Genomic DNA, 57230 nt, shown 5'->3' on the forward strand with positions numbered 1-57230 from the left:
GCCGGTCACCGTATCGACATTGGCGACGATGCTCTTGATCTTGTCCTTGTCGACGGCGTTGAGCAGCCCTTCGGCCGCCTTCAGCGTGCCGTCGAGCTTGCCCGAGACGCCCTTCAGCTCATCGGACAGCGCGCTGACCGCCGACAGGAACTTGTCGACGCCGTCGGAATTCCTGGCCAGCGCGTCGGAGAACGTCTGCACGTTCTGCACGGTCTGCGTCAGCGGCCCGCGCACATCCTTGGTGAACCCTTCCAGCTGCGTCAGCACCGTGTCGGCGCGCGTGAAGATGTTCTGCGCCGTCTGCAAAAGATTGGTCACCGCCGACGGGTTGGCCACGATCTCGGCGACCTTGCCTTCCTTTTCGGCCTGGTCGAGAAGTTTTACTTCCTTGGGGTCGGCGCCTTTGAGTTCGATATTGGCCTGTCCGGTCAGGCCCGCCAGGCCGATATCGGCCTGCGTCGATTTGGTGATCGGCGTCATGCGGTCGATCTCGGTGTCGGCGATGGCGACCGTCGGATTGTCGACATCGATATAGACGCGCCTGACGTCGCCGACCTTGACGCCGTTGAACAGCACGAAGCTGCCGCGGCCAAGTCCGGAAGCCGAGCCCGGGATGCGCACGCGCAACAATGTGGTCTCGCCCTTGTCGCCGATCGCCGCCGTCCAATAGACGAAGCCGAACGCCGCCAGGATCGCCACCAGCGTGAAGATGCCGACAATAACGTAGTTGGCTCTGGTTTCCATTGCTTCACTTATGGCTATGCGCGCGCGGCAAGATCAAGTTGTCGGGCTCGTTTTCCGCGGAAATACGACTTTACCCACGGTTCTTCACTTTTCAGCATGTCGTCGATGGTGCCTTCGACCAGCACCTTCTTCTTCCCGAGCACGGCGACGCGGTCGCAGGCGGTGAAAAGCGTGTCGAGATCGTGGGTCACCATGTAGACGGTCAGGTCCATCGTATCGCGCAGCTTGACCACCAGCTCGTCGAATTCCGCCGCGCTGATCGGATCGAGGCCCGACGTCGGCTCGTCGAGGAAGACGATGTCGGGATCGAGCGCCAGCGCACGAGCCAGTGCCGCGCGCTTGATCATGCCGCCCGACAGCTCGGACGGGAATTTCTGCGCCGCGTCCGGCGGCAGCCCGACCAGTTCGACCTTGAGCATCGCCAGTTCGTCCATCAGCTTGCGCGGCAGGTCGAGATATTCGCGCATCGGCACCTGGACGTTTTCCAGCACCGTCAGCGCCGAGAACAGCGCGCCGTGCTGGAACAGCACCCCAAGACGCATGTCGATGCGCAGCCGTTCCGCATCGTCGGCCTTTTCGATATCCACGCCGAACAGCTTGATCGTGCCGGACTGCTTGCGCGTCAAACCAAGGATGGTGCGTAGCAGAACTGATTTGCCGGCGCCCGAAGCGCCGACGAAACCGAGGATTTCGCCGCGCCAGATATCGAGCGACAGTTTGTCGAGGATCAGATTGTCGCCGAACGAAACGGTGATGTCACGCGCCGAAAGCACGATCTCGCTGTCATCGGCGCCCTCCTTGGCCCTGGTCTCGATGCCGTTTCCCACCGCCATTTCAGAACTCGATCGCTGCATAGAACATGGCGAAAAGCCCGTCGAGGATGATGACGACGAAGATCGATTTCACCACCGAGGCGGTCACGTGCTGGCCGAGCGATTCGGCGCTGCCGCCGACCTTCATGCCCTCGACCGAGGCGATGGTGCCGATGATCATGGCCATGAACGGAGCCTTGATCAGGCCGGCGAAAATGGTGCTGAGGTCGATAGCAACGCGCAGCCGGTCGATGAAGGCGGCGGGCGCGATGTCGGAATAGAGCCAAGCCGCCAGGATACCGCCGCCGAGTGCGGCAAAATTGGCGATGATGGTCAGGCAAGGCAGGGCGATCACCAGCGCCACCAGGCGCGGAAAGACCAGCACGCCGATGGGGTTGAGCCCGATGACCTTCAGCGCATCCACTTCCTCGCGCATCTTCATCGAGCCGATTTCGGCGGTGATGGCGCTGCCCGAGCGGCCGGCGATCATGATTGCCGTCATCAGCACGCCGAGTTCGCGCAGGATCAGCACGCCGACGAGGTCGACGACGAAGATGTCGGCGCCGAAATAGCTGAGCTGGTAGGCGCCCTGCTGGGCAACGATGGCGCCGACGATCGCCGACATCAGCACCACCACCGGAATGGCTCCGACGCCCATCCGGTCGATCTGGTTGAAGATCGCCGCCGGATTGACGGCATGGCCGCGGCCGAGCTTCATCTGCGCGCCACGGATCGTGGCGCCCAGTATGTTCATCGAGGCGAGAAAATCGTCGCGCATTTCGTAGACGCGGCGGCCGACCGCCTCCAGCGCGCGAATGACGATGTTCGGCGGCCCGACCGGCCCCGATTCGGGCTCGCGCCGCACCGCATCGCCGACCGCGCCGAGCAGGATCGAGGCGACGTCGCTCTGGCCCTGCAGCCTGACCTCGACACCTTTCTTCTCGAAAGCGCTGACCAGGCGGTCGATCAGCCACGCGCCGGCGGTGTCGATCTTCTCGATGTGCGAGAGATCGAGCGCCAAGGTCTTGAAACCGCTCCGTTTCTCGATTTTGCGCATCTCTGCGTCGATCACGGCCACGGTGCGCGTCGTCCAGATTCCCGAGAAGGCGCACCCGAGAACGCCTGCTTCCTCACCGACCGACACGCGCGGGTCGTGGTCAGCCTCCGAGGCGGTCTTGCCGCTTGCGTCGCGCTTGCCGATGGTCAACATGGCGTCCTGTTTAGCCTGACGGGTCCGGCCTTGTCGATTTGCCGACGACCCTTCTCGCACAGCCGGAGCAGAAAATTATGGCGCGTGTCATTTCGGTCGAGGCCGAGCGTTTTCCGATCGCCGGCACCTTCACCATTTCGCGTGGTTCGAAGACCGAAGCCGAAGTGATCACCTGCACGATCAGCGAAGGCGATTACACCGGCCGTGGCGAATGCGTGCCGTACAAACGCTATGGCGAGACCATGGATGGGGTTCGCGCCGCGATAGAGGCCATGCGCGGGCAAATCTCCGCTGGTATCGACCGGACCGCCCTGCTCGGCGCCATGCCGGCGGGCGCGGCGCGCAACGCCATCGACTGCGCCTTGTGGGACCTGGAAGCCAAGATCGGCGGCAAGGCGGTGGCGGACGCAGTCTGGCCGGCTCCTTTGCATCAGCTCGAGACGGCCTACACGCTGTCGCTGGGCGAACCCGAGGCGATGGCGGCCCAGGCCCGCGCCAATGCGGCGCGCCCCTTGCTCAAGGTGAAGATCGGGGGCGACAACGACATTGCGCGCATCCGCGCCGTCCGGCAGGCCGCGCCCGACAGCCGCATCATCCTCGACGCCAACGAAGGCTGGAACGACGACACCATCGCCGCGAACCTCGCCTTTGCCGCCGAGCAAGGCATCGCGCTTATCGAACAGCCGCTGCCGGCGGGCCATGACGGCATCCTGCGCCATATCGCCCATCCGGTGCCGATCTGCGCGGACGAGAGCGTGCATGAGGCCAAGGATCTGGCCGCTCTCGCCGGTCTCTACGATGCCGTCAACATCAAGCTCGACAAGTCGGGCGGGCTGACGGCGGCGCTCGTGCTGCGCGACCGCGCCCGTGAACTGGGTTTCGGTGTCATGGTCGGCTGCATGGTCGGCACGTCGCTGGCGATGGCGCCGGCGGTGCTGCTCGCCCAGGACGCCGATTTCGTCGACCTCGACGGACCGCTGCTGCTTGCGCGGGATCGTGTGCCCGGCCTCGCCTATGAGGGATCGCTGGTTTCACCGCCCGATCCGGCGCTTTGGGGCTGAGTGCGCCGCGAGCCCGATCAGCACGAGGCCGATGATCGCGATCGGGATCATGGCCAGGAAACCGTCGACCCCGAAACGATCGTAGAGCGGGCCGGAGGCGAGCGTCACGGCGGCCATGAAGAAGCCGTTGAAGAAATAGGCGATGCCTTGCGCGGCACCCGTGCGCTCTTCCGAGACCGTTTCGCCGATCATCTTCTGCAGGCCGATCAGCACCATGGCCACCGACACCGAATGCAGGGTCTGGACGCCGAAAAACCCGGCGACGCCAAGGCCAAGCGGCCAGATCATCGGAAAAGCGATCCAGCGTACGACCGCGCCGATGCCGGCAATCACCATCACCCTGACGACCGACACGGAGGCGAACATGCGGTTGAAAAACACGAACATGCAGACTTCGGCTACCACGCCCCAGGCCCACAGAAGCCCGACGACGGTGTCGCCTATGCCGATCGACTTCCAATAGATCGATACGAAGCCATAGAGGAAGGCGTGGCTGGCGGTGAGGATGCCGACACCGAGGGTGAAATAGACGAAATAGGCATTGAAGAGACTTGGTGCCGAGTGCTGGATCTCCGCGGCCGAAAGAGGTGAGGCAAGGCGGGGCCGGCCAAGGCGCGGCGCCAGCAGCGCGGCAACGAGCGCGGCACCCAGTGCCGCGAAAATGATTGCCGGGACGGCTTGCGCCCCTGCCGCGGTCAGGATGAAACCACCGGCCACGTTGGCGCAGAGATAGGAGATCGAACCCCACTTGCGCATGCTGGTGTAGTTGGAACCGAAGCGGCGCACGCCCGAAAGCGCGAGCGAATCGGCCATCGGCGAATGCGGCGTCCATACGATCGTCAACGCCAGCGATACCGCAAGCACGACGGCGTAGGAGGCCGGCAGAAAATAGCCGGCGGAAATGATCATCGATGCCGCGACGAGCGCGATATAAACATCGGCGCGGTCCCTCGCCCGGTCCGCGAGCGCGGTGAGCAGCGGCGTCGTCACGACGCGCAGGAACATCGGAGCCGCCAGGATGACGGCGATCTGCTCGGCGTGGAAACCTTTCGCCTGCAGCCACAGCGGGAAGTAGGGCAGATGCGTGCCCTGCGACACGAACAATGTCGCGAAGATCAGGCTCATGCGCAGTTCGAAATGGCGTGGCTTGACGAGCTGTTCGGGTGAAAGCGGCGGCAGCGGCATGAATCGATCCAATAACGCTGCCGTCCACGAACGGCGAGCAGTGTGGATTGACCCCTTAACATGAGGAAAAACCGAACGAAACCGATTGGCCTAATCGATTAACACCGGAATCCGTGCCTGGCAGCGGCAGTCAGGCGGCCTGCACCACCCGGTCCTCGATCAGCATCGGGATGAAGGGTTCGTCCGGCGCCTCGGGCAAGACATGCGCCCAGGTCAGGATTTCCATCCGGCCGTCGAAATGTTCGACCACCGCGGTGCAGCTTTCCACCCAGTCGCCGGTGTTGATGTACTGGACGTCGCCATAGCTCTCGATCGCGGCATGATGGATATGGCCGCAGATGACGCCGTCGACATGCGAGCGCCGCGCCTCTTCGCTGAGCACCGTCTGGAACGAGCCGATGAAGTTAACCGCCTTCTTGACCTTGACCTTTGCCCAGGACGAAAACGACCAGTAAGGCAGGCCGAGCAACTGGCGCAGGCGCGTGATCACCCGGTTGACCTGCATGGCGGCGTCGTACGCATGGTCGCCAAGATAGGCGAGCCAGCGCTGATTGTGCACGACCGTGTCGAACTGGTCGCCATGGATGACGAGCAGCCGCCTGCCGTCGGCGGTTTCGTGAATGGCGCGGTCGGCGACGACGATGCCGCCGAAATGCACGCCCTGGAACTGGCGCGCGAATTCGTCGTGGTTGCCGGCGATGTAGGTGATGGTGGCGCCCTTGCGCGCCTTGCGCAGCAATTTCTGCACGACGTCATTGTGGCTCTGCGGCCAGTGCCAGCTGCGCCTCAGACGCCACCCATCGACGATATCGCCGACGAGATAAATGATGTCGGCATCGTGATGTCTAAGGAAATCGATCAGGAAATCGGCCTTTGCCGCCTTCGACCCGAGATGGACGTCGGAGATGAACATGCTGCGGAACGTGCGGGGCTCTTGGCCGGACATCGCGAATTCACCGTTGCTTTCGCGAGCCTATGCTCCGATTCATGCAACAACCGTATGACGGTTGCGATTGGTCCAGCCCTAAAGCTAGCCTGCCGGGCGACTCACAGGAGAAATCATCATGGATCTCGGTATCCGCGGAAAGAAGGCCATCGTCTGCGCTTCGAGCAAGGGGCTCGGAAAAGGCTGCGCCATGGCGCTGGCCGAGGCTGGTTGCGACGTCGTCGTCAACGGACGCAACGCCGAACTGGTGGCCAAAACCGCTGCGGAGCTGCGTGAGCGTTATGGCGTCGTGGTCGAGGAAGTGGTCGGTGACGTATCGAAACCCGAGGTGCAGAAGGCGCTGCTCGCCGCTTGCCCCGCCCCCGACATCCTGGTCAACAACAATGGCGGCCCGCCATTCCGCGATTTCCGCGAGCTCGACCGCGGAAAAATGCTCGAAGGCGTCACCCAGAACATGGTCACGCCGATCGAACTGGTGCAGGCCGTGATCGACGGCATGGCCGCGCGCGGTTTCGGCCGCATCGTCAACATCACTTCGCTCTCGGTCTATGTTCCCATTCCCGGCCTTGACCTGTCGTCCGGCGCGCGCGCCGGCCTGACCTCCTTTCTTGCCGGCGTGGCGCGCACGGTGGTCGACCGCAACGTGACCATCAACAGCCTGCTGCCCGGCAAGCTGGATACCGACCGGCTGCGCGGTCCGCACGAGGCCGGCAGCGTTGAAGACCCGGCCGCGGCAGCCGCCCGCAAGGCGCGCATCAGTGCCGACGTGCCGGCCAAGCGGCTCGGCACGCCGGAAGAATTCGGCCAGATATGCGCCTTCCTGTGCTCGGTCCATGCCGGCTATCTGACCGGCCAGAACATACCGGTGGACGGCGGCCTCTATGTCAGCGCCTTCTGAGACCCGGTAGCGCCGGCGCCGAAGAAATTCCGCTCAAGCTGTTGAAATAGATTGCTTATCCCTGCTTCGTCGATGTGAATGGCGATTGCATCATTTGGCGTCGCGAAAAACCTTGGCCGCATGCTAAGAAGGCGGCACGCAGGATCGCAGGGAGGCCCGGAATGAACGGCGAGAGCAAGAAAACGGCACGTTCGGACCTCGACGAAGCCGCGCTCTACTTCCACAAGCACCCGACGCCGGGCAAGCTCGAAATCCAGGCCACCAAGCCGCTCGGCAACCAGCGCGACCTGGCGCTCGCCTATTCGCCCGGCGTGGCGGCCCCTTGCCTGGAAATCCGTGACGATCCGGCGACCGCGGCCGACTACACGGCGCGCGCCAATCTGGTCGGCGTCGTCTCCAACGGCTCGGCCGTGCTCGGCCTCGGCAATATCGGGCCGCTGGCCTCCAAGCCGGTCATGGAAGGCAAGGCCGTGCTGTTCAAGAAATTCGCCGGCATCGACGTCTTCGATATCGAGATCGACGCGCCTGAGATCGAGCGCATGGTTGAAACCGTCGCGGCGCTGGAGCCGACCTTCGGCGGCATCAACCTCGAGGACATCAAGGCGCCGGAATGCTTCGAGGTCGAGGAGAGGCTGAAGGCCCGCATGGGCATACCGGTTTTCCATGACGACCAGCATGGCACCGCCATCATCGTCGCCGCCGCCGTGCTCAACGGATTGGAATTCGCCGGCAAGACCATTGCGGACATAAAGATCGTCACTTCGGGCGCCGGCGCGGCGGCACTGGCCTGCCTCAACCTGCTGGTCTCGCTCGGCGCCAAGGTCGAGAACATCTGGGTCACCGACCGTTTTGGTGTCGCCTACAAGGGGCGCACCGACGAGATGGACCGCTGGAAAGACCCTTATGTGAAGGACACCAAGGCACGCACGCTGGCCGACGTCATCCCCGGCGCCGACGTGTTCCTCGGGCTCTCCGCCGCCGGCGTGCTGAAGCCGGAATTGCTCCAGCACATGGCGCCGAAGCCCTTGATCCTGGCACTGGCCAATCCCAATCCGGAAATCATGCCGGAAGTGGCGCGCGCGGCGCGCCCCGACGCGATGATCTGCACGGGCCGGTCCGATTTTCCCAATCAGGTCAACAATGTACTGTGTTTTCCTTACATCTTCCGCGGTGCGCTGGACTGTGGCGCCAGCGCCATCAATGAGGAGATGAAGATGGCCGCGGTGCGGGCCATCGCCGCCCTGGCCCGCGAAGAACCTTCCGATGTCGCCGCGCGCGCCTATTCCGGCGAGACGCCGGTGTTCGGACCCGAATTCCTGATCCCCTCGCCCTTCGATCCGCGCCTCATCCTGCGCATCGCCCCTGCCGTCGCCAGGGCGGCCTGCGATACGGGTGTCGCGACAAGGCCGATCAGCGACTTCACCGCCTATATCGACAAGCTCAACCGCTTCGTCTTCCGCTCCGGCCTGGTGATGAAGCCGGTGTTCTCCTCGGCCAAGGCGTCGAGCGCCAAGCGCGTCATCTACGCCGATGGCGAGGACGAGCGTGTGCTGCGCGCTGCGCAGGTGGTTCTCGAGGAGGGCATCGCCGAGCCGATCCTGATCGGCCGTCCGCACGTCATCGAGGTGCGCCTGAAGCGCTACGGACTGCGCATCAAGCCGGGCGTCGACTTCGGCCTGATCAACCCGGAGGACGATCCGCGCTACCGCCACTATGTCGACCTGCTGATCGAGCTCGCCGGCCGGCGCGGCGTGACGACGGAGGCGGCGCGCACCATGGTGCGCACCGACAACACGGTGATCGCGGCCCTCGCATTGAAGCGCGGCGACGCCGACGCCATGGTCTGCGGCCTCGAAGGGCGTTTCGAGCGGCACCTGCGCAACGTGACGCTGATCATCGGACCACGAGCCGGCATCAAGGACCGGGATCTGTCGACGCTGTCCATGCTGATCTCGCAGCGCGGCATCATCTTCCTCACCGACACGCACGTTTCCGTCGACCCGACGGCCGACGAGATCGCCGAAATGACGGTGCTGGCGGCCGAGGAGATCCAGCGCTTCGGCATCGAGCCCAAGGCGGCGCTGCTGTCGCATTCGGATTTCGGCTCGCGCGATTCGCCGAGCGCGCTCAAGATGCGGCAGGCGGCGGCGATCCTGGCGCGCATCGCGCCCGAGCTGCAATGCGACGGCGAGATGCATGCCGATTCCGCGCTGTCGGAACATCTGCGCCAGCGCGTTTATCCGCATTCGCGTCTGAAGGGCGAAGCCAATCTCCTGGTTTTCCCCAACCTCGATTCCGCCAACATCACGCTGACCGCGCTCAGGACCATGATGGATGCACTGCATGTCGGCCCGATCCTGCTTGGCACCGACAAGCCTGCGCATATCCTGACGCCCTCGGTGACCTCGCGCGGCGTCGTCAACATGACAGCGCTGGCGGTGGTCGAGGCCGCCCACAAGGCGCAGGCCGTCGTCGATCTGGGCTGAACGCCGATTCGGGGGTAAACTGCGGTTTAACCACGAGCACGTAGCGTGCGGCGGAACAACCAAGCAGGGTTTCGGGCGGATGATGGGCGAAGGGTGGAAGCAGGCGCATCTTGCCGTGCTGCTTGGCCTGCTGCTTTCGGGCGCCGCCGTCTCCGAGCCGCAGGCCGCCTCGCGCGTCTGCCGCCAACTCGAGGCCGATCTTGCCGCGACCTCGCGCGGCGGCGGTGGCCCGGCCTTGATCCGCAAATATGACGCCGCGATCGACCGGCAACGCGAGCAGATTTCAAAGGTCCGCGGCCAGTCCAGCGGCGCCGGCTGCGGCTTCTCGCTGTTCAGCCGCAATGTCAGCCAATGCGCCGGGTTCAACGCCACCATCGAGCGCATGAACGCCAATCTCGATAGCTTGCAGGCCAAACGCGCCCGCCTCGCCGGCGGCGGTTCGCGCCGCGATCGCGGACGAATCCTGGCCGCACTCGACGCCAATGGCTGCCGCGAGGACGCGGTGGCGCCGCGCCGCGAACCGCCGCGCGAAGCGGAACGGGAACAAGGCAACGGCAATCTGTTCGACCAGCTGTTCGGTGGCGACACACGCCGGCTCGACACGCTCGACCAGTCTGACGACCCCGGCGAGGAGCGCAATGTCCGCCGCGTGCCGGGCCGGTCCGGCATACCGGACTTTCCCGGCGTCGGCGGCGAGTTCCGTACCACCTGCGTGCGCACCTGCGACGGCTACTTCTTCCCGATGTCGAATGCCGCTTCGGTCGGCGATTTCGAGCGCGACCAGAAGAACTGCGAATCGAGCTGTCCCGGCACCGAAATCCAGGTCTTCTATTCGCGCGGCATGGGCGACGATTCAGCCGACATGACTTCGTCGGTCACCGGCCGACCTTACAGCGAACTGCCGACGGCCTATCTTTACAAGCAGCCCAACCTGTCGCGGCCGCCGGCCTGCGGCTGCAACGCCGCGCAGAACTTCCAGATCATCGGCGGCAATCCGCCAAGCCAGCAACAGTCGCAGCCGCAAACGGAGGGTGCCCCGTTCATTCCGGTGCCTGCCTCCAAACCCGATCCAGGTGCCGATCCCGAGACGCTGGCAAACGCCACTGGCGGGCTGGACCGCGACGCCATCAAGCGGCTCACGGTCAAACCGGTCACATCGCCGGTCCCGGTGCTGCCGCCGGAACAGCGGAAGGTCAGGGTCGTCGGGCCAACGTTCCTTCCCGACCCATCAGCGGCAATAGATCTGCAAGCTCCGGTCCCGAAGTCAGTCCGGTAAGGGCGAGCCTCAGCGGCATGAACAGCGCCTTGCCCTTGCGGCCGGTCTCTTCCCTGATCTTGGCCGTCCAGTCCTTCCAGACCGTCCCGCTCCAAGGCTCCTCGGGCAGGAGATCGATGGCCTGGTGAAGAAAATCTCGATCAGCGTCGGAAAATTCCGGCTTTTCCTGCGGTCCTTCGCGCAGGATGCGCCACCAGCCGACAGCATCGGCCAGCCGGTCGAGATTGCCGCGCACAGCCAGCCAGAACGGTTCCGCCTGCTCGCCCGATATGCCGAGCACCACCAGCCGATTCTGCGCTTCGGAGAAGGGCATTTGGTGCAGCAGCGTCCGGTTGAGCACGAAAAGCTCGTCCGGATCGAACTTTGCCGCCGACTTCGAGGTCGCAGTCGGGTCGAAACGGCTGGCGAGTTCGGCCAGGTCGTGCGCGGCGGCGACATTCTCCGACGTGCCGACCAGCACGGCCAGCGAAGCGACCGCCATCGGCTCGATGCCGTCCTCGCGCAGGCTTTCGATGGAGAGTGCCCCAGTGCGCTTCGACAGCCCCTCGCCCGAAACCGTGGTCAGCAGATTGTGGTGCCCGAATTCCGGCGGCTCGGCGCCCAGCGCCCGGAACAGCGCGATCTGCACGCCGGTGTTGGTGACATGGTCGTCGCCGCGGATGACATGGCTGACGCCCATCTCGATATCGTCGACGACGGATGGCAGCGTATAGAGATAGGTGCCGTCCTCGCGCACCAGCACCGGGTCCGACAGCGAGGCGAGATCGACGGTTTCCTGCCCGCGCACCAGGTCGTTCCAATGGATTTCGGTGCGCTCCGGCTGCTGCGGATCGCCGGTGAAATTGGGCAGTAGGAAGCGCCAGTGCGGCCGGCGGCCATCGGCCTGATATTCGGCGATCTGTTCCGACGTCAGCGTCAGCGCCTCGCGGCCATAGACTGGCGGCAGGCCGCGCGTGCGGCGCACCTTGCGCCTGAGGTCGAGCTCCTCCGGTGTTTCATAGCAGGCATAGAGAACGCCCGCCGCCTTCAGCCGCTCGACCGCCGCGTCATAGATCTCGAAGCGACGCGACTGGTATTCGGTGGTGTCGGGAAAGATGCCAAGCCAATGCAGGTCGTAAAGGATGGCGTCGGAAAATTCCTGCTTCGAGCGCGCGACATCGGTGTCGTCGAAGCGCTGGATGAAGCGCCCCTTATGGTTCATGGCGAACAGCCAGTTGAACAGGGCGGTGCGCGCATTGCCGATATGGATGCGGCCTGTCGGTGAAGGGGCGAAACGAACGGTAACTGTCATGAGCGGGGCGTACCGGATGCTTTTGTGATTGACAAGACGCGCCCCCGTGCCGTGCCGCAGACATAGAACATGGCGCAAGCAATGAAAAGACTTGGCAGACGCGGCTCCGCCAGCAATCCGATGTCCCGCACCGCCCGCCCGTCAGGCCGACAGCGCCTGATGGGATGGCCTCCGGGCCAGAGCCGGAGGCCATCCCCGATCAGGTGACAAGTCCCCTGGTCAATTCGAGCGCCTGGCGCTCGAACAGGCGGCGGTAGATGCCGCCCGGCAGCCGGATCAGCGCGTCATGCGAGCCTTCCTCGGCGATCTTGCCGCGATCGAAGACCAACAGCCTGTCGAGCGCCCGCACCGTCGAAAGCCGGTGCGCGATGACCAGCGTGGTGCGGCCGACCATCAGCCGCTCCATCGCCTGCTGGATCAGCACCTCCGATTCCGAATCGAGGCTCGACGTCGCCTCGTCCAGGATCAGGATGCGCGCATCGGCGAGGAACGCGCGTGCGATCGCCACGCGCTGGCGCTCGCCGCCCGACAGCTTCACGCCGCGCTCGCCGACGAGCGTGCCGTAGCCTTTCGGCAGGTTGGTGATGAAGTCGTGCGCGCTCGCCAGCTTCGCGGCGTGCTCGATCTCGGCCTGCGTGGCTCCGGGCCGGGCATAGGCGATGTTTTCGGCCAGCGAGCGGTGGAACAGGATCGGCTCCTGCTGCACGATGGCGATCTGCGCACGCAGCGACGCCTGCGCCACCTCCGAAATGTCCTGGCCGTCGATCAGGATCCGGCCGGCGTTCACGTCATAGAGCCTCTGGATCAGCTTGACGAAAGTCGTCTTGCCCGACCCGGAATGGCCGACCAGCCCGACCCGCTCGCCCGGCGCGATATCGACCGAGAAATCGCGATAGAGCGGCGAACGGTGACTGCCGTAATGGAAGGTAACGTCGTCAAAGGCGATGCCCCCTTGCGTGATACGGATCGGTCCGGCGCCGGGCCGGTCCTCGATGCCAAGCGGCTCGGACTGGAAGTCGACCAGTTCCTCCATGTCGTTGATCGAGCGCTGCAGGTTGCGGATATGCGTTCCGATATCCCTGAGATAGCCTTGCAGGACGAAGAAAGACGTCAGCACGAAGGCGACGTCGCCGGCGGTTGCCTGTCCCCACGACCACAGCATCAGCGCCAGCCCGATGACCGCCGCTCTCATCACCAGCAACAGCGCCCCTTGCGTGGTGCCGTTGATGGTTCCGCGCACCCAGGTCCGCCGCGTGCGGGCGCGCCATTTGGCGACGACCTTGGCAAGCCGGTTCTCCTCGCGCTCCTCGGCGCCAAACCCCTTGACCACGGCGTTGCAGCTCACCGCGTCTGCCAGCGAGCCGCCAAGGCGCGTGTCCCAGGTGTTGGCGAGCCTGGCCGCCGGCGCGACATAGCCAAGCGACAGCATCGCCGTGACGACGATGAACAGCACCGAGCCGGCGGCGACAACCGCTCCCATCAGCGGCCAGAACCAGCCCAGCAGCAGCGTCGAGCCGACCAGCATGACGACGGACGGCAGCAGCGCGATCAGGATCGTGTCGTTGAGCAGGTCCAACGCCCACATGCCGCGCGTCACCTTGCGCACGGTCGAACCGGCGAAGCTGTTGGCATGCCAGTCGGTGGAAAAGCGCTGGACACGATGGAAGGCGTCGGCGGCGATATCGGCCATCATCTTCAGCGTCAGTTCGACGATTCCCATGAAGGCCAGATTACGCAGGACGACACCCGCCAGCGCCAACGCCATCAGCATGGAAAACGCGGTCATCGCGGCATTCCAGGCAATCTCGTCGGCGCCGGCGCTGCTGGCGACGGCATCGACCAGCCGGCCGGAATAGAGCGGCGTCAGCACATCGGCCAGCGTCGACAGCAGGAAACCAACCATGATCAGCGAAAGCCGCCAGGGCTGGCGCCGCCAATGGGTGAAAGTGAAGCCAAGAACGCTGCGAAAGGCGCTCGCGCGCAAATCGATTCGAAAACGAGCCATGATGTCATTCGGGCGCAAAAAGCCCGATCCCGGTAAGGTCGAAAATGAAAAAACCGCGCAAGGGGCTCAATGCCCGGGAATGCGGAGGTTCGGTTATGAATGGCCGCTTGCCCGAAGGCGGCGACCGGCATCGGCAAAGGCCTGTTCTCGATCCGGCTTCGTTCCGAGGGTGAAAACCCTGCGGCGCGCCGGTCGGGACCTAGGCTTCGCGGCCTCGCATAACGATGTCAAATCCTGGCATTCGGTCCTCCCTAAAGGGAATCGCGGAGAGGCCCTTATAGAGATGCCTCATCGCATCGCCAAGGCTGGCCGTCACCAAAACGGCATCTGGCCCAGCCGATGAGGCGATTTTGCAACAGTCGCGGGTTGAGCCTACCGTCGCGCACGCCGCTCATCCGGCAGGGGTGCGCGGTCGAGGCGCATGTACCGCCCATCGGTCGACGGCTTGAAGCCCAATTTCTCATAAACCCCATGCGCGTCACTGGTCGACAGGCTCCAGTGCGAAACGGTGCCGAGTTCGGGATGATCGATGAGCGCCCGCACCAGTCGCAGGCCTATACCCTGGCCGCGATATTGCGGCCAGACGATGATATCGGCGAGATAGGCAAACACCGTGCGGTCGGTGATCGCCCGGCCGAAGCCGACCTGTTTGCCTTCGACGTAAGCGCCGACGCAGAGCGAATTGGCGAAGGCGCGGCGGTGGGTCTCGTCACTGCGTCCGCCGCCCCAATAGCTGGCCATCAACAGGTCCGAGGTCGCCCGGAAATCGATCCGCGACAGGTCGAAGCTGGTTTCACACTCAGGCATCGCTACCCTCGCCTGCGGCATGACGCGAATTTTCGGCCGGAACGGTGTCTAGCCGCGATCCCGGAACCGGTTGGTGATAGGATAGCGGCGGTCGCGGCCGAAATTCTTCCTGGTGATCTTCACGCCGGGCGCCGCCTGCCGGCGCTTGTATTCGGCGACGTAGAGCAGGTGCTCGATGCGCGTTACCGTCGCCCGGTCATGGCCGCGCGCGACGATGTCGTCGACGCCCATCTCGTTCTCGACCAGGCATTCGAGGATATCGTCCAGCACCGGATAGGGCGGCAGCGAATCCTGATCGGTCTGGTTCTCGCGCAGTTCCGCCGACGGCGCCTTGTCGATGATGTTCCTCGGGATCACCTCGCCCGACGGCCCCAGCGCGCCCGGCGGCACATGGCTGTTGCGCCAGCGCGACAGCGCATAGACCTGCATCTTGTAGAGGTCCTTGATCGGATTGAAGCCGCCATTCATGTCGCCGTAGAGCGTGGCATAGCCGACCGACATCTCGCTCTTGTTGCCTGTCGTAACCACCATCGAGCCGAATTTGTTGGAAATCGCCATCAGGATGGTGCCGCGCGCACGGCTCTGCAAATTCTCCTCGGTGATGCCTTCCTTGGTGCCCTCGAAAAGCTGCGTCAGCGCATGGAGAAATCCTTCCACCGGCTCGAAGATCGGCACGATGTCATAGCGGCAGCCGAGTGCGCGGGCACAGTCCTCAGCGTCCTTGAGCGAATCCTTCGACGTGTAGCGGTAAGGCATCATCACCGCGCGCAGCCGCTCCTCGCCCAGCGCGTCGACGGCAAGGGCCGCACAGATGGCCGAATCGATGCCGCCCGACAGGCCAAGCACGACGTTCTTGAACCCGTTCTTGTTGACGTAGTCGCGCAAGCCCAGCATGCAGGCGCGGTAGTCGGCCTCCTCCCGTTCGGGGATCTTCGACATCGGTCCTTCCGAACAGACCCAGTTTTCGCCCTGTCGCCTCCAGGTGGTGATGTCGACCGCCTCCTCGAACTGGCTCATCTGGAAGGCAAGCCGCTTGTCGGCACCTATGGCAAACGACGCGCCGTCGAAGATCAACTCGTCCTGGCCGCCGAGCTGGTTTGCATAGATCATCGGCAGCCCGCATTCGATAACCTGGCGGATGACGACCTGGTGGCGCACATCGATCTTGGCGCGGTAGTAGGGCGAGCCGTTCGGCACCAACAGGATTTCCGCGCCGCTCTCGGCCAGCGTCTCGCAGACGCCGATGTCGCCCCAGATGTCCTCGCAGATCGGGATTCCCAGACGCACGCCGCGGAAATTGACGGGCCCCTGGATCTCCGGTCCGGCCTGGAAGACGCGCTTCTCGTCGAACTCGCCATAATTCGGCAGATCGAGCTTATAGCGCTCGGCGATGATCTTGCCGCCATCGGCGAAGACGATGGAGTTGTGGGTGCCCGTCTTGCGCTTCAGCGGCGTGCCGATGATGACGCCGGGACCGCCATCGGCGGTGTCGGCGGCGATCTCCTGCGCGGCCCGCTCGCAGGCCTTCAGGAAGGCGGGCTTCAGCACCAGATCCTCCGGCGGATAGCCGGCGAGGAAAAGCTCGGTGTAGAGCACGAGATCGGCGCCTTGACGCGCGGCATCCGCCCTCGCCTCCCGCGCCTTGGCGAGATTGCCGGCGACGTCGCCGACTGTCGGGTTGAGCTGGGCAACGGCGATGCGCAGTATGTCGGGCTTCTTGGTCATGCTGCTGACTTAGCGCGGCAAAATTCGCCCCGCAATGGCGTTTGCTTGGGCCAATTTCGGCATCAGTCGTCGCCCATATAGTCGCGCAGCGCTTGAGGCGAATGGTTCTCGCCGATCGACATCGCCAGGATGCGCGAAATATGCCGGCGCGGCAGACCGGTATCCGCAACCCATCGGTTGACCTGGGCCTGGATCTTGTCGAGATCCTTCTTCGACGTCGGGCTTTCGGCGATATCGAGCCCGGCGTCGCGAAGGGCGGCCGCCATGTCGGCCGAAATGACGAAGGCGTCCCAACCCAGCCAGCGCAGGAAATACTGGCCGGTGTTGCCGCCGAGCCGGCTGCCATGCTTGCCGAGATAGGCCATCAGCCCGACCTGGTCGTCGGCGGGCCACTCGGCGAGGAATGTGCCGAAGCCGCCATGCTCTTTCGACACGCGCTCGACGAAGGCAGCGTTGTCGCGAACGGATTTGATCTTCTGCGGATTGCGCACGATGCGCTGGTCGGACGCCAGTTCGTGCCAGAAATCGTCAGGCTGGAACAGCAACCGCTTCGGCTCGAAGCGCAGGAACGCCTCTTCGAATCCAGGCCATTTCTGCTCGATGACGCGCCAGACGAAACCGGCGGCGAAGACGCGCTCGGCCATCGTCGACAGAATACGGTCGTCCCCGATATCGGCCACGGCGGCGTTGTCGGGAATCGGCCCGAGCAGCGAGACCAGTTCCTCCTCGCCGCCCTTGCGCTTTGCGGCGCGAGCGCGAATTTTCCTGAAGTCGGCCATAAGTCCCTCCGGTTCCCTCAATCTAGCACTTCCCGCGCGGGCCGGCAGCCTCTACCTCTATCGCCAGCCAAGCCCTTGGAGACGGCCATGAACAAGACGATCGATGATCTGGCGAACCGCTGGCTGAGACGAAAGCCGGATGGTCTCAGTGCCCTGGAGAATCGGGTGCTGCAGTCGACCCTCGAGCGCACCACGATCTCGAGGGACACCAACAAGGCCGTCGCCTTCCACCAGACCTTTGGCGACCGCCTTGCCGATACCATCGCCCGCATCGGCGGTTCCTGGACCTTCATCCTCGGTTTCATTGCCTTCCTGATCGTCTGGACATCAGGCAATGCCTGGCTTCTGACGCGCGACGCCTTCGATCCCTACCCCTTCATCTTCCTCAATCTCGTCCTGTCCATGGTCGCGGCGCTGCAGGCGCCGGTGATCATGATGGCGCAGAACCGTCAGACCGAGCGCGACCGCATCGATGCCGCCCACGACTACGAGGTCAATCTGAAGGCCGAGATAGAGATCATGGCGCTGCATGAAAAGCTGGACGAAATGCGCCACGGCCAGATTATCGGCATGCGCGACGAGATCGTGCGGTTGGCCGAATTGGTCAAGCGGATCGACGACAGGCTGTCGCAGCAATCGCCGTCATGAGCGACGCGATCCATCATTTCATCGAACAATACGGGCTGATCGCCGTTTTTCTGGGCTGTGTCGCCGAGGGCGAGAGTGCCGCCATACTCGGCGGCTTCTTCGCCCATCAGCATATCTTCGTCCTCTGGCAGACCGTCGTCGTGGCAGCGCTTGGCGCCTTCGCCGGCGACACCTGCTTCTTCATCCTGGGGAGAAGTTTCGCGGACCATCGCTATGTCGTCGGGTTGCGCAAGCGGCCCGGCTTCCGCCGCGCCTATCGTCTGCTCAACACCCATCCCAACATCTTCGTGCTGTCGAACCGCTACGTCTATGGCATGCGCCTAGTCGGTGGCATCGCGGCCGGCCTGTCGAACATCGCAGCACCCCGCTTCATCGTCTTGAATGCCATTTCCTCGGCGGTCTGGGCGGTGCTGTTCAGCACCATCGGCTATGTCTTCGGGTTGGGCGCCGAGCATTTCATCGGCCAGGCGCTGCTTCGCCATGAGCGGATATTGGTGGGCCTGGCTATCGGCCTGGCCGTGGCCGTATTCGCCTGGCTCATCGCCCGCCATTTCGCCCGAAAGGAACGCGCCAGGGAAAACTGATGGTCGGCCGGCGGTCGAAAGCTCAGATCGGCAGCCCGACGATACGCTCGATGATCGCGATGCCCCAGACGCCGGCGACGATCGCCACGGAGATCAGCACCGCCAGCGAACCGCAGTCCTTGGCCAGCTGGATGTCGACATTGAATTCGCGGCTGAAGGCATCGCAGGCCGCTTCGATGCCCGTGTTCAGCACCTCGACCAAAATCAAGAGCAGCACCGCGCCGATCAGCAGCGCGTAGCCGCGCCACGACACCGAAACGAACCAGCCGAGCGGAAAGGCAAGGGCGAGCAGCGCCAGCTCCTGCTGGAAAGCTTTTTCAGTTGCAGCCAGCTTGCGGAACGCCCGCAGCGAGTTGAAATAAGCGTCGATCAGCCGCTGCATGCCAAACCCCTTTGCGAATCACCGGCACGGGATAAAGCAATGGCCCGATCAATGGAATAAGCTGTCTCACCCAAAATTCATTCGTCGGCGACCTTCACCGATGGGGTCGACTTCTCGAATTGAGGCAGCGCGTCGTCGATCGAATAATAATCGCCCTTGTCACCCACGAATATGTGGCATTGGCCCTCGAGGCCTGTCGGTTCATCGAACGATCCCGCCAGAACCGAAACATAGGCGTCGTCCCGCGGTTTCCAGAAAAGCAGCGATCCGCATGTCTTGCAAAAACCGCGCCCGGCGAAGGCGGACGCCTCATACCAGGTGATGTTGTCGGCGCCGTCGATATCGATATTGGCGTCCGGGACATTGGTTGCGGCATAGAAATGTCCACTCTGCTTGCGACATTGCGAGCAATGGCAATAGATGACGCCGCGCAACGGCCCTCGCGTCCTGAAGCGAACCGCCCCGCAGAGACACGATCCCGTATGATTTTCACTCATCGCACCATCCCAAAAGAAATCGCTGCTGACAGGATCCCAGCTTTTCGGTGGCTGCGCGCAAGAAAATGCGACATGCATTTGGCGCGTTCGGGAATTGTTTGTTCACTAATGAAGGCCTGTACAGCCGGAATCAGCGGAAAACAGGCCGGATTCAGCGGATTAAGGAAACTTTAGCGCTGCTGCATTTATGATCCTCACAAGCGAAAGTCGTGGGTGGGGACGCGCCTTTTTTCGCAAGATGGACTGGAATGGCCAGCGTTCCCCAGGTCGGCGACATTGGATGCCTGCGACTGTCGCAGCGTGTTCCCCGGGGAAGAGTGAACAGAACATGCAGCCGGCAGCCGTCCAGAGCGAACGAAGCACCGATATTGCGAGCACCGTCCTCGCCACAATGCGCCAGCTCGGCGTGCTCGGTCTGCCACGCAATTACGAGATCTTCTACGAAGCCCTGAGCGGATCCAATCGCGAGCTCAGCCTTGCCGTCGTGTCGCTGAGCGGCCGACCGACACAGGACGACCTCGACCGGATCGGACGCACCTTCTTTGCCCAGAACCATGGCTCCGGCATCGTCGAGCATGCCAGGGAAGTCATCGCCAACGAACTCGAGGACATCGCTTCGCTGCTGAGGAGCGAGCGCAGCCACATCGAGAAATACGGCAGGATCCTCAATGAAACGTCGAGCGGACTCGGCAGAAACAGCCTGCTGTCGCCGGATGTTCTGCAGAAGATCGTCAATGCCATGGCGGTCGCCACCAATTCGACGATCGATCATGGCCGGCAAGTTGCCTCGACGCTCAGCGACAAGACCGCGGAACTGGAAAGCGTCAAGTCGAAGCTCGAGGAATACAAGCGCCTGGCCGACACCGATCCCCTGACGCAAATCTGGAACCGTCGCGCCTTCGACAAGGAAATCACCAGGATCTACAACAGCAACAAAGGCATCCTGTTCAACGCCTTGATCCTCGCCGACATCGATCGGTTCAAGGACATCAACGACAGGTACGGCCATCCCGTCGGCGACAAGATCCTCCAGATCATCGCCGATATATTCCAGTCCAGCATTCGCGCCGACATGTTCGTCGCCCGCACCGGCGGCGAGGAATTCGCACTCATCGTCGAGGGCGCAAGCGAGGACGCCACCTACGAAATCGCCGAACGCCTTCGCGCGCTGATCGAACAGTCGCCTTTCACCAGCAGCCAGACCGGCATGAATTATGGCACCGTCACCGTCTCGATGGGCATCTGCATGGCATCCGAAGCCGAGGGCCCTGAAGACCTCTACAGCAAGGCAGACCGGGCGCTCTACCGCTCAAAGGTCAGCGGACGTAACCGCGTGACCAGGCATTCGACAATGGCGGGCCGCGCCGGCAAGAGCTGGCTGCTCTACAAACAAGACTGATTTATCGGCAGGAAGCGTTTTCCTGTGACTGCTTTGGATGAGGGCAGAATTCAGCCGTTGGCGACCTGCTTGTGTTGCACAGGGTGGCTCTTCTTGAGCAGGTCCGACACCAGGAACGCCAGTTCGATGGCCTGGTCGGCATTGAGACGCGGGTCGCAATGGGTGTGATAGCGGTCCTGCAATTCCTCGGCGGTGATGGCGCGGGCGCCGCCGGTGCATTCGGTCACGTTCTTGCCGGTCATCTCGACATGGATGCCGCCCGGATGCGTGCCTTCGGCGCGGTGCACCTCGAAGAAGGTCTGCACCTCCTTCAGGATGCGGTCGAACGGCCGCGTCTTGTACCCGGCCGCCTCGATCGTGTTGCCATGCATGGGGTCTGACGACCAGACGACGCTGCGGCCTTCCTTCTGCACGGCGCGCACCAGCTTCGGCAGATGGTCGGCGACCTTGTCGGAGCCGAAGCGGGCGATCAGCGTCAGCCTGCCCGGCTCGTTCTCGGGGTTGAGCAGATCGATCAGTTCCAGCAAGCCGTCCGGCGTCAGCGATGGGCCGCATTTCAGGCCGAGCGGGTTCTTGATGCCGCGGCAATATTCGACATGCGCATGGTCCGGCTGGCGGGTGCGGTCGCCGATCCAGATCATGTGGCCAGACGTCGCGTACCAGTCGCCGGAGGTGGAATCGACACGCGTCAGCGCCTCCTCATAGCCGAGCAGCAGCGCCTCATGGCTGGTATAGAAATCGGTCTCGCGCAGCGCGAAATTGGTCTCGGAGGTGATGCCGACCGCGCGCATGAAATCCATCGTCTCGGTGATGCGATTGGCGAGCGACTCGTATTTCTCGCCTTGTGGGCTGTCGGAGACGAAGCCGAGCATCCAGCGATGCACGTTCTCCAGGCTGGCGTAGCCGCCCTGCGCGAAGGCGCGCAGAAGGTTGAGCGTCGCCGCTGACTGGCGGTACGCCATCTCCTGGCGGGCAGGATCGGGAATGCGCGACTTGGCGTCGAATTCAATGCCGTTGATGATATCGCCGCGATAGCTCGGCAGCGTCACCTCGCCCTTGGTCTCGTTGTCGGACGAGCGCGGCTTGGCGAACTGGCCCGCAACGCGGCCGATCTTCACCACCGGCTGCGCACCGGCGAAGGTCAGCACCACCGACATTTGCAGGAAGACGCGGAAGAAGTCGCGGATATTGTCCGCGCCATGTTCGGCGAAACTCTCGGCGCAGTCGCCGCCCTGGAGCAGGAATGCCTCGCCGGCGGCGACGCTGGCCAGTTGCTTCTTCAGCTTGCGCGCTTCCCCGGCAAAAACCAGCGGCGGAAAGGTGGCGAGCTGGGCCTCCGTGTTCTTCAGCGCGGCAAGGTCCGGATAAGCCGGGACCTGCTTGATCGGCTTTGCCCTCCACGAATTCGGCGACCATTTCGTCATCGCTGCACCCAACGCTCTTTCCGGCAAGCACCCTCGCCCGCCATTTCCAGCCCCCATGTGGGGTGGCGGCTCCATACACGAAGCCGATTTCCTATTCTAGACCGGAATTTCAGCGCTGGCGAATGGTGCGGACCGGCTACGCCGCCTTCTCCACCAGCCGCGCCAGTTGCGTCATGACGACAGCCGCGCCTGCCAAACGCTTTTCCGCCGTTGGCCAGTCGCGGGTGAAGACGACACTTTGGTCCGGCCGGATCTTGGCCAGCGAACCCTGCTCGCCGATGAACTTGACCAGTCCGACCGGGTTGGGGAATTCGCGCTTGCGGAAATGGATGACCACGCCCTTCGGCCCGGCGTCGAGCTTCTCGACATTGGCCTTGCGGCAGAGCGCCTTGATGAAGACGATCTTGAGGAGGTGCTTCACCTCCTCCGGCAGCGGGCCGAAACGGTCGATCAGCTCGGCGCCGAAAGCATCGATTTCCTCGGTGGTCTCGAGGTCGCCGAGACGCCGATAGAGCGCCAGCCTGAGCTGCAGGTCCGGCACATAGCTCTCCGGGATCATCACCGCCGTGCCCACGGCGATCTGCGGCGACCAGCCGCCATCCAGCACCTCGCCGGAATCCTTCACCTCCGCGACCGCCTCCTCCAGCATCTGCTGGTAGAGTTCGAAGCCGACCTCCTTGATGTGGCCGGACTGCTCTTCGCCGAGCAGATTGCCTGCGCCTCTGATGTCGAGATCATGGCTGGCGAGCTGGAAGCCGGCACCCAGCGTGTCCAGCGACTGCAGCACTTTCAGCCGGCGTTCGGCGGTGTCGGTCAGCTTGCGGTTGGCCGGCAGCGTGAACAACGCATAGGCGCGCACTTTCGAGCGTCCGACACGGCCGCGCAACTGGTAGAGCTGCGACAGCCCGAACATGTCGGCGCGATGGACGATCAGCGTGTTGGCGGTCGGGATGTCGAGGCCGGATTCGACGATGGTGGTCGACAAGAGAACGTCGTATTGGCCGTCGTAGAAGGCGTTCATGATGTCGTCGAGCTCGCCCGGTGGCATCTGGCCATGGGCCACTGCCACCTTCAGTTCCGGCACGGATTGGTTCAGGAAATCATGGATTTCCGCCAGATCGCTGATGCGCGGCACGACATAGAAGGAATGGCCGCCGCGATAACGCTCGCGCAACAACGTCTCGCGAATGACCAGCGGATCGAAGGGCGAGATGAAGGTGCGCACCGCCATGCGGTCAACCGGCGGCGTGGCGATCAGCGACAGTTCGCGCACGCCGGTCAGCGCCAGTTGCAGCGTGCGCGGGATAGGCGTCGCCGACAGCGTCAGCACGTGGACGTCGGTCTTCAGGTCCTTCAGCCGCTCCTTGTGCTTGACGCCAAAATGCTGCTCTTCATCGATGATCAGCAGGCCGAGATTCTTGAACGAGATCGCGCTGCCGAGCAGCGCGTGGGTGCCGACCACGATATCCACCGTCCCTTCGGCGATGCCCTTCTTGGTCTCGGCCAGGTCTTTTGCGCCCACCAGCCGCGATGCCTGGGCGACGCGGATCGGCAGGCCGGAAAAGCGCTGCGAGAAGGTCTTGAAGTGCTGGCGCGACAACAGGGTCGTCGGCACGACGACCGCCACCTGGAAACCTTCCATCGCCGCGATGAAGGCGGCGCGCAGCGCGACTTCCGTCTTGCCGAAGCCGACATCGCCGCAGATCAGCCGGTCCATCGGCTTGCCGGCCGCCAGATCGTCCCTGACGGAATCGATGGCCGTCTGCTGGTCATCGGTCTCCTCATAGGGGAAGCGCGCGGCGAACTCGCCGTAGAGGCCTTCCGCCGGCACCAGCGGGGGTGCCGCGCGCATCTGCCGTTCGGCGGCGATGCGGATCAACTGCCCTGCCATGTCGAGCAGGCGTTTCTTCAGCCGCGCCTTGCGCGATTGCCAGGCGCCACCGCCGAGCTTGTCGAGCGTCGCCTCGGCTGTATCGGAGCCGTAGCGCGACAGGAGCTCGATGTTTTCCACCGGCAGGAACAGCCGGTCGTCGCCGGCATAGTGGATTTCCAGGCAATCATGCGGCGCCCCGACGGCTTCGATGGTGCGCAGGCCGATGAAGCGGCCAATGCCGTGGTCGGCATGGACGACGATGTCGCCAGCCGACAGGGCCGAGGCTTCGGCAATGAAGTCGGACGCGCGCTTCTTGCGCTTGGAGCGCCGGATCAGCCGGTCGCCCAAAATGTCCTGTTCGGCGACGACGACCAATCTTTCGGTCTCGAAACCGGATTCCAGCGGCAGCACGGCCAACGCCGCCTGCCCAGGCTCGAGTTTCTCCGCTTCCGCCAAGGTTGCCACCGGCGCAAGATTGCCCAGATGATGTTCGGCGAGAATTTGGCCGAGCCGGTCGAGCGAACCCTCCGTCCAGCCGGCGACAATGACGCGGCGGCGTGCCGCACGTTCGTCGGCAATGTGCTTCACCACGACGTCAAAGACATTGACGTTCGGGTCGGCGCGCTCTTCCGCGAAGCTGCGACCATGGCGCGAGCCGGCATGGAAGACCTTTTTGGCGCCCGCATCGGGGGCGTCGAAGGCCGTGAAGTCGATCGCTTCGCGCGGTCCGAGTGAAGCGACGAGATTTTCCGGCGAAAGGTACAGCAGGTCCGGCGCCACCGGCTTGTAGGGCACCGCGTCCTTCAGCGCACCTTCGGCCTGCTTCTTGCGCGCCTCGTAATGATCGAGGATCAGAGTGTGGCGTTCGGCAAGCGCTTCATGTGCCAGATGGTCGAAAACGACAGGCGTGTCCGGCAGGTAGTCGAACACGGTCTCCAACCGCTCGTAGAAGAACGGCAGCCAGTGTTCCATGCCCGCGAAGCGCCGGCCTTCGCTGACCGCGGCGTAAAGCCCATCGTCACGCGACGGCGCCCCGAACGCTTCGATGTAGGCGCGGCGGAAGCGGCTGATCGTCTCCGGCGTCAGCGCCACCTCGCTCATCGCCTGCAGCGCCATGGACTTGCGCTGCCCGGTGGTGCGCTGGGTAGCCACATCGAAGACGCGGATCGATTCCAGCGTATCGCCGAAGAAATCGAGCCTCAGCGCCTCGGTCCAGCCGGGTGCGAAAAGGTCAAGGATGCCGCCGCGCACGGCGAACTCGCCGATGCCGCGTACCGTCGGCACCCGCTCGAAGCCCGATGCCTCCAGCCGCGACACCAGCGCGTTCATATCGATCTGGTTGCCAGGTTTGGCGTGAAAGGTCTGTGCCTCGACAAGGTCCGCGGGCGGGATGCGCTGGAGCAGCGCATTGGCGGTGGTGAGAATGACGGCGCGATGCGGCTTCCTCGCCAGCGCGATCATGGCGGCGAGCGCGTCGAGCCGCCGGGCGGCCGCGTCCGAACCGGGCGAGACGCGGTCATAGGGCAGGCAGTCCCAGGCGGGCAGTTCCAGCACCGGCAGGCCGGGAGCGGCAAAGGCCAGCGCCTCTGTGATTGCCGGCAGGCGCTGCCCGTCGCGCGCCACGAACAGCACGGGCTTGTCGGGCGCGATTTCGTGCGCCGCCTGCACCAGCGCGAAGGCTTCATAGCCGTCGGCGACGCCGTCGACGATGAACTGGCCGGCGCGGCCTTTCGGCAAGCCGATGGTGGGAATGAGGCTCATGGAAACGTTCTTCAAAAGGTCATTGTCCGGCGTGAAGCCACGATTTTTTGCAGGACCGCACAATCGATGTCGGCGGGAACAGGACGTTCGCCGGTGATCAAGGGCAGGAATTCGGTGTCGGGAATATCGAGGAGCTTTTCATATTGGTCGATTTCGTCGCCGGTCAAGGCGCCGATCTCGGCATCGGCGAAAGTGCCGAGGATAAGGTCCATCTCGCGCATGCCACGGTGCCAGGAGCGGAACAAGAGCTTGCGGCGGCGGGCGTCGAGCCCCTCGCTTGATCGTTTCGTTCCCGTCATTGTGCCGCATCCTCACTTGCTGCGGCGCATATAGCGTGGATAGAAGGGGCTGTCAGCCTTGCGCTGCAGCCGTCGCGACATAAGCTGACATCATGCGTCCTTCCATCCTCGACCCCCTTTTCGTCCCGATCACGTCGCTCGCGGGTGTCGGGCCGAAGGTCGGCGCGCTGATCGAAAAGGTCGTCGCGGCCGATCTCGGCGATCGGGCGGCGCGTGCCGGCGATCTTCTGTTCGTGCTGCCGCATACCGTCATCGACCGTCGCAGCCGGCCGGGCATTGCCGGCTCGGCCGAAGGCGCCATCGTAACGCTAGACCTGCGCATCGACCGCCACCAGCCGCCGCCGCGCGGCAACAGGTCGGTGCCTTACCGGGTCTACGCCCATGACGATACCGGCGAAGTGGCGCTGACCTTCTTCCACGCCCACGCTGCCTATCTGGAAAAATCGATGCCGGTTGGCGAGCATGTCGTGGTTTCCGGCCGCATGGAATGGTTCAACGGGCGCCCGACCATGGTCCATCCGGATCATATTGCCTTGGCCGGCGACGCCGAAAACCTGCCGCTGGTCGAGCCGGTCTATCCCCTCACGGCAGGACTGTCCGGCAAGGTGCTGCGCCGCGCCATCGGCCAGGCGCTCGGCCGTCTGCCGGAGCTGCCCGAGTGGCAGGATGGGGCTTTCATGCGCCGCCAGAGTTTCCCGTCTTTCGGTGACGCGCTGGCCCGCATCCATCATCCCGCAGACCCGATCGATGTCGCCATCGAAGGCGCCGCATGGCGGCGTCTTGCCTATGACGAGTTGCTGGCGGGCCAGGTGTCGCTGGCCCTGGTCCGGTCGAGGGTCCGCAGGCTGTCCGGCCGGCCACTCACCGGCGACGGCCGGATCGTCGAGAAGCTGCGCGCGGTCCTGCCTTATTCGTTGACCGCGTCCCAGGAATTCGCGCTCGCCGAAATCAATGCCGACCTCGCCGACCCCGAACGCATGCTGCGCCTCCTGCAGGGCGATGTCGGCTCCGGCAAGACGGTCGTCGCGCTGCTGGCCATGGCGCGTGCCGTCGAGGCTGGCGGCCAGGCTGCCCTGATGGCGCCGACAGAGATCCTGGCGCGCCAGCATCTGGCGACGATCGCCCCTTTGGCGGAACAGGCAGGCATGCGCACGGCGATCCTCACCGGTCGCGAAAAGGGCCGCGAGCGCACCGAAACGCTGGCGGGGCTGGCCAGCGGCGAGATCGACATCGTCATCGGCACCCACGCGCTGTTTCAGGAAACGGTGGCATTCCACGACCTGGTCCTTGCCGTCGTGGACGAGCAGCACCGCTTCGGCGTCCACCAGCGGCTTGCCATCACCGCCAAGGGCGACGCGCCGGACATGCTGGTGATGACGGCAACCCCAATCCCGCGCACGCTGGTGCTGACCGCCTTCGGCGACATGGACGTCTCCAAGCTTACGGAAAAGCCCGCCGGCCGGCAGCCGATCCGCACCGTCACGCTGCCGCTTGAGCGGCTCGACGAGCTCGTCGATCGCATGGTGGAAGCGGTGGCCGGCGGCCAGAAAATCTACTGGATATGCCCGCTTGTGGAAGAATCCGAAGAGATAAAGCTGATGTCGGCCGAAGACCGCTTTGCTTCCTTGAAGCCCCTGTTCGGCGACCGGATCGGCCTTGTCCACGGCCGCATGAAGGGCGCCGAGAAGGACGAAGCGATGCGCGCCTTCAAACAGGGCGAGACACGTATCCTGATTGCCACAACCGTCATCGAGGTCGGCGTCGACGTGCCGGACGCCACCATCATGGTCATCGAACATGCCGAACGTTTCGGCCTCGCCCAGCTGCACCAGTTGCGCGGCCGCGTCGGGCGCGGCGACAAGCCTTCGTCCTGTGTGCTGCTCTACAAGGATCCGCTCGGCGAAACGGCCAAGCGGCGCCTGTCGGTGATGCGCGAGACCGAGGATGGCTTCGTGATCGCCGAGGAGGACCTAAAGCTGCGCGGCGAAGGCGAATTGCTTGGCACCCGTCAGTCCGGCACGCCGGGCTTCCAGGTCGCGCGCATCGAGGCGCATGCGGACCTGCTTGAAGCGGCCCGCGATGACGCAAGGCTGATCCTGTCACGCGATCCGGACCTGCAGACCGAGCGCGGCGAAGCGCTGCGCCTGCTGCTCTACTTGTTCGGCCGCGACGAGGCGGTGCGGCTCCTGCGGGCGGGATAAGGCCCGAGCGGCGGATTGGCCAGGGTGCCCGTGACCGGCTCGCCATTCAGCGTCACCAGCTTCGTTTTCACCTCCGGCGCCACCAGCCCGGCCGAGACGATCAGCTTGGCGCCATCCTCGATCGTCATGTCGAGCAGCACGATGTCCGACTTCGGCACATACATCAGGAAGCCCGTCGTCGGATTAGGCGTGCAGGGCATGAAGACAGCGGTCAGCGGATCGCCTTCCTGGTCAAGCTTCTGGTTGATCTCGGTTTCCTTCTCGCTGGCCACGAACACCAGCGACCACACCCCCTTGCGCGGATATTCGACCAAGCCGACCTGGCGAAACATGTCGCCTTTGTTCGACAGCACGGTCTCGAAAATCTGCTTCAGCGAGCGATAGATGCCCCGCACCAGCGGCATTCGGCCAAGCAGGCGCTCGCCGAAATTGACGATGGCACGGCCAACGATATTGGCGGTCATGAACCCGATCAGCGTGATCAGGACGAGCGCCACGATCAGTCCGAACCCCGGAACCGGGAACGGCAGGTAGGTATCGGGACTATAGCGTGCCGGAATATAGGGTTTGACCCAGGAATCCACCCAGCCGACGAAGGACCACGCTATATAAGCGGTGATCGCAAGCGGCGCGCAGACGACGAAGCCCGTGAGGAAATAGTTCCTCAGCCGGGTCATGCCGGAGGTCTTGAGAGCATCTGACATGGTTCACCGGGAGCGCTGCCTACAGCGCGACATTAATGAACCGCTAAGCGCTTTGGAACTGCGAAGTTTTTAAAGAGCTCGCTTATGACGTGGCTTTCTGTGTTCCAAATGGAAGCTGCTTCCATTCGCGATTAGCCGAAGCATCCGTCGCTTCGTCATCCACGGGCGAGCAAGGAGCGAAGCTACGCGGCGCAGACCCGAAGATGACGAAAGAAGAGGCCATCGCCAGCTGGACTTCGAAATTACTGGGCGCGAAGCGAACAGGGACAGTGCTACTCCACCGTCACCGATTTCGCCAGATTGCGCGGCTGGTCGACATCGGTACCCATGAACACGGCGGCGAAATAGGCCAGCATCTGGATAGGCAGCGCATAGATGATCGGCGAGATGATTTCCGGCACGTCCGGTAGGATGATCGTGTCCATCGTCTTCACGCTCGCCTGCGCGGCGCCCTTGGCGTCGGTGATCAGGATGATCTTGCCGCCGCGCGCCGCCACTTCCTGCATGTTGGACACGGTCTTCTCGAAAATGCGGTCATGCGGCGCGATGACGATGACCGGCATGTTCTCGTCGATGAGGGCGATCGGCCCGTGCTTCAACTCACCGGCGGCATAGCCTTCGGCGTGAATGTAAGAGATCTCCTTGAGCTTCAGCGCGCCTTCCATGGCGAGTGGGAAATTGGTGTCGCGTCCGAGATAGAGCACGTCCTTGTAGCGCGACAGTTCCCGCGCGATCCGTTCGATCTGCTCTTCGAGTTTGAGCACCTGGTTGGCATAGCGAGGCGCCTCGGAAAGCGCCCGGACCAGCGACTTTTCCTCGTCCCGCGAGATCGTGCCGCGCGCCACGCCTGCCCGGACGGCGAGCGAGGCCAGCACCGACAATTGGCAGGTGAAGGCCTTGGTCGAGGCGACACCGATCTCCGGCCCGGCCAGCGTCGGCAGGATGACGTCGGATTCGCGCGCCATGGTCGATTCCCGCACGTTGACAACGGCGCCGATCTTCATGCCGGCCTTGCGGCAATAACGCAGCGAGGCCAGCGTGTCGGCGGTCTCGCCCGACTGCGAGATGAAGAAGGCGGCGTCGTTCTTCGACAGCGGCATTTCGCGGTAGCGAAATTCGGAGGCGACATCGATGTCCACCGGCAGCCGCGCGTAGCGCTCGAACCAGTATTTGCTGATGAGTCCGGCCAGATAAGCAGTGCCGCAGGCCGAAATCGCCAGCCGGTCGATGGTGGCGAAGTCGAATGGCAGGTCGAGCGGCTTGGAGGCGCCGGAAACAAAATCGACATAATGCGCCAGCGTGTGCGAGATCACCTCCGGCTGCTCATGGATTTCCTTCTCCATGAAGTGACGGCGATTCCCCTTGTCGACCATGAAGCTGGTCGAGAGCGACTGCTGGCGCTTGCGGTCGACCTTTTTGCCGTCGATGTCGAAGATGGCGACGCCGCTGCGGCGCACCACCGCCCAGTCGCCGTCTTCCAGATAGGTGATCGAATTGGTGAAAGGGGCAAGCGCGATGGCGTCGGAGCCCAGGAACATCTCGCCATCTCCATGGCCGACCGCCAGCGGCGGGCCGTTGCGGGCGCCGACGATGAGGTCCTCGTCGCCCGTGAACATGATAGCCAGCGCAAAGGCGCCTTCCAGCCGCTTGAGCGCCTTGTGCGCGGCATCGACCGGTTTCAAGCCTTTGGCGACTTCCCGCGCCATCAGATGCGCGACAACCTCGGTATCGGTCTGCGACGAGAAGGAATAGCCGTCGCGGATCAATTCGTCGCGCAGCTCGGCGAAATTCTCGATGATGCCATTGTGGACGATGGCGACACCATTGGAGAAATGCGGATGCGCGTTGGTCTCGTTCGGGACGCCATGCGTGGCCCAGCGGGTGTGACCGATGCCGATCGTGCCGTCGAGCGGCTCGTCCTTCAGCCGGCGTTCGAGATTGACGAGCTTGCCTTCAGCGCGGCGGCGGCCAAGCGCCCCCCTCTCTATGGTGGCAACGCCGGCCGAATCGTAGCCGCGATATTCAAGCCGCTTCAGCGCATCGACGATGAGCGGCGCAACCTGCGAATGGCCGACAATTCCAACGATACCGCACATGCAGACGTCCCCAATTTCCCGCAGAAGCCGGCGCTATCTACGGATTGCCGGGCTGCCGCGAAAGTCACTTTGCGTTTCGTTCCGTGTAATGGGAACAGTCTCGTACGCATGCATCATGACACAGGGCACTTGCAATCCAGTTACTGCAATCGTTCAGTTTTTGAAGACTGGGTTTACCTCTTTTTGGCAGCGGCGGCCGACGCGAAGCGTTCGCGCAATTCCTTGCCTTTGCCGGGGATCGTCTTCTGGCGGGCGCGGCCGAAGGCCAGCGCATCGTCGGGCACGCTTTCGGTGATGACGCTGCCCGAGGCGATATAGCCGCCATTGCCGATGGTGACCGGAGCCACAAGTGAGGAATTCGAGCCGACGAAGGCGCCCTCGCCGATATCGGTGAAGTGCTTCAGATAGCCATCATAATTGCAGGTGATCGTGCCGGCGCCGATATTGGCGCCTGCTCCCACCCGTGCGTCGCCGATATAGGTCAGATGGTTGACCTTGGCGCCCTCCTCGATGACGGCCTGCTTGACCTCGCAGAAATTGCCGACCTTGGCCTTCTGCTTGAGGTCCGCGCCCGGCCGCAGCCGCGCGAAGGGGCCGACATCGCAATGGGCGGCGACGATGGCGCCCTCGATATGGCTGAAGGCGTGGATCCTGGCGCCGCCAGCAATCTTCACGCCCGGGCCGAACCAGACGTTCGGCTCGACAATGGTGTCGGCGCCGATCTCGGTGTCGTGCGAGAAGAAAACGGTCTCCGGCGCGATCAGCGTCACGCCCGAAAGCATCGCCTCCTGCCGGCGGCGTGCCTGCCAGATGCCTTCGGCTTGCGCCAGCTCGGCGCGGTTGTTGATGCCAAGTGCATTCTCGAAGCTGGCTTCGGTGGCGACGACATCGAGGCCCTGCGCGCCGGCGATCTCGACTATATCGGTCAGATAATACTCGCCCTTGGCGTTCTTGTTGCCGACGGCATCGAGCAGTTTCAGCGCCTGGCCGCCGGCAATCGCCATCAGCCCGCCATTGCAGAAGGTGATCTTCTTCTCCTCGTCGGAGCAGTCCTTTTCCTCGCGGATGGCGACGAGCTTGCCACCTTTTTCGATCAGGCGGCCATAGCCGGTAGGGTTTGCCGTGCGAAAGCCGATGACAACGACGGCAGCACCTTGCGCCAGCTTCAGGCGCGCCGCCGTCAGCGCGTCCGGATCGATCAGCGGCGTATCGCCGAACATGACGAGGACATCGTCGTAACCCTTTGATATCGCAGCGCGCGCGGCAAGCACCGCATGCGCGGTGCCGAGTCGCTTTTCCTGCACGAAAGCCTCTGCCTTCGGCGCGAATTTCTGCGCCGCCTTGCGCATCTCCTCGGCGCCGTGGCCTATCACCAGCGCGAGGTCGCCGGCACCCGCCGCCTCGGCCGCCTTGACGACATGCGCGACCATCGGCAGGCCGGCGATCTGGTGCAGCACCTTGGGCAGCGCGCTCTTCATGCGCGTGCCTTCACCGGCGGCGAGGATGATGGACAGGCATGTTCTCTGGCTCATGGAAGACATCCATAGGAAAAGCGTTGGGAATCAAATCATGCTAGCAGCGGCGCCATGCTGCACCAATGCGGTTAAATTCCGGTGAGATGGTTGAGCGACTGACTTTTAATCAGTAGGCGCACCGTCTGTTGCTTTCCTTACCCCAGGCGACCCAGCACCGGAAAATTCTCCAGCAGCCAATAAGATACGGTCTGCACGCCGCCGGTGAGGAAAAACACGCCGGCGACGACCAGCAATGCGCCGATCGCCTTCTCCACGCGGCCGAGATGGACGCGGAATTTGCCGAGGAAACGCATGAAGGCGCCGGAAAACAGCGCCGCGATCAGGAACGGAATGCCGAGGCCGAGCGAATAGGCGGCAAGCAGCAATGCGCCCTCGCCCACCGTCTCGCGGCCGCCGGCCAGCGTCAGGATCGGCCCCAGCACCGGGCCAATGCACGGCGTCCAGCCGAAAGCGAAGGCCAGCCCCATGACATAGGCTGCGACAGTGCTCGCGGGTTTGCCCTGCGACTGGAAGCGCGCCTCGCGCGACAAAAGCGGAATGCGCAGGATGCCGAGGAAATTCAGGCCCATCAGGATGATCAGCACGCCAGCGCCCATCGCCAGCGGCTCCTGCCACACGCGCAGGAGGCGGCCAATGGTCGAGGCGCCGGCGCCCAGCGCGACGAACACGGTCGAGAAGCCGAGCACGAACGCAATCGAGGAATAAAGCAGCGCGGTGCGGGCGCCGGCTTTGGCTGCCGCTCCGGCATTGCCGCGAAAATCGTCGACCGACACGCCAGCCATGTAGCAGAGATAGGGCGGCACCAGCGGCAGCACGCAAGGTGACAGGAACGAGATCGCCCCCGCCCCGACCGCGCTGACATAGCCGATATCCAACGCCATTCCAAAGGCTCCAATTGTTCTGGCGACGATATAGCGGCACGCGGGTTCGTCCGCCAATCACCATCGTGTGGCAAGTCATCGCGGGCGGGAAGAAAGCAACCGCGTATTGCGTTGATACAACGAGACCGCGACTTTCCGCGCGTCTCCAGATATCAGCCAGGGAGATTTCCATGAAAATTATAACCGCAGGGCTGGCCGGACTCCTGCTCAGCACCGCCGCCTCCTTTGCCGCCGAGGCGTGGAAGGAAGCTGAGGTCAACGGCACCAAGATCTATACCGATGCCAATGGCATGACGCTCTACACCTATGACAAGGATGAGAAGGGCAAGACCAACTGCTACGACAAATGCGCCACAAACTGGCCGCCGCTGAAGGCCGAGGCCGGCGCCAAGGCGGACGATGAATGGACCGTCGTCGACCGCACCGACGGCACCAAGATGTGGGCCTATGACGGCAAGCCCGTCTACACCTTCATCAAGGACAAGAAGGCCGGCGATGTGTCCGGTGACGGCGTCGGCGGCGTCTGGCATATCGTCAAGGCCGACTGAGGCAGCCGGCTTAACTTCGACGTGCTGCCGGGCGTGCCTCCACGCCTGGCAGCATGCATCAGTAGCGCTGGCGCGGCATTTGGCTCAATCCACAGGGTCGCCGGCGACTCATCGGCGCCAATATGAGCCGCCCCTCACCGCTCCAGCCATTTGTCTTAGTTACCCCTCAACAATGTGATCTTCTCCATACACTCTTAGAGTGTATTGCTGTCGGCATTCTTGCAATTTGGCCGCTTCCCCTTGACCGGATGCAAAAGCGCGGCCATGTGAGCGACGAACACAACCGAGATTTCGTCGCGCGCAGCGGAATTCTTCTGCCGCATCACAGCTGATATGAGCCCTCATGGACGTCGTCGTCGTCGAATCGCCGGCCAAGGCGAAGACAATCAACAAATACCTCGGCAGGAACTACAAGGTCCTGGCTTCGTTCGGCCATGTCCGTGATTTGCCGGCCAAGGACGGCTCGGTGCGACCCGACGAGGATTTCGCCATGTCCTGGGCGGTCGACACGGCCTCCGGCAAGCGCCTCGCCGACATCGCCAAGGCGGTCAAGGACGCCGACGGCCTGATCCTCGCCACCGACCCGGACCGCGAGGGCGAAGCTATTTCCTGGCACGTGCTGGAAGTCTTGCGGCAGAAGCGCGCGCTGAAGGACAAGCCGGTCAGCCGCGTCGTCTTCAACGCCATCACCAAGAGCTCGGTGCTCGAGGCGATGGCCAATCCGCGCCAGATCGATGCGCCGCTGGTCGACGCCTATCTCGCCCGCCGGGCGCTCGACTATCTCGTCGGCTTCACGCTCTCGCCGGTGCTGTGGCGCAAGCTCCCGGGAGCCCGTTCCGCCGGCCGCGTGCAGTCGGTCGCCTTGCGGCTGGTCTGCGACCGCGAATCCGAGATCGAACGCTTCATCCGCGAGGAATATTGGCAGATCGCTGCCATCCTCGGCACGCCGCGCAACGAGACTTTCGAGGCGCGCCTGACCGCTTTCGAGCGCAAGAAATTGCAAAAGCTCGACATCGCCAACAAGGCGCAGGCCGACGACATCAAGGCCATGCTCGAGGGCGCCGCCTTCAAGGCGCTGTCCGTCGAGGCAAAACCCACCAAGCGCAATCCAGGCCCGCCCTTCACCACCTCGACATTGCAGCAGGCCGCCTCGTCTGGGCTCGGCTTTTCGGCCAACCGCACGATGCAGGTGGCGCAGCGCCTCTATGAGGGAATGGAGATCGGCGGCGAAACCACCGGCCTGATCACCTATATGCGAACCGACGGCGTGCAGATGGCTCCCGAGGCGATCTCGGCCGCACGCGATGCGATCGCCAAGGAATTCGGCCCGAAATACCTGCCGGAAAAGCCGCGGCTGTACACGACCAAGGCCAAGAACGCCCAGGAAGCGCACGAAGCGATCCGCCCGACAGATTTCATGCGCACGCCGGCATCGGTCAGGCAATATCTCGATGCCGACCAGATGCGGCTCTACGAATTGATCTGGAAACGCGCCATCGCCAGCCAGATGCAGCCCGCCGAGATCGAGCGCACCACGGTCGAGATCGAGGCGGTCAACGGCGCGCGCACGGCCGAGTTGCGCGCCGTCGGTTCAGTCGTGCGCTTCGATGGTTTCATCGCCGCCTATACCGACCAGAAGGACGATGATTCCGAGGATGAGGAAAACCGCCGCCTGCCCGAAATCCGTGCCGGCGAGCAGCTTTCCCGCCAGGCGATCAACGCCACCCAGCATACGACCGAGCCGCCGCCGCGCTATTCCGAAGCTTCGTTGATCAAGAAGCTGGAGGAGCTCGGCATCGGCCGGCCGTCGACCTATACGGCGATCCTGAAGACGCTCGAGGACCGCGACTATGTCACCATCGACAAGCGCCGGCTGGTGCCGCAGGCAAAGGGCCGGCTGCTGTCGGCCTTCCTGGAAAGCTTCTTTGAGCGTTATGTCGAATATGACTTCACCGCATCGCTCGAAGAAAAGCTCGACGAGATCTCCGACGGCAAGCTCGCCTGGAAGGACGTTCTGCGCGATTTCTGGAAGGATTTTTCCGGCGCCGTCGCCGACATCAAGGAACTGCGTGTCACCGACGTGCTCGATGCGCTCAACGAGGAACTGGCGCCGCTGGTTTTCCCCGCCCGCGAGGACGGCTCCAATCCGCGCATCTGCCCCAAATGCGGCACCGGCAATTTGTCGCTGAAGCTCGGCAAGTTCGGCGCCTTCGTCGGCTGCTCGAACTATCCCGAATGCTCCTTCACCCGCCAGCTCGGCGACGCCGCCAATCCCAATGGCGAGAATGGCGGCGGCGAAGACGGCACCAAAGTGCTCGGCAAGGATCCCTACACGGCCGAGGAGATCACGCTGCGCAGCGGCCGCTTCGGACCCTACATCCAGCGTGGCGACGGCAAGGAGGCCAAGCGTTCCAGCTTGCCCAAGGGCTGGACGCCCGATTCGATCGACCATGAGAAGGCGCTTGCCTTGCTTTCCCTGCCGCGGGATGTCGGCAAGCATCCGGAAACCGGCAAGATGATCTCGGCCGGGCTCGGCCGCTACGGGCCTTTCGTGCTGCATGACGGCACCTACGCCAATCTCGACAGCATCGAGGATGTGTTCTCGATCGGCCTCAACCGCGCCGTTTCGGTGATCGCCGAAAAGCAGTTGAAGGGCAAGGGCGGCCGCAATGGCGGCACTGCGGCAGCCCTCAAGGAGCTTGGCGAACATCCCGACGGCGGCGGCAAGATCGTCGTGCGCGACGGCAAATACGGGCCTTATGTCAATTTCGGCAAGGTCAATGCCACGCTGCCCAAGGGCAAGGATCCGCAATCGGTGACGATGGAGGATGCGCTGGCGCTGATCGCCGAGAAGGAAGCCAAGGGCGGCGGCGGCAAGAAGCCCTTCCGCAAAGCGGCGGCGGCCAAGGCGCCCGCTACCAAGAAGACGGCGGCCAAGAAGCCTGCCGCCAAGAAAAAGGGATAGAACGGCGTGGCGCGCAGGATCTCCGCAAGAACCCACGGCGACCCGCGCACCGCCGACACAACGGCCAAGGTCAAGGGCGATTACAGGCCCTCGCGTGACGAAATCCTGCGCTACATCGCCGAAAATCCGGATCGCGCTGGAAAACGCGACATCGCCAAGGCGTTCGCGCTGCGCGGCCCGGACCGCATCTGGCTGAAGGATCTCCTGCGCGACCTGCAGGACGAAGGCGTCCTGACCAAGGAGCGTAAGCGCCTGGCCCGCGTTGGCGCCCTGCCCCATGTCACGGTGCTCGACATTTTCGACCGCGACGCCGACGGCGTGCTGCTGGCGCGTCCCACCGAACACACCGCCAATGGACCGCCCCCCATCGTTTCCATCCGCTTGTCGCGCAGCGGCGGCGGACCGGCGCCGGGCATCGGCGACCGCGTGCTGGCCAAGACCTTTCCCGCCGACGACACAAACGTCGCCTTGGGCGGCCCGGCCTACACAGGGCGGGTGATGAAGATATTCGAGAAGCGCACGGATGCCGTTCTCGGTGTCTTTCGCGTGCTTCAGGACGGCAGTTTCCGCATCGAGCCGGTGGAGCGCCGGCAACCCGAACTGATCGTCGACAAGGAATTCCAGAACGGCGCCAAGAACGGCGATCTTGTCGAGGTCGAGCCCGCGCGGGCCTCGCGCTATGGCTTGCCGAGAGCAAAAGTACTCAACGTGCTGGGCTCGCTGACCAGCGAAAAGGCGGTCTCGATGATCGCCATCCACGCGCATGACATTCCGCATGTCTTCCCGGCCGACGTCATCGCCGAAGCCGAAACCATCAAGCCTGCGACGATGGCCAACCGCGAGGACTGGCGCGACCTGCCGCTGGTCACCATCGACCCGGCCGATGCCAAGGACCACGACGACGCGGTGTTTGCCACGCCCGATGTCGATGAGAAGAACCCCGGCGGCGTGGTCATCACGGTCGCCATCGCCGACGTGGCTGCTTACGTCCGCTACGGCACGGCACTCGACCGCGAAGCGCTGAAACGCGGCAACTCGGTCTATTTCCCCGACCGCGTCGTGCCGATGCTGCCCGAGCGCATCTCCAACGATCTCTGCTCGCTGCGCGAAGGCCAGGATCGCCCGGCGCTAGCCGTGCGCATGACCTTCTCGGCGGACGGGCGCAAGATCAGGCATTCCTTCCATCGCGTGATGATGAAATCGGCGGCCAAGCTCGCCTATCCACAGGCGCAGGCGGCGATCGACGGTATGCCTGACGACAAGACCGGCCCGATCCTCGACATGGTGCTGAAGCCGCTATGGGATGCCTATGCGATTCTCAAGCGCGGACGCGATGGCCGCCAGCCGCTGGAGCTCGACCTGCCGGAGCGTAAGATCCTGCTGAAAGAGGACGGCACCGTCGATCGCGTGGTCGTGCCGGAACGGCTCGACGCCCACAAGCTCATCGAAGAATTCATGATCCAGGCCAATGTCGCCGCCGCCGAGACGCTCGAGGCGAAGAAGCAGGCGCTGGTCTACCGCACCCACGACGCCCCCTCGCTGGCCAAGCAGGAATCGCTGCGCGAATTTCTGCAGACACTGGGCCTGTCGCTGGCGCGCGGCGCGCAGATGCGGCCCGCCCAGTTCAACGGCATTCTCGAGCGCGTGCGTGGCGCCGACAATGAAGGCCTGGTCAACGAGGTGGTGCTGCGCTCGCAAAGCCAGGCCGAATATTCGCCCAAGAACATCGGCCATTTCGGCCTCAACCTCAGGCGCTACGCGCATTTCACCTCGCCGATCCGCCGCTACGCCGACCTCATCGTGCACCGCGGGCTTATCGCCGCACTCGGCCTTGGCCCGGGCGGCCTGACGCAGGAGGAGGAAGCGCGGCTCGAGGATGTTTCGGTGCTGATTTCCGGCACAGAACGCCGTGCAATGGCGGCCGAACGCGACACGGTCGACCGGCTGATATCAGCCTATCTCGCCGAGCGCATCGACGACCGTTTCGACGCCCGCATTTCGGGCGTCACCAAATCGGGACTATTTGTCCAATTGCCGCAGTATGGCGCGGATGGTTTCATCCCTGTGTCAACTCTGGGCGGCGATTACTATATATACGACGAAACGGCCCGCTCGCTCTACGGAGAACGCTCGGGCAAGGGTTATCAGTTGGCGGACCGTGTCGAGGTCCGTCTCGTCGAGGTGGCGCCGATGGCCGGCGCGATGCGCTTTGAGATGTTGACCGACCCGAAGCCCCTGCCTGGCTCCGTCAGGTCGTTTCACAAGGCAAAAGGCCGCGCCCGTGCGTCACAATCGCGCCCAGGCTCGCGCGGCAGGAGACGATGATGGCAAGAGGCACGGAAGAACAGGTTTTCGGCGGCGAACATCACTCGGGCCGGATCGCGCGACCGCTGTGGACGGCGATGAAGCGCGGCATGCTCGGCCGCTGCCCGCATTGCGGCGAAGGCAAGCTGTTTCGCGGTTTCACCAAGACCGTCGAGACATGCAGCGTGTGCGGCGAGGAGATGCACCACCACCGGGCCGACGACCTGCCCGCCTATCTGGTCATCGTCATCGTCGGCCACATCGTGCTCGGCGCCTTCATGGGCGTGGAGGCGACGTCGACCCTTTCCACCTGGCAGCACATCGCGATCTGGGTGCCGTTGACGATCCTGCTGTCGGTTGCACTGCTGCAACCGGTGAAAGGAGCCGTCATCGGATTGCAATGGGCGTTCTATATGCACGGTTTTGCTGCCGAACACGACGTGGCTGAACCCCACCCCGGTGCCTGAGGTGTTGGCTGGCGCAACATGCCAACCGTCAAGGCTACTTTCGCATGCAAGACGTTTCCGCTAGGTCCTGCGCATGGAAGGAATGACCAAGGCGGACGTCGACAGGCTCGACAAGGGTCTGGCCACGCATGGCGGCCGGGCGATTCGTCCACGCGATGCCGCGACCCTGATCCTGCTCGACGGCAAGGCCAACGACTTGCGGGTCTTGATGGGTCGCCGTCATGCCGGTCACGCCTTCATGCCGGGCAAGTTCGTGTTTCCCGGCGGCCGTACCGACCCGGCAGACAGCCGCATCCCCACCGCCACCGCGCTGCATCCCGAGCAGGAAGCAAAGCTCATCGCCGGCCCCGGCCGCACCAGCGAGGCGCGTGCCCGCGCCATCGCCTTGTCGGCCATCCGCGAGACCTATGAGGAAGCCGGGCTGCTGATCGGTCGCAAAGGCGCCTTCGCCACCGCAAGGGCCGATTGGCAAGGCTTCGCCGAACACAGCGTGCAACCCTCCCTGGACATGCTGCGCTTCATTGCGCGCGCCATCACCCCGCCCAACCGGGTGCGCCGCTTCGACACCCGCTTCTTCTGCGCCTGGCGCGGCGACGTCGCGGTCGAACTGCCGGGTGGCGGCCCGACCAACGAACTCGAGGAACTGGTCTGGCTGCCGCTTGCCAAGGCCAGAGAAGCCGACATTCCCGACATCACCCGGATGATCCTGGACGAGCTGGAAAGCCGCCTCGCCCATGATCCGCTGTTGCGCCCGGGCGGTCCCGTGGCCTTCTACCGGCTTGTCCGCAACCGCTTCACCCGCGAAATTCTGTAGATCATCGAGTATTCAGACATAACATGACGGTCGATACCCAACCAAAGGGCGACGAGCGCGTACACTGGCTGCCGATGGTGGCGGCGATCTCGTCGATCAGCGTCGTCGGCATCGCCATCGGCCTCGGCATGCCGCTGCTCAGCGTCATCCTGGAAACGCGCGGTCATTCGGCCTCGATGATCGGCCTCAATACGGCCGTCGCCGGCCTGGCCTCGATCGCCGGCGCCCCGCTGGCCACGCCGCTCGCCATGCGCTTCGGCGTTGCCTGGACGATGATCGCCATGATTGCCGCCGGTGCGCTGGCCTTCGTCGGCTTCCACTTCGCACCCGATTTCTGGATGTGGTTTCCGCTGCGCATAGTGCTGCACATCGCGCTGACGGTGCTGTTCATCCTGTCGGAATTCTGGATCAGCACCTCGGCGCCACCGCACCGGCGAGGCCTTGTGCTCGGCATCTACGCCACCGTTCTGTCGCTCGGCTTTGCCGCGGGACCGTGGCTGTTCGCCCATCTCGGCAGTTCCGGCTTCAGGCCGTTCGGCGTCATCATCGCCTTGGTGACGCTGGCGGCGATACCGGTGCTGGCCGCGCGCAACGAAAGCCCCGCCATCGTGGCGGAGAGTGAAACCAGCCACTTCCTGCGCTACATCTGGCTGGTGCCGACCGCCACCTTCGCCGTGCTGGTGTTCGGCGCCGTCGAGACCGGCGGTTTCGCCCTGTTCCCGGTCTATGGCAGCCGGATCGGCTACTCCGAGGCCGATGCAGCGTTGCTGCTGACCATGATCGGGCTCGGCAACGTGCTGTTACAGATCCCCATCGGCATGATCAGCGACCGCGTTTCGGACCGGCGCCATCTGCTGCTCGCCTGTGCCATCGTCGGCCTCGCCGGCACGGTGTTCATGCCTTTCTTTGCCACGAACTGGCATTTGATGGCGGCCCTTCTCTTCGTCTGGGGCGGTGTCGTCGCGGCCATGTACACGATCGGCCTCGCCCATCTCGGTTCGCAACTGTCCGGCCATGAACTGGCATCGGCAAACGCCGCCTTCGTGCTGTGCTACGGCGTCGGCATGGTGCTGGGCCCGCAGGCGATCGGCATCGGCATGGACAGTTTCGGGCCCTCCGGATTCGGCTGGTCGCTCGGCCTGTTCTTCGGCGCCTATATCGCCCTGGTCTGCTTCAGGCTCGTCCGCAAGATCCTGCTGTAGCACCCCGCAGTCGAGTGCCCTTATCCGCCGCGCCGCGGCAGATGCTGACAGAACCGTGTCAGGAGCGTCCGGTTAAAAGAGTGTCCCCTGATACCCGAAGTTGAGGACACTGCCATGATCGACAGCGGCTTTGAGACCACATCACTGCGAATGACGCTTCTGCTGCTTGTAACCTTCCAGGCTCCGGCCTCGGACGTGGACCGCATCATGGATGCGGTGGTTGCGATCGCCCCGCTGGTCATGGGCAAATATGATCGAAACGCCTACCAGTCGGCGCATGGCATCGAGCGCTACCGGCCACTTGACGGCGCGGCCGCCGGCGCGGAGACCGAATTGCGGCGGCGCCCCGGGACGGTCGAGGTTTCGTTCGAACTGCCCGATGACCAGGAATTGGCGGCGCGCGTCGTCGAAGCGATCTTCCAGGCTCACAGCTACCAGGAGCCGGTGATCCGCATTCAGCCGGTCCTTGCCAGCCGTTCCAAGGGGCTGGACGACCGCGCCAACCCGAATCGCTGGTGGAACACCACGGGAGATTGGAAGAAAACCATCGTTCTGGAGGCGGAACACGTGTGAATGCCGACAGGCATTGGCTTCCGTGACGGCCGCAAGGACGCGCCCGGGCGTAGGTAGCTAATCAAGTGTCCGGTTTGGTGATACGCTGTCCGCTTCACCCTAGCCTCCGGTTGCTGGCGACAAAACCGGACAATTCACGTGGCACCTAATCCGGACAACTCATGTGCTTACGACACAAGGGCGCGCCGGGCTTGACTTTCCGGGCGCGTTCTTTATGTGTCGCGGCAAGTTTCCCGCGTCCGGGTGTTTTCCCGTGCTCCAGCGGCCAAAACCCCACGAACAAACGGACTGATACCATGGCCAAAGCCGCAAACATCAAGATCAAGCTTCTGTCCACCGCCGACACCGGTTTCTTCTACGTGACCAGCAAGAACAGCCGCACCAAGACGGACAAGCTGTCGTTCCGCAAATACGACCCGGTCGCCAAGAAGCACGTCGAGTTCAAGGAAACCAAGATCAAGTAATCTGGTTTTCCAGGAGAATGCAAAAACGCCGCCCCATCGGGCGGCTTTTTTGCATTCAATATGGTCTTGGCCGCCCGGCAGGCGGGACCCCTACCCTATCCGGTCGCCGCTTTTCGGGTCGAAAACATGTAGTGCCGCCGGATCGGCCGATAGCCGCACCGTCTCGCCAGGCTTCACGCCGGCGCGGCCCATGGCGAACGCGCAAAGCTGCTGGCCGGCCAGCTTGACGTAGAACTGCGTCGAAAGGCCGAGCGGCTCGACCACCACGACTTCGCCTCGCAGCGTGCCGTCATCCGCCAGCCTTATATGCTCAGGCCGCAAGCCGACGGTAACCGCATCGCCTTCCCTGAGCGGCAGGCTATCCGGCAATCGCAGTTTCTGGCCATCGGACAGCACGGCATCCGTCACGCCACCCTTTTCGACACTTGCCGGCAGGAAATTCATGCCGGGCGAGCCGATGAATCCGGCGACGAACATATTGGCCGGGCGATCGTAGAGGTCGAGCGGCGCGCCGACCTGCTGGACGACGCCGTCATGCATGACGACGATGCGATCGGCCATGGTCATGGCTTCGATCTGGTCATGCGTGACATAGACGGACGTGGTCTTCAGTTGCTGGTGAAGCGCCTTGATCTCGGCGCGCATGTGCACGCGCAGCTTGGCGTCGAGGTTTGAAAGCGGCTCGTCGAAAAGAAAGACCTTGGGATCGCGCACGATCGCGCGGCCCATGGCGACGCGCTGGCGCTGGCCGCCGGAAAGCTGGCGCGGCAGGCGTTGCAGGAAACTGTCCAGCCCGAGCCGCCTTGCGGCGCCGTCGACACGCGCGTCGATCGCCCGCTTTTCTGCATTCCTCAGCATCAGGCTGAAGCCCATGTTCTTCGACACGTCCATATGCGGATAGAGCGCGTAGGACTGGAACACCATGGCGATGTCGCGGTCCTTCGGCGCGACGTCGTTGACCAGCCGCTCGCCGATACGGATCTCGCCATCGGAAACCTCTTCCAGGCCGGCGATCATGCGCAGAAGCGTCGATTTCCCGCAGCCGGACGGACCGACGAGGACGACGAACTCGCCGTCGGCGATGTCGAGGTCGACCGCGTGCAGCACACGCACGGCGCCATAATCTTTGCGGACCTTTTCCAGCGTAACGGAAGCCATCGATTATCCCTTCACGGCGCCGGCGGTGAGGCCGGTGACGAGATAGCGTTGCAGGAAGCCGAAGAAGATACAGACCGGGATCAGCGCCAGGATCGACGCCGCCATCATCTGCCCCCAGTCTACGGCGAACTTGCCGATGAAGGTCAGCAGGCCGACGGCGAAGGTCTTCTTGTCGTCGCTTGAGATCAGCATCAGCGCGAACAGGAGTTCACTCCAGGCAGCGGTGAAGACAAAGCCGAGCGTGGCGCCCATGCCGGGCAGCGTCAGCGGCACGATCACCCGGCGCATCGCCTGCGCGCGTGTGCAGCCGTCGATCATCGCCGCCTCCTCCAGGTCCTTCGGTATGCCGTCGAAGAAGGACTGCATCAGGAAGGTTGCAAACGCGGTGTTGAAGGCGGTGTAGATGATGATCAGTCCGGTCAGGCTGTTGATCAGACCGATCTGGCCCATCACGCGATAGATCGGTGGAATGACCATGACTAGCGGGAAAGTCTGGGTCAAAAGCAACATCAGCGCCAGTGCCGCCTTGCCGCGAAAGGTGAAGCGCGACATGGCGTAGCCGGCGAGCGTGGCGATGACAGTCACCAGTGCCGCCGTCGAAACCGAGACGATGACGCTGTTGAGGAAATAACGCGGAAAGTCGGTGGCCTCGAGCACGGTGACGAAGTTCTGCAACGTCATCTGCGACGGCCAGAAGCTGATGCCTTCGGAATAGAGAAGCCGTTCCGGTGTAACCGATATCTTCAGGGTCCAGAAGATCGGGAACAGGGCGAAGATCACATAGGCCGCGATCGCCGCATAGAGCCCGACGCCGCCGAAGAAGCGCTGCGAAGATGAGCGTCCCGCGATCATCAGACGTGCCTCACCAGAGAGCGACGGATGGCGATCAACGCAATCGCATAGGCTATGAGCAGGACGAGCAGCAGCACGGCAACCGCCGATGCGTAGCCCTTGTCCAGCGACTTGAAGGCGCTGACATAGATGTAGACCGGCACCGTATTGGTCGACCCGGCCGGCCCGCCCTCGGTCATGACGAAGATCAGGTCGGCGAAAGTGGCGATCCAGATGGTGCGCAGCATCACCGTGATGGCGATGGTCGGCGCCAGGAACGGCAGTGTCACCTTGGTGAAGCGTTGCCAGGGCGAGGCGCCGTCGATCGCCGCCGCCTCATGCAGTTCCGCGGGAATGGATTTCAGTGCCGCCAGCAACGTGATGGCAAAGAACGGGATGCCGAACCAGACATTGGCGACGATCGGCCCCCACATGGCCGTCGCGGGATCGGAGAGAATGTTGGTCGGCTCGGCCTTCAGCCCCAGCGCGAACAGCCAGTGCGGCAGCGGCCCGATGATCGGATTGAACAGCCAGGCCCATGTCAGGCCCGACAGGAAGGACGGCACCGCCCAGGGCAGGAACACCAGCGCTTGCACGAGTTTACGGCCGTGAAACGGCTTGTCGAGCAGCAGCGCCAGGCCAAGGCCGAGGAAGAACTGGAAGAACAGGCTGGAGACCGTCCACCACAGCGTATTGACCAGCGCCTGGCCGAGCACGGCATCCGACAGCATAGCCTGATACTGCCCGAGCCCGACATATTCCGACTTGAAAGCCGAAAACTTACGGAACGAATAGCTGATGCCGATGACCAGCGGCACCAAAAGCACCACGACCAGCAGGATGATCGCCGGGCTTAGATAGAGCCAGGGTTCGGTCGCAGCGTGCGTCAGCCGCTTCTTTCGAGGCTTGCCGGCGGGTCGTATTTCGGAAACGGCATAGGTCATTGGCACTCGCGGTGAAGGGTGGATGCCGGCGTGGCAACAGCACCCTTCTCCCCGTTCAACGGGGAGAAGATGCCGGCAGGCAGATGGGGGGCAGCGCTGAGTTGACGGAACCTGGCGCAGCCTCTCATCCGGCCCTATCGGGCCACCTTCTCCTCGTGAACGAGGAGAAGGGAAGAAAAGCTACTTCTTGTTCTTCGCCATCCAGTCCTGCTGTTCCTTGGTCAGGAAGGCAGCCCATTGGTCGGCAACCTCCTTGGCCGTCTTTTGGCCAAGCAGCACTTCCTGGAAATTCTTGATCGCCACCTGGTCGACGAAATTGCCGAGGTTCTCCAGATGCGTCGGCGGCGTCACCATTTCATATTTGGCGCTGTCGCTGAGCTCGGTGAACCAGCCCTTGAACTGCTCGGTCTTGAAATGGGGATCCTGGTCGGCGCCGTTGTGGATCGGAACGACGCCGACTTCCTTGGCCCATTCGAGATTGTCCTTGGGCGACAAAAGCGTCGCCATCAGCTTCCAGGCGTCGTCCTTGTGCTGGGAATTGGCGAACATCGCCCAACCGGCATAGCCGAGCGTCGGATAGGACTTGCCGCTCGGACCAACGGGGAGCGGCGCCACGGCGAAGTCGTCGGCGCTCATCTTATCGGCGATACCCAGCAGCGCGTCCGGATCCTGGTTGAGCATGGCGCAGGTGCCGGAATAGAAGCCGGTGACGGTTTCGTTGAAACCCCAGCTCACCGCGTCCTTGGGCGCCAAGCCCTGCTTGTACATGTCGGCCAGCATCTGCAGGCCCCTGACCGAGCCCTCCTCGTTGATGGTCGAGGTGCCGTCCTCGTTGAAGTATCCGCCCTTGCCCTGAGCGATGTTCATGAACATGTGCATGCCGTTGAAGGCGCCGGGTCCGCCGCGCAGGCAGTAGCCGTATTTGCCGGGAATGGCGGAGATCTTCTTGGAATCGGCGACGAACTCGTCGAGCGTGGCCGGCGGGCCGTCGAGGCCGGCTTCCTTGAACAGCTTCTTGTTCCAGAACAGCGCGTTCACATAGTAGCCGTACGGGATCATGAACTGGGTGTTGTTGACGGTCGAGCCGAACTGCTTGGCGCGCTCGCCGAGCGTCTTGGCATCGTTCCATTTGGCCATATACGGACCGAGATCCTCAAGCTGGGCATTGTTGGCGTAGAGGCCCATCCAGCGTTCCGGCATCTCGACCACGTCGGGCGTATCGCCTGCCTGCACCATGGTCAGGAACTTTTCGAAAGCCTGGCCCCAGGGCAGCGAGATCAATTCGACCTTGATGCCGGGATTGGCCTTTTCGAATTCGGCGATTTGCTTCTTCAGGAACTCCGTACGCGGCGGGCTGGTGATGACTTCGACCATTTTCAGGGTCGAATCGGCCAGCGCGTCTCCGGCGGAAATCGCCAACCCCGCAACGGTGGCAAGCATGACGGTCAGTTTTTTCATCTTCAAGACTCCCATTTTGAAGCGGCTTGTTATTTTCTGGCTTTTTCGAAGGCCTGCGCCACGTCGGCCCACAGGTCCTCGACATTCTCCAATCCGACATTGAAGCGGATGGTTCGGGGGCTGACGCCGAAGCGCGCCATCGAATTCAGTCCCGGCGTCTGCTCCAGCGACGCCTTGGCCGGCACGACCAGGCTCTCATGGCCGCCCCAGCTCACGCCGATGCGGAAGTATTTCAACGCATCGACGAAGACGGGGATGTCGATATCCTCGGTGACCTCGAAGGAGAACAACCCCGCGTAACCAGCAAGCGTCGCCTTGCCCGGATGGTTCGAATAGGCGGGGTGGTTGACGCGCTCGACATTGCCGTGCGCCTTCAGCCGCTCGGCGATGGCGAGCCCGCTCTTCATGTGGTGCGGCAGGCGCAGCGGCAGCGTGCGCAGCCCGCGCAGCAACAGCCAGGCCTCGAAGGGCGAAAGCTTGCCGCCGAGGTAGGAATAGGTCTGCTCGTTGATGTGCTTGATGTGGGCGGCCGAGCCTGCCACCACGCCGGCGACCGTATCGCTGTGGCCGCCGAGATATTTCGATGCCGAATGCAGCACCAGATCGACGCCATGCGCGATCGGCTTCTGGAACACAGGCGTTGCCCAGGAATTGTCGATCGTGGTGACGATGCCCTGCTCCTTCGCCAGTCGGGTCAGGTGAGCCAGGTCCTGCAGCTCGAACATCATCGAGGTCGGGCTCTCCAGATAAAGCAGCCTGGCGCCCGGAAGTGCCGCCGCAACGGCGTCCGGGTCAGAGCCGTCGACATAATCGACCTTGATGTTGAGCCGCGGCAAAAGCCGCTCGAACAGCCGATAGGCATCACCATAGCAATTGCGCACCGCAACGATGCGCTCGCCGGCGCCGACGAAAGCGAGCACCGTGGCGCTGATCGCCGCCATGCCGCTGGAAAAACCACGCGCAGCCTCAGCCCCTTCGAGGGCCGCAACGCGCGCTTCGAATTCCATCACCGTCGGATTGTCGCCACGCGAATAGATCGGCTGCTTTCGTTTGCCGGCAAAGGTGTCGGCCATCTCGGCATAGTTGGCGAAGGTGAACAGCGAGGTCTGGTAGATCGGCGGCACCACGGCGCCGCCCGGGAAAGGCTCGTCATGCGCCAGAAGCGTCGCCGCCTCGGCAAGATAGTCGTGATCGAAACCTGAGGGATGTTCGTTCATGTCTGGCTCGAAAGTTTGAGTTTGGCCGCGCCGCGCTTCAGGTCGTCCTCGACGGTGGCGATCAGCTTGAGCGCCTCGGCGCGGGCGCCGTGCGGGTCGCGCGCGGCGATGCGCTCGTAAATGGTCCGATGATAGGGAAAGCTGGCGTGGCCGAAGTCGCGCACGCCGAGCGGATGCTCCCAGAAGCGGTGAAACAATTCGTGCATGGCGGCGATGATCTGCTCGAACAGCGGGTTGCCGGAAACCTTGTAGATCGCCTGGTGGAACTCCCAGTCCTCTTCCGAAGACATGCCTTCGCGCGTGCGGAACGCCTGCTCCATGATGTCGAGCTTGCGCTCGATTTCGGCGATGTCGGTCTGGCTCGCGCGTTCGGCGCAAAGGGCGGCGGCTTCCGCCTCCAGCGCGCGGCGGACTTCAAGCGTCCGCATCAGGCTGGTGAAGTCGTTGCCGCCCGCAAGCGTCAGCGGCAGATGCAACATGTCGGGCGAAACGGCTGCCTTGAGATAGGTGCCGCTGCCTTGCCGGCGCTCGACCAGCCCGAGCCCTTCCCAGCGCGTCAGCGCCTCGCGCACCGTGTTGCGGCTGACCCTCAGCCGCTCGGCCAGAATGCGTTCGGTTGGCAGCCGCTCGCCCGGCTGGAGGGCTTCGGCACGAACAAAGCCTACCAACGCCTTCAGCACGGCGTCGTCACGCGCCGTCGTCTGAATAGGTGGCAGGCTGTTTTGATCCATGCGCGTTCCAAGTGGTCCAATGGTCCAACCAATTCCTGCACAGATGGTACCTCCTGTCAATGGGATGTCAGGAGACCTGACGCCGTAAAAGCTCGCAATGCGTGCCAAGCAGACGTTTGCGGCAGGTCTCGCCAGGCCAGCCTCGACCCTGCTACGCCACAGCAGCGGGCGGCCCGAACCAGGTGGTCAGCGCATCGGCCAGTCCCTGTTGGCTTCCGGAACCAACCCATGCCACGTACCCGTCGGGGCGGATCAGCACCGCGTCGGGCCCGGCGACGGCCCCGAGAACTGGCAGCTCCCAGTCGCCGTGATACACGGCGTCGACCTGCTGGACCCGATCCGCCCACGGCTTGATGTCCAGCCTGCCGGGCGTGCCGAGATTGATCAGCACCGGCCGGGCATGGTGCAGCAAGGTAAACAGCCGCGCCGGCCCGCTGGCGGTGAGCAGATCGAGATCGGGCATTCGCCGCCCAAGCAACGAATGCCGCTCGCCCAAGTCGTAACGAACGTCCAGGCCGGACATTTCGGCCGCGATGCGTTTGCGAGGCTCGTCCATGCCGAGCAGTTCGGCAATGGTGTCGCCCAGAGCCTTGGTGCGGTCATCCATGCGCCGAAGCGCGACCTGTGCCATCGTGTTGCGCAACACGCGGGCGGCGACCGGATGACGCTCGGCTTGATAGCTGTCGAGCAGGTTGTCGGGTGATGTCCGCTTGACGACCTGGGCCAGTTTCCACCCCAGGTTGACCGCGTCTTGCACACCGATATTGAGCCCCTGCCCGCCCATCGGAGGATGGACATGCGCCGCGTCGCCGGCCAGCAGGACGCGCCCGACGCGGTAAGCGGCAGCCTGACGCGTCATATCGGTGAACCGCGACATCCAGGTCGGGTTGTGGACGCCGAAATCGGTGCCATAGATAACGGTGAGCGCCTCGCGGAGATCGCCCAATGTCGGTTCACCACCGATGATCAGTTGTCTCTCGGTCAGCACGACACCCACCCTATCGCTTTCCTCGATCTTGCCTATCGCATGGGTTCCTTGGGCGTCGCTGCGAAAGCCCAATGGCGGTTCTTCCGACATCTCGACCTCGGCGATCATCCAGCTCATCGTCGGATCCCATCCGGCGAACTCGATGCCCGCCGCCTTGCGGATCGTGCTGCGTCCTCCGTCGCATCCGACGAGGTACTGCGCCTTCATGCGTTGGCCATCGGCAAGCCCCACATCCACGCCACTGTCGTCCTGCATGAAATCCGTGACTTTCTGTCCGCGATGGATCGGCACCCCCAACTCGCTGATCCAGTCGGCCAATATCCGCTCGATGTGGTTTTGCCGCAGCGCCAGCAGATAGTTGTGCCGGCTGGGAAAATCGCTGATGTCCAAACGGATCATGTGGAAGCCGACGGTCGGGAAGCATCGCCCCTGGGAGAGAAACCGGTCCGCGATCCCGCGCTGGTCGAGCACCTCGATTGTGCGTGCGTGCAGGCCACCCGCGCGCAAGCCAATCAGCTGCTGGGTCGGGCGCCGCTCGACAATGCCGACATCGATGCCCGCCAACGCGAGTTCGCCTGCCAGCATCAATCCTGTCGGGCCGCCCCCGGCGACAATCACCGCATGATTTCGCGATCCATCTTTCGGTGCACGCATTCCGTCACTCCGCTCCCATTGGCCAGGGCCGCGGTTTTACGGGAGGAACCCAGGCTTGAAGCAAGCCCCCTGGGCGCCATATGTATGAAGTGAGGAGCGACGTTCCCTGCCGAATGGCAGAGAGCGTGGGGCGCAGCTCTTCACATCGCGGCTCGCCTCCACAGTCCAAAAGCGCTGTCGATATCTCGTGCGCAAAAAGCCCGTGATTTCCGGAGCTTGGCGCAGAATCCTGATGCTATTTTGAAAGGGGGCCGGTCGGCGTTTGGCAGCGGTACGAGGAGGCCACTATGTGCCAGCGCCGGCCGGCCGACCCCACGGACCCAGGAGATGCGGCGGACCTGAGCATCATGGGGTATTTTTTGATCGACCCGGCTGTCTGTCCTCGTGCCGGCGTCGCTCTGTCTGTGGCCGCACATTTGCGCAAGAGCTTATGAAAAATCAACAGTTTCTTAACCAAGCCTCGCGAATCGCTTGGATTAAGGTAAATGGGTAACCTTGCCGGATTGACGGATACTCTTATTCGGTCCGTCAGGCAGCCTTGGCCACGACGCGGTTACGGCCACCGCTCTTGGCCTCATAGAGCGCCAGATCGGCGCGTTTCATCAACGCCGCCACCGTATCCACCCCCTTCAGCACCGACGAGACGCCGACGCTGACGGTGACCTCGATGGCCTTGCCGTCGGGCCCGATGGCGAACGGCATCTGGGCAATTTCGGCGCGGATGCGTTCGGCCACCTTTTCGGCGATCGCTCCATCGGTATCAGGCATGACCACGACGAACTCCTCGCCGCCGAACCGGCAGGCCAGATCGATGCCGCGCACGTTCTTGCGCAGCCGCCGCGCGAATTCCCGCAGCACCTCGTCGCCGCCGTCATGGCCATGCGTATCGTTGATCGACTTGAAGCGGTCGAGGTCGGTGATCATCACGGACAGCGGCCGTCGGCGCGCCACGGCGCGGTCGAATAGCGTCTGGAGATGGCTGTCGAGATAGCGGCGGTTGTGCAGCCCGGTCAGCCCGTCGGTCACCGCCATTTCGATCGTCTGCGTCACGCTGGCGCGCAATTGGTCGTTGTAGCGCTTGCGGCGCACCTGGGTGCGCAACCGCGCCGTCAGTTCCTGCTGGTCGATCGGCCGCATCAGATAGTCGTTGATGCCGAGCTCGAGGCCACGGATGATGCGCTCCTCCTCGCCCTCCTCCGCCAGCAGGATGATCGGCAGGAAGCGGGTGCGATCGAGCGAGCGCAGTTGCGAGCAGAGCCGAAGCGGATCGAAATTGGCGAAGCTCGTCGAGATCATCACGCATTCATAGGGGGTCTCCGCCGCCTGGAAGAAGCCGGCATGCGGATCGCTGGCGACATCCAGGTCAGCACAGTCGCGCAGCATCTTCTGGACGCGCTCGATCGACGATTTGCGCTCGTCGATCAGAAGCACTTTCGGCGTCGTGTCCTCGGAGGCGAAATTACGGCTGAGCAACTCTTCGATGCCGATGTTGCGCGTGGTCGAGGCGCGCAGCCGCAACTCGTCGGTCAGCGATTTCAGCCTGACGAGGCTTTTGACACGCGTCATCAGTTGCAGGTCGTTGACGGGTTTGGTCAGGAAATCGTCGGCGCCGGCCTCAAGCCCGCGCACCCTGTCGGAAACCTGGTCGAGTGCGGTGATCATTACCACTGGAATATGCGACGTCGCCGGATCGCTCTTCAGGCGGCGGCAGACCTCGAAGCCGTCCATGTCCGGCATCATGACGTCGAGCAGCACGACATCGACCTTGCCGTTCTCGCAGGTCTCGATTGCATCCGGGCCGTTGGTAGCGGTCAACACCTCGAAATATTCGGCCAGCAGCCGAACCTCCAGCAACCTCACATTGGCAGGGATGTCGTCGACGACGAGGATCCGAGCGGTCATTTCACAAGGCTCCGGCTTTGGCGGCAAGGCGCATCAGGAATCACCTAGGTAGGACTTGATGGTTTCGATGAAGCGCGGCACCGAGATCGGCTTGGAGATGTAAGCTTCGCAGCCGCCCTGGCGAATGCGCTCCTCGTCGCCCTTCATCGCGAAGGCGGTGACGGCGATGACCGGGATGACGTGCAGGTCGTCATCTTCCTTCAGCCATTTCGTCACCTCCAGCCCCGACACTTCAGGCAACTGGATATCCATCAAAATGAGATCCGGCCGGTGCTGACGCGCCAGATCGAGCGCTTCCAGACCGTTGCGGGTGCGAACTGTCTCGTAACCGCTTGCTTCGATGAGGTCCCGAAAGAGCTTCATGTTGAGCTCATTGTCCTCGACGATCATGACCTTCTTAGGCATCGATATCCCGTCCCGGCCGCTGTTCCGATCGAAGGCAGCCGTTATGCGCCCTTCCGGAACGCACCAAACCCTGGTCGACTCTACGGCAATATGATTGACGAAACGGAAACCTGCGGCGAGAAAAGCTGCTCCGCTTCCACCTCGGGCCCCGCACTGAAGAGGTAGTGACTTGCCGCAAGCGACGCTTGCCATTACTGCGGAAGAGACTCACATTCCGCATACCCTGAAAGGTAATGATGGCAAACGCAGCGTCAATGCGCGAAGAGGCCGAAACCATTGCCGTGAAGGCTCTGGCCTTCGTCGCCTCGGATCCCGAACTGCTGCCTCGCTTCCTGGCGATCACCGGCATCGAGGCGCATTCGATCCGCAAAGCCGCCGGCGAGCCGGGATTTCTGGCCGGTGTGCTGCAGTTCATTCTCGCCCACGAACCCACATTGCTGCGTTTTTCCGAGGAAACCGGCACGCCACCGGCTTCCGTCGGCAAGGCATTGCGCGCGCTGCCGCTGGGCGACGACAATCACGAGCATTCGATATGAGCGACAATCTCAAGACGGTGCCGCCGATCGCCAGGCCGCTCGAAGTTTGACGCTTGTCGCCCGAACGGATGAACGACATGATAAAACGAAGGCTTGAACGCGACGCCTCACTTCATCCGAACGCGACGCGCTTTGGTGAGCCGAGTGGTTACGGTGTCGGATCCGCCTGGTCCATGTCGTCGCCGCTGTCGCCGTCGTCGATGCTGTCGTCTTCAACAGGATCGGCCGGCTTCAGCATAACGCCATTGACAATGACCGAACCGTCCGGCTTGGCGTTGATGGCCCATTCCATGCGGCCGTCCGTCAAGGTCTTGCCGAACCCTTTCACCATCAGGGCCACAGGCACGTACTGCGCCACCTCCGGTTCCGATTTCGCCGCCTCCTGCAGGCTCTCGACGATCTTGTCGAAGCCGGCCACGTCCACCGTCACATTGGCTTCCGGCTTCTCGCCAGGAAACGTCATTTCGCCTTCCAAGGCGATTTCGGTATCCTTGTTCTTGATGGTGCTATGGCCAATGACGACCTTCGGCGTCTTGGCCATGAAGTCGGCTTTGAGCTGCTCCCCGAATTCGGCCGAAAGAGGCGGATTCTTATTGAGATCAAAGGCCTCGATTGCCTTCTTCGCCATGCTGTCGAGATCGATATTGGCGCCGCCGAAGTTCAGGTCGATATCGGTCGGCAGCAGCGCCATGCTCCAGCTCGGCAGAAGCTGCTGCGGCACGGTCAACCCAGACGCCTTGATCCCGTAGCCGAGCGTACCGCTCTGGGCGACGCCTTCCATTCCGAAGGCGGTGCTGAGCTGCGCCGCGCCGAACGTGCCGACCGGGCTCTCGACCGCGAAATCCTTGAACCCGTATGTCCCGTCGATGCGCTCCCACACGGGAAGTGCGGCGAGCAGAAGCGATTTGAGCTGCGCCTGGTTGGCTTTCAGCGTGGCTTCGTTCTCATTGGCGACGGCAAATGCCAGGAGATCAAGCAGCGGCTTGGTCTGCACGCCCTTGCCTTTGGCCTCCACAGACAGTTCTGGTGATTTGACGGTGACCGGGAATTTCAGTCCGCTTTCAGGATCGTCGAACTTGATCGCCTCGACAAAGTTCGACACTTTTTGCGACATCGTGAAATCGACGCCGCCATTGGTAGCCTTGGTGGCGGCCATGGTCGCGGTGCCGGCGTCGGCGCTGATTTCCATGTGCTGCTTGGCATCTTGCGAGGCCATCGTCATGCCCGCCATCGAACTGGTGCCGCTGGTAAAGGCCGCCAGATTGGGGTCGTAGACACCGGAACCCTTGCCGTCCTTGATCGAAAATTGCGTGCTTTGCAGCCCCTGCGGCCCGTTGAACGCGAAGGACGCGCTTTGCGAAAGATCCATCGAGACATCCCAGGTCCCGTCGCTGCGCGGCTTGACCAGCAGGGCGTAGGGCGCAAAGTCGAATTTCAACAGCTTCTGGTCGGGCAAGGTGCTGGCGAGCGCCTTGAAATCGAACACGATCTTGTAGGCGCCGCCTTCGACCGAAACCTTCAGAATGCCCTTGTCGAGTGCCTGTTTGCCGACATAGCGGGACAGGTCCTCGGATAGTTGCTTGGCACCCTGGCTGTCGACGCTCTGGCCGAAAGCGGGCGCGCTGAGCAGAAGCGCGGTGAAGGCGATTGGCAACATCCGGTTCACGTAGAATTCTCCGTTTGGTCGAAAAGGCAAAATCGTATCCTGCCTCTGGTAGGGAAAGACCGTCGCAACTGCAAGACGGCGAAGTTCAGGCGCTCGGCTCCAGCACCAGCCGCATCAACGGCCGGCCCGCCTTGCGTTCCAGGAGCCGCTCAAACCCGGCCTTCTCGAACACGCGCGACGAGCCCACGAACAGCCCGATGGAGCGTGAATCCTTCGACAGGTCTATCGGGCAGGCTTCGACCATTCGCGCGCCGTTCCTGCGGGCGAAATCGATGCCGCCTTCGACCAGGCGATGGCTGATGCCCCGGCCCCGCGCCTTGGCGCGGATGAAGAAACAGGAAATCGCCCAGACGCCTGGATCCGATGCATCCGCGGGATCGACCGGAGCCGAGCCCCGGCCCCGGTTGTTCCATTCGGGCACGTCGGCGCGCGGCCCGATCTGCATCCAGCCGATTGCCTTGCCGTCCTCGAACGCCAGCATGCCCGGTGGCGGGCCTGCTTCGATGCGCGCCCGGATGTGGTCCTTGTTGCGTTCGCGGCTGCTTTCGCGACGGACCGCCGGCGCCAGCCGGAAATGCGTGCACCAGCAGCCGTAGCAGGCGCCCTGCTTGCCGAAGAGATCTTCGAATTCAGGCCAGAGCTCAGGCGTCAGCGGCACTATGGTCGTGCTCATGCGTTCTCCCCAGGCCAAGCTTGTCCCTGGCCTTGCACTGTCGTACCATTGCATTTGTTCTCTTTATGTTCGCAGCGATGGCGGCTCCTGTCAATAATCCTGATCACGGTTTCTGCCGCGACTGCCTGGCCTTTCAGCGCAGCGATGCCAGGCGCTGCGAGCGATGCGGCAGCCCCAGGCTTGCCCGTCATCCCGAACTGTACCGGCTGCATCTGGCCCATATCGACTGCGACGCTTTCTATGCGGCGATCGAAAAACGCGACAACCCGGCACTGAAGGACAAGCCGCTGATCATCGGCGGCGGCAAGCGCGGCGTCGTCTCCACCGCCTGCTACATCGCCCGGATAAGGGGCGTACGTTCCGCCATGCCCATGTTCAAGGCGCTCGAGGCTTGCCCCGAAGCGGTGGTTGTCCCGCCCAACATGGAAAAATACGTGGCCGTCGGGCGCGAGGTGCGCGCCATGATGCAGGCGCTGACGCCGCTGGTCGAGCCGCTCTCGATCGACGAGGCGTTTCTCGACCTTGCCGGAACCGAACGGCTGCACGGCCTGCCGCCGGCGGTGGTGCTGGCCCGTTTCGCGCTGGCCGTCGAGAAGGAGATCGGCATCACCGTTTCGTCAGGTCTGTCCTACTGCAAGTTCCTTGCCAAGGTGGCGTCGGATTTCCGCAAACCGCGCGGCTTCTCGGTCATCGGCGAAGCGGAAGCCGTGGGCTTCCTGGCCACGCAGCCGGTGAACATGATCTGGGGTGTCGGCAAGGCATTCAGCGCCACGCTCGAACAGGATGGCATCCGCACCATCGGCCAGCTCCAGAAGATGGACCGCGGCGACCTCATGCGCCGCTATGGCGTGATGGGCGACCGGCTCTATCGGCTCTCGCGCGGCGAGGATGTCCGCCGCGTCGATCCCGACCAGGACGCCAAGAGCGTATCAGCCGAAACCACTTTCGATACCGATATCGCTTCGCTGGACGAGCTGGTCTCGGTGCTGCGAGGCCTTTCGGAAAAGGTCTCGGCGCGGCTGAAAAAGTCAGGCATCGCCGGGCGCACGGTGGTGCTCAAGCTGAAGACGCAGGATTTCAAGATCCGCACTCGCAACCGCCAGCTCGGCGACCCGACCCGGCTTGCCGACCGCATCTTTTCGACTGGCGTCGAGCTGCTGCGCAAGGAAACCGACGGCACCAAATACCGGCTGCTCGGCATCGGCGTCAGCGATCTTTCCG

At 63.4% G+C, this 57230-nt stretch carries 49 protein-coding genes (2 of these 49 cut by a window edge); 19 read left to right on the forward strand and 30 right to left on the reverse strand.

All coding sequences use genetic code 11. The annotated features are described in order from the left end of the window. The 3 genes in view from LB566_RS13345 to LB566_RS13355 are tightly spaced (at most 14 nt apart) and all read right to left on the reverse strand, a layout consistent with a single transcriptional unit that may run on beyond the window. Positions 1-744, reverse strand: the 5' portion of a protein-coding gene (locus LB566_RS13345) for an MCE family protein (RefSeq protein ID WP_140498920.1). Its footprint begins 630 nt before the window's first position; the window shows 744 of its 1374 coding nt (coding positions 1-744); the start codon lies at positions 742-744; its stop codon lies off the left edge, out of view. A 14-nt stretch (positions 745-758) separates the two neighbouring features. Further along, positions 759-1577, reverse strand: a complete 819-nt coding sequence (locus LB566_RS13350) for an ABC transporter ATP-binding protein (RefSeq protein ID WP_140548181.1) — start codon at positions 1575-1577, stop codon at positions 759-761. A gap of 1 nt (position 1578) precedes the next feature. Next, positions 1579-2766 (reverse strand): ABC transporter permease, encoded by a 1188-nt coding sequence (locus LB566_RS13355; protein ID WP_140548179.1) that lies wholly within the window; start codon positions 2764-2766, stop codon positions 1579-1581. A gap of 77 nt (positions 2767-2843) precedes the next feature. Between LB566_RS13355 and dgcA the strand changes: the two genes are divergently transcribed. After that, positions 2844-3827, forward strand: coding sequence for an N-acetyl-D-Glu racemase DgcA (dgcA, locus tag LB566_RS13360; protein ID WP_224624717.1), 984 nt, complete (start codon positions 2844-2846; stop codon positions 3825-3827). Here the strand turns inward: dgcA and LB566_RS13365 are convergent. Both LB566_RS13365 and LB566_RS13370 read right to left on the reverse strand, forming a co-directional pair. Continuing rightward, positions 3798-5012, reverse strand: coding sequence for an MFS transporter (locus LB566_RS13365; RefSeq protein ID WP_224624718.1), 1215 nt, complete (start codon positions 5010-5012; stop codon positions 3798-3800). The genes dgcA and LB566_RS13365 overlap by 30 nt on opposite strands. A 130-nt stretch (positions 5013-5142) precedes the next feature. Further along, the gene (locus LB566_RS13370; RefSeq protein WP_411910476.1) at positions 5143-5925 is read right to left on the reverse strand and encodes a UDP-2,3-diacylglucosamine diphosphatase; all 783 of its coding nucleotides are present in this window, start codon (positions 5923-5925) and stop codon (positions 5143-5145) included. A gap of 151 nt (positions 5926-6076) precedes the next feature. On the opposite strand from LB566_RS13370, the gene LB566_RS13375 reads away from it, so the two are divergent. From LB566_RS13375 to LB566_RS13385, 3 genes are all read left to right on the forward strand, one after another. Next, entirely contained in the window at positions 6077-6856 is a 780-nt protein-coding gene (locus LB566_RS13375) for an SDR family oxidoreductase (RefSeq protein WP_140548172.1), read from the forward strand. Between the two features lie 161 nt (positions 6857-7017). Then, a complete protein-coding gene (locus tag LB566_RS13380) occupies positions 7018-9342 on the forward strand; it encodes an NADP-dependent malic enzyme (RefSeq protein WP_224624720.1) in 2325 nt (774 codons plus the stop codon). 79 nt (positions 9343-9421) lie between these two features. Next, complete coding sequence (locus tag LB566_RS13385; RefSeq protein WP_224624721.1) at positions 9422-10618, forward strand: DUF2865 domain-containing protein; 1197 nt, start codon at positions 9422-9424, stop codon at positions 10616-10618. On the opposite strand, the gene gltX is transcribed toward LB566_RS13385, so the two are convergent. Together gltX and LB566_RS13395 are read right to left on the reverse strand one after the other, a co-directional pair. After that, positions 10536-11909: a glutamate--tRNA ligase gene (gene gltX / locus LB566_RS13390; protein ID WP_224624722.1), complete on the reverse strand. Its 1374-nt coding sequence runs from the start codon at positions 11907-11909 to the stop codon at positions 10536-10538. The two genes, LB566_RS13385 and gltX, sit on opposite strands and share 83 nt — an antisense overlap. 199 nt (positions 11910-12108) lie before the next feature. Next, positions 12109-13914 (reverse strand): ABC transporter ATP-binding protein, encoded by a 1806-nt coding sequence (locus LB566_RS13395; protein ID WP_224624723.1) that lies wholly within the window; start codon positions 13912-13914, stop codon positions 12109-12111. Here LB566_RS13395 and LB566_RS13400 point away from each other — a divergent pair. Then, a complete protein-coding gene (locus LB566_RS13400; protein WP_224624761.1) occupies positions 13811-14257 on the forward strand; it encodes a hypothetical protein in 447 nt (148 codons plus the stop codon). The two genes, LB566_RS13395 and LB566_RS13400, sit on opposite strands and share 104 nt — an antisense overlap. A 29-nt stretch (positions 14258-14286) precedes the next feature. Here the strand turns inward: LB566_RS13400 and LB566_RS13405 are convergent, their stop codons facing one another. The 3 genes from LB566_RS13405 to LB566_RS13415 form a co-directional block, all read right to left on the reverse strand. Next, positions 14287-14721 (reverse strand): GNAT family N-acetyltransferase, encoded by a 435-nt coding sequence (locus LB566_RS13405; protein WP_224624724.1) that lies wholly within the window; start codon positions 14719-14721, stop codon positions 14287-14289. A 48-nt stretch (positions 14722-14769) separates the two neighbouring features. After that, entirely contained in the window at positions 14770-16446 is a 1677-nt protein-coding gene (locus LB566_RS13410; RefSeq protein WP_224624725.1) for an NAD+ synthase, read from the reverse strand. Between the two features lie 62 nt (positions 16447-16508). Continuing rightward, a complete protein-coding gene (locus tag LB566_RS13415; RefSeq protein ID WP_224624726.1) occupies positions 16509-17225 on the reverse strand; it encodes a DNA-3-methyladenine glycosylase I in 717 nt (238 codons plus the stop codon). 87 nt (positions 17226-17312) lie between these two features. Between LB566_RS13415 and LB566_RS13420 the strand changes: the two genes are divergently transcribed. Continuing rightward, entirely contained in the window at positions 17313-17873 is a 561-nt protein-coding gene (locus tag LB566_RS13420; protein ID WP_140548156.1) for a DUF1003 domain-containing protein, read from the forward strand. Then, positions 17870-18457, forward strand: coding sequence for a DedA family protein (locus LB566_RS13425; protein WP_224624727.1), 588 nt, complete (start codon positions 17870-17872; stop codon positions 18455-18457). The genes LB566_RS13420 and LB566_RS13425 overlap by 4 nt, the downstream gene beginning before the upstream one ends. Before the next feature lie 22 nt (positions 18458-18479). Here the strand turns inward: LB566_RS13425 and LB566_RS13430 are convergent, their stop codons facing one another. Further along, entirely contained in the window at positions 18480-18839 is a 360-nt protein-coding gene (locus LB566_RS13430) for a diacylglycerol kinase (protein ID WP_224624728.1), read from the reverse strand. A 77-nt stretch (positions 18840-18916) separates the two neighbouring features. After that, the gene (locus tag LB566_RS13435; protein WP_140548150.1) at positions 18917-19336 is read right to left on the reverse strand and encodes a GFA family protein; all 420 of its coding nucleotides are present in this window, start codon (positions 19334-19336) and stop codon (positions 18917-18919) included. A gap of 328 nt (positions 19337-19664) precedes the next feature. Here LB566_RS13435 and LB566_RS13440 point away from each other — a divergent pair, with 328 nt between their 5' ends. After that, the gene (locus LB566_RS13440; RefSeq protein ID WP_140548148.1) at positions 19665-20735 is read left to right on the forward strand and encodes a GGDEF domain-containing protein; all 1071 of its coding nucleotides are present in this window, start codon (positions 19665-19667) and stop codon (positions 20733-20735) included. A gap of 50 nt (positions 20736-20785) precedes the next feature. Here the strand turns inward: LB566_RS13440 and LB566_RS13445 are convergent, their stop codons facing one another. The 3 genes from LB566_RS13445 to LB566_RS13455 form a co-directional block, all read right to left on the reverse strand. Further along, the gene (locus LB566_RS13445; protein ID WP_224624759.1) at positions 20786-22159 is read right to left on the reverse strand and encodes a class II 3-deoxy-7-phosphoheptulonate synthase; all 1374 of its coding nucleotides are present in this window, start codon (positions 22157-22159) and stop codon (positions 20786-20788) included. 136 nt (positions 22160-22295) lie between these two features. Further along, complete coding sequence (gene mfd, locus LB566_RS13450) at positions 22296-25793, reverse strand: transcription-repair coupling factor (RefSeq protein ID WP_224624729.1); 3498 nt, start codon at positions 25791-25793, stop codon at positions 22296-22298. 11 nt (positions 25794-25804) lie between these two features. Continuing rightward, on the reverse strand, positions 25805-26092 hold the full coding sequence (locus LB566_RS13455) for a succinate dehydrogenase assembly factor 2 (protein WP_140548142.1): 288 nt from the start codon (positions 26090-26092) through the stop codon (positions 25805-25807). A 92-nt stretch (positions 26093-26184) separates the two neighbouring features. On the opposite strand from LB566_RS13455, the gene recG reads away from it, so the two are divergent. Further along, a complete protein-coding gene (gene recG / locus LB566_RS13460; protein ID WP_224624730.1) occupies positions 26185-28293 on the forward strand; it encodes an ATP-dependent DNA helicase RecG in 2109 nt (702 codons plus the stop codon). Here recG and LB566_RS13465 read toward each other — a convergent pair. From LB566_RS13465 to LB566_RS13480, 4 genes are all read right to left on the reverse strand, one after another. Continuing rightward, positions 28245-28997 (reverse strand): DUF502 domain-containing protein, encoded by a 753-nt coding sequence (locus tag LB566_RS13465; protein ID WP_224624731.1) that lies wholly within the window; start codon positions 28995-28997, stop codon positions 28245-28247. The genes recG and LB566_RS13465 overlap by 49 nt on opposite strands. A 272-nt stretch (positions 28998-29269) precedes the next feature. Beyond that, the gene (gene glmS / locus LB566_RS13470) at positions 29270-31093 is read right to left on the reverse strand and encodes a glutamine--fructose-6-phosphate transaminase (isomerizing) (RefSeq protein ID WP_224624732.1); all 1824 of its coding nucleotides are present in this window, start codon (positions 31091-31093) and stop codon (positions 29270-29272) included. 173 nt (positions 31094-31266) lie between these two features. Further along, entirely contained in the window at positions 31267-32625 is a 1359-nt protein-coding gene (glmU, locus tag LB566_RS13475) for a bifunctional UDP-N-acetylglucosamine diphosphorylase/glucosamine-1-phosphate N-acetyltransferase GlmU (protein ID WP_224624733.1), read from the reverse strand. Positions 32626-32762: 137 nt separating this feature from the next. Beyond that, complete coding sequence (locus tag LB566_RS13480) at positions 32763-33509, reverse strand: cytochrome c biogenesis CcdA family protein (protein ID WP_140548133.1); 747 nt, start codon at positions 33507-33509, stop codon at positions 32763-32765. Positions 33510-33679: 170 nt separating this feature from the next. On the opposite strand from LB566_RS13480, the gene LB566_RS13485 reads away from it, so the two are divergent. The 8 genes from LB566_RS13485 to rpmG all read left to right on the forward strand — a co-directional run bounded on the left by LB566_RS13485 (position 33680) and on the right by rpmG (position 42846). After that, positions 33680-34057 carry a hypothetical protein gene (locus tag LB566_RS13485; RefSeq protein ID WP_140548131.1) on the forward strand — a complete coding sequence of 126 codons (378 nt, stop codon included), beginning with the start codon at positions 33680-33682 and terminating at the stop codon, positions 34055-34057. 343 nt (positions 34058-34400) lie between these two features. Then, positions 34401-37022: a type I DNA topoisomerase gene (gene topA, locus LB566_RS13490; RefSeq protein WP_224624734.1), complete on the forward strand. Its 2622-nt coding sequence runs from the start codon at positions 34401-34403 to the stop codon at positions 37020-37022. A 6-nt stretch (positions 37023-37028) separates the two neighbouring features. Then, positions 37029-39347 carry a ribonuclease R gene (rnr, locus tag LB566_RS13495; RefSeq protein ID WP_224624735.1) on the forward strand — a complete coding sequence of 773 codons (2319 nt, stop codon included), beginning with the start codon at positions 37029-37031 and terminating at the stop codon, positions 39345-39347. After that, a complete protein-coding gene (locus tag LB566_RS13500; RefSeq protein WP_224624736.1) occupies positions 39347-39793 on the forward strand; it encodes a DUF983 domain-containing protein in 447 nt (148 codons plus the stop codon). Before rnr ends, LB566_RS13500 begins: the two co-directional genes overlap by 1 nt. A 73-nt stretch (positions 39794-39866) precedes the next feature. Beyond that, positions 39867-40607, forward strand: a complete 741-nt coding sequence (locus tag LB566_RS13505) for an NUDIX hydrolase (protein WP_224624737.1) — start codon at positions 39867-39869, stop codon at positions 40605-40607. Positions 40608-40630: 23 nt separating this feature from the next. Continuing rightward, positions 40631-41809, forward strand: coding sequence for an MFS transporter (locus tag LB566_RS13510; protein WP_140548121.1), 1179 nt, complete (start codon positions 40631-40633; stop codon positions 41807-41809). 114 nt (positions 41810-41923) lie between these two features. Next, on the forward strand, positions 41924-42382 hold the full coding sequence (locus LB566_RS13515; protein ID WP_224624738.1) for a hypothetical protein: 459 nt from the start codon (positions 41924-41926) through the stop codon (positions 42380-42382). Positions 42383-42678: 296 nt separating this feature from the next. After that, the gene (rpmG, locus tag LB566_RS13520) at positions 42679-42846 is read left to right on the forward strand and encodes a 50S ribosomal protein L33 (protein WP_006201775.1); all 168 of its coding nucleotides are present in this window, start codon (positions 42679-42681) and stop codon (positions 42844-42846) included. A 90-nt stretch (positions 42847-42936) separates the two neighbouring features. Here the strand turns inward: rpmG and LB566_RS13525 are convergent, their stop codons facing one another. From LB566_RS13525 to LB566_RS13565, 9 genes are all read right to left on the reverse strand, one after another. Beyond that, entirely contained in the window at positions 42937-44004 is a 1068-nt protein-coding gene (locus tag LB566_RS13525) for an ABC transporter ATP-binding protein (RefSeq protein ID WP_224624739.1), read from the reverse strand. 3 nt (positions 44005-44007) lie between these two features. Then, on the reverse strand, positions 44008-44856 hold the full coding sequence (locus LB566_RS13530) for a carbohydrate ABC transporter permease (RefSeq protein WP_140548115.1): 849 nt from the start codon (positions 44854-44856) through the stop codon (positions 44008-44010). Then, positions 44856-45779 carry a carbohydrate ABC transporter permease gene (locus LB566_RS13535; protein ID WP_140548113.1) on the reverse strand — a complete coding sequence of 308 codons (924 nt, stop codon included), beginning with the start codon at positions 45777-45779 and terminating at the stop codon, positions 44856-44858. The genes LB566_RS13530 and LB566_RS13535 overlap by 1 nt, the downstream gene beginning before the upstream one ends. Before the next feature lie 180 nt (positions 45780-45959). Further along, on the reverse strand, positions 45960-47237 hold the full coding sequence (locus tag LB566_RS13540) for an ABC transporter substrate-binding protein (protein WP_140548111.1): 1278 nt from the start codon (positions 47235-47237) through the stop codon (positions 45960-45962). A 29-nt stretch (positions 47238-47266) separates the two neighbouring features. Beyond that, on the reverse strand, positions 47267-48454 hold the full coding sequence (locus LB566_RS13545) for a PLP-dependent transferase (protein WP_224624740.1): 1188 nt from the start codon (positions 48452-48454) through the stop codon (positions 47267-47269). Beyond that, entirely contained in the window at positions 48451-49185 is a 735-nt protein-coding gene (locus tag LB566_RS13550; protein WP_224624741.1) for a FadR/GntR family transcriptional regulator, read from the reverse strand. Before LB566_RS13550 ends, LB566_RS13545 begins: the two co-directional genes overlap by 4 nt. 151 nt (positions 49186-49336) lie before the next feature. Beyond that, positions 49337-50827, reverse strand: coding sequence for an FAD-dependent monooxygenase (locus LB566_RS13555; protein ID WP_224624742.1), 1491 nt, complete (start codon positions 50825-50827; stop codon positions 49337-49339). Between the two features lie 528 nt (positions 50828-51355). Then, entirely contained in the window at positions 51356-52729 is a 1374-nt protein-coding gene (locus LB566_RS13560; protein ID WP_224624743.1) for a PleD family two-component system response regulator, read from the reverse strand. A 33-nt stretch (positions 52730-52762) separates the two neighbouring features. Continuing rightward, on the reverse strand, positions 52763-53134 hold the full coding sequence (locus LB566_RS13565) for a response regulator (RefSeq protein WP_140501538.1): 372 nt from the start codon (positions 53132-53134) through the stop codon (positions 52763-52765). 236 nt (positions 53135-53370) lie between these two features. Between LB566_RS13565 and LB566_RS13570 the strand changes: the two genes are divergently transcribed. Beyond that, a complete protein-coding gene (locus LB566_RS13570) occupies positions 53371-53670 on the forward strand; it encodes a DUF3572 domain-containing protein (RefSeq protein ID WP_224624744.1) in 300 nt (99 codons plus the stop codon). Positions 53671-53818: 148 nt separating this feature from the next. Here LB566_RS13570 and LB566_RS13575 read toward each other — a convergent pair whose 3' ends face one another. Then, positions 53819-55336 (reverse strand): hypothetical protein, encoded by a 1518-nt coding sequence (locus LB566_RS13575; RefSeq protein ID WP_411910473.1) that lies wholly within the window; start codon positions 55334-55336, stop codon positions 53819-53821. Positions 55337-55421: 85 nt separating this feature from the next. Next, a complete protein-coding gene (locus LB566_RS13580; protein WP_224624745.1) occupies positions 55422-56009 on the reverse strand; it encodes a GNAT family N-acetyltransferase in 588 nt (195 codons plus the stop codon). Positions 56010-56074: 65 nt separating this feature from the next. Between LB566_RS13580 and LB566_RS13585 the strand changes: the two genes are divergently transcribed. Further along, positions 56075-57230, forward strand: the 5' portion of a protein-coding gene (locus tag LB566_RS13585) for a DNA polymerase IV (RefSeq protein WP_224624746.1). Its footprint extends 173 nt past the window's final position; 1156 of the gene's 1329 nt are visible here — the first part of the coding sequence; it begins with the start codon at positions 56075-56077; its stop codon lies off the right edge, out of view.

The organism is Mesorhizobium sp. CA13 (genome assembly GCF_020165235.1).
GTDB lineage: Bacteria > Pseudomonadota > Alphaproteobacteria > Rhizobiales > Rhizobiaceae > Mesorhizobium.

Bases quoted from the DNA above. Each gene is read 5' to 3' on its own strand.
- LB566_RS13415 (WP_224624726.1), bottom strand. From the start codon at position 17,225: ATGGCCGACTTCAGGAAAATTCGCGCTCGCGCCGCAAAGCGCAAGGGC.
- LB566_RS13365 (WP_224624718.1), bottom strand. From the start codon at position 5,012: ATGCCGCTGCCGCCGCTTTCACCCGAACAGCTCGTCAAGCCACGCCAT.
- LB566_RS13420 (WP_140548156.1), top strand. From the start codon at position 17,313: ATGAACAAGACGATCGATGATCTGGCGAACCGCTGGCTGAGACGAAAG.
- glmU (WP_224624733.1), bottom strand. From the start codon at position 32,625: ATGAGCCAGAGAACATGCCTGTCCATCATCCTCGCCGCCGGTGAAGGC.
- LB566_RS13535 (WP_140548113.1), bottom strand. From the start codon at position 45,779: ATGACCTATGCCGTTTCCGAAATACGACCCGCCGGCAAGCCTCGAAAG.
- LB566_RS13380 (WP_224624720.1), top strand. From the start codon at position 7,018: ATGAACGGCGAGAGCAAGAAAACGGCACGTTCGGACCTCGACGAAGCC.
- mfd (WP_224624729.1), bottom strand. From the start codon at position 25,793: ATGAGCCTCATTCCCACCATCGGCTTGCCGAAAGGCCGCGCCGGCCAG.
- LB566_RS13385 (WP_224624721.1), top strand. From the start codon at position 9,422: ATGATGGGCGAAGGGTGGAAGCAGGCGCATCTTGCCGTGCTGCTTGGC.
- LB566_RS13525 (WP_224624739.1), bottom strand. From the start codon at position 44,004: ATGGCTTCCGTTACGCTGGAAAAGGTCCGCAAAGATTATGGCGCCGTG.
- gltX (WP_224624722.1), bottom strand. From the start codon at position 11,909: ATGACAGTTACCGTTCGTTTCGCCCCTTCACCGACAGGCCGCATCCAT.
- LB566_RS13500 (WP_224624736.1), top strand. From the start codon at position 39,347: ATGGCAAGAGGCACGGAAGAACAGGTTTTCGGCGGCGAACATCACTCG.
- LB566_RS13455 (WP_140548142.1), bottom strand. From the start codon at position 26,092: ATGACGGGAACGAAACGATCAAGCGAGGGGCTCGACGCCCGCCGCCGC.
- LB566_RS13425 (WP_224624727.1), top strand. From the start codon at position 17,870: ATGAGCGACGCGATCCATCATTTCATCGAACAATACGGGCTGATCGCC.
- LB566_RS13555 (WP_224624742.1), bottom strand. From the start codon at position 50,827: ATGCGTGCACCGAAAGATGGATCGCGAAATCATGCGGTGATTGTCGCC.
- glmS (WP_224624732.1), bottom strand. From the start codon at position 31,093: ATGTGCGGTATCGTTGGAATTGTCGGCCATTCGCAGGTTGCGCCGCTC.
- LB566_RS13550 (WP_224624741.1), bottom strand. From the start codon at position 49,185: ATGGATCAAAACAGCCTGCCACCTATTCAGACGACGGCGCGTGACGAC.
- LB566_RS13440 (WP_140548148.1), top strand. From the start codon at position 19,665: ATGCAGCCGGCAGCCGTCCAGAGCGAACGAAGCACCGATATTGCGAGC.
- LB566_RS13445 (WP_224624759.1), bottom strand. From the start codon at position 22,159: ATGACGAAATGGTCGCCGAATTCGTGGAGGGCAAAGCCGATCAAGCAG.
- LB566_RS13480 (WP_140548133.1), bottom strand. From the start codon at position 33,509: ATGGCGTTGGATATCGGCTATGTCAGCGCGGTCGGGGCGGGGGCGATC.
- LB566_RS13400 (WP_224624761.1), top strand. From the start codon at position 13,811: ATGATCAGCGAAAGCCGCCAGGGCTGGCGCCGCCAATGGGTGAAAGTG.
- LB566_RS13395 (WP_224624723.1), bottom strand. From the start codon at position 13,914: ATGGCTCGTTTTCGAATCGATTTGCGCGCGAGCGCCTTTCGCAGCGTT.
- LB566_RS13560 (WP_224624743.1), bottom strand. From the start codon at position 52,729: ATGACCGCTCGGATCCTCGTCGTCGACGACATCCCTGCCAATGTGAGG.
- LB566_RS13355 (WP_140548179.1), bottom strand. From the start codon at position 2,766: ATGTTGACCATCGGCAAGCGCGACGCAAGCGGCAAGACCGCCTCGGAG.
- rpmG (WP_006201775.1), top strand. From the start codon at position 42,679: ATGGCCAAAGCCGCAAACATCAAGATCAAGCTTCTGTCCACCGCCGAC.
- topA (WP_224624734.1), top strand. From the start codon at position 34,401: ATGGACGTCGTCGTCGTCGAATCGCCGGCCAAGGCGAAGACAATCAAC.
- LB566_RS13545 (WP_224624740.1), bottom strand. From the start codon at position 48,454: ATGAACGAACATCCCTCAGGTTTCGATCACGACTATCTTGCCGAGGCG.
- recG (WP_224624730.1), top strand. From the start codon at position 26,185: ATGCGTCCTTCCATCCTCGACCCCCTTTTCGTCCCGATCACGTCGCTC.
- LB566_RS13485 (WP_140548131.1), top strand. From the start codon at position 33,680: ATGAAAATTATAACCGCAGGGCTGGCCGGACTCCTGCTCAGCACCGCC.
- LB566_RS13510 (WP_140548121.1), top strand. From the start codon at position 40,631: ATGACGGTCGATACCCAACCAAAGGGCGACGAGCGCGTACACTGGCTG.
- LB566_RS13410 (WP_224624725.1), bottom strand. From the start codon at position 16,446: ATGACCAAGAAGCCCGACATACTGCGCATCGCCGTTGCCCAGCTCAAC.
- LB566_RS13530 (WP_140548115.1), bottom strand. From the start codon at position 44,856: ATGATCGCGGGACGCTCATCTTCGCAGCGCTTCTTCGGCGGCGTCGGG.
- LB566_RS13540 (WP_140548111.1), bottom strand. From the start codon at position 47,237: ATGAAAAAACTGACCGTCATGCTTGCCACCGTTGCGGGGTTGGCGATT.
- LB566_RS13565 (WP_140501538.1), bottom strand. From the start codon at position 53,134: ATGCCTAAGAAGGTCATGATCGTCGAGGACAATGAGCTCAACATGAAG.
- LB566_RS13430 (WP_224624728.1), bottom strand. From the start codon at position 18,839: ATGCAGCGGCTGATCGACGCTTATTTCAACTCGCTGCGGGCGTTCCGC.
- LB566_RS13405 (WP_224624724.1), bottom strand. From the start codon at position 14,721: ATGCCTGAGTGTGAAACCAGCTTCGACCTGTCGCGGATCGATTTCCGG.
- LB566_RS13375 (WP_140548172.1), top strand. From the start codon at position 6,077: ATGGATCTCGGTATCCGCGGAAAGAAGGCCATCGTCTGCGCTTCGAGC.
- LB566_RS13370 (WP_411910476.1), bottom strand. From the start codon at position 5,925: ATGTTCATCTCCGACGTCCATCTCGGGTCGAAGGCGGCAAAGGCCGAT.
- LB566_RS13435 (WP_140548150.1), bottom strand. From the start codon at position 19,336: ATGAGTGAAAATCATACGGGATCGTGTCTCTGCGGGGCGGTTCGCTTC.
- LB566_RS13580 (WP_224624745.1), bottom strand. From the start codon at position 56,009: ATGAGCACGACCATAGTGCCGCTGACGCCTGAGCTCTGGCCTGAATTC.
- LB566_RS13515 (WP_224624738.1), top strand. From the start codon at position 41,924: ATGATCGACAGCGGCTTTGAGACCACATCACTGCGAATGACGCTTCTG.
- LB566_RS13570 (WP_224624744.1), top strand. From the start codon at position 53,371: ATGGCAAACGCAGCGTCAATGCGCGAAGAGGCCGAAACCATTGCCGTG.
- dgcA (WP_224624717.1), top strand. From the start codon at position 2,844: ATGGCGCGTGTCATTTCGGTCGAGGCCGAGCGTTTTCCGATCGCCGGC.
- LB566_RS13505 (WP_224624737.1), top strand. From the start codon at position 39,867: ATGGAAGGAATGACCAAGGCGGACGTCGACAGGCTCGACAAGGGTCTG.
- LB566_RS13350 (WP_140548181.1), bottom strand. From the start codon at position 1,577: ATGGCGGTGGGAAACGGCATCGAGACCAGGGCCAAGGAGGGCGCCGAT.
- LB566_RS13465 (WP_224624731.1), bottom strand. From the start codon at position 28,997: ATGTCAGATGCTCTCAAGACCTCCGGCATGACCCGGCTGAGGAACTAT.